Consider the following 53422-nt stretch of genomic DNA (forward strand, 5'->3'; position numbering starts at 1 on the left):
AGCAAGGTGATCGTCGCGATCAACAAGGACGAAGAGGCCCCGATCTTCCAGGTCGCCGATTACGGCCTGGTCGCCGATCTGTTCAAGGCCGTCCCGGAACTGATCGAAAAGCTGTAGGGCGATCTTTCCAGACCGATCCGAAGGCCCGCCGATCAGGCGGGCCTTTTTCGTTCAGCCCATCAGCCGGTCGATCACCGGGGCCAGGGCATCGGCAACCTCGCGGTGAACGGCGGGGCCCGGCACCGCCTCGGCCGCGTGCCGTTCGAGCGTGGTAAAGGCCATCCCCTCGGTCCGCAGCGCCACCGCATCGTGGCTGGGGCGCACCTTTACCGTCTGGCTGAAGGCCGGTTCAACCTCGGCCAGCATGTCGTCGTCAACGAACAGCGGCTCGGGACCCAGCCCCCGTTCGGCACGCGGCCCAGCATTCCGGTGATCGGCGATATGCAGCAACACACGTTTGCCGCGGATACGCTCTGCCAGAAAGCGCATCCGCGCGACCCAGGCCTCTTTCAATTCCTCGACCACAAGCGCGAACCGCTCCGGCCCGATCACTTGCAGGCTGGTCAGCATGTGCCGGGTAAAATGGAACTCGGTAAAATCGACCTCGCGGAACATCGACTTCATCAGACCCGAGGCCCGCACGAAGCGGTCGTTCCGGCGCGGGTGCACAACATAGAACCGATTCGACATGTTCTGCGCGCCCAGCGTCTGAACCACCGTCACCTGCGCCGCATCGCAAATCCCCTGAACCGCGCTGTCGCGGGCGAACACATCCAGCCCGGCATTGACGCAGCCCAGATTGATCACCTTGCGCCCGGTGCGCTCTTCCACCAGGGCCGGAAAGGGGGTTTCGACATATCTGCCATAGGTTTCCGTCCCGCCGATCATCGCGCAATAGGCCCCGGCCAGACGGCGTTTCGGCCCCCGGAACACCAGCTTCGACGTGCCGTAATGACACGGCGCATAGTCAAGGGCCCCAAGGCCCAGATGCTCATACATCTTTCCACCCACTCATCTTGTTTCGACTCACCCGTTTCAAGGATGCGGCGCGGGACGTTTCGAAACCGCTAAATCGCGGATTTGAAGCGAATTGTGCGGGACCTTCGGGCTTGCGCCAACGGCTGGCGGGGGCATAAGGTCGGCCCGACAGACGCTGAGGGATCTTCCATGGACATCAAGACGGTCGGAGTTGTCGGCGCGGGCCAGATGGGCAACGGCATTGCCCATGTGTTCGCACTGGCGGGCTATGAAGTGCTGCTTAACGACATATCGGAAGAGAGCCTGACAAGGGCGGTCGCGCTGATCGACAAGAACCTGGAGCGCCAGGTCGCGCGCGAAAAGATCACCGCCGAAACCAAGGCCGATACGCTGGCCCGCATCAAGACCACGATGAAATTGCCCGATCTGGGGGCAACCGACCTTGTGATCGAGGCCGCGACCGAGCGGGAAACCGTGAAAGTCGCGATTTTCGAGGATTTGCTGCCGCATCTGAAGCCCAACACGATCCTGACCTCGAACACCTCGTCGATTTCGATCACCCGGCTGGCCTCGCGCACCGACCGGCCGGAAAAGTTCATGGGATTCCATTTCATGAACCCGGTGCCGGTAATGCAACTGGTCGAGTTGATCCGCGGGATCGCCACGGACGAGCCGACCTATACGGCCTGCCTGAAAGTGGTCGAAAGCCTGGGCAAGACCGCCGCCTCGGCCGAGGATTTTCCCGCCTTCATCGTCAATCGCATCCTGATGCCGATGATCAACGAAGCGGTCTATACCCTGTACGAAGGGGTGGGGTCGGTCAAATCCATCGACGAATCGTTGAAGCTGGGCGCGAACCACCCGATGGGGCCGCTGGAACTGGCCGATTTCATCGGGTTGGATACCTGCCTTGCCATCATGAACGTGCTGCATGACGGGCTGGCCGACACCAAATACCGGCCCTGCCCGCTGCTGACGAAATATGTCGAGGCCGGGTGGCTGGGCCGCAAGACGCAGCGCGGATTCTACGATTATCGCGGCGACGTGCCGGTACCGACGCGCTGATACAGTACTTTCGCGAAAAGTTGCGGTGCCCTGTCAGCCTTTCAGCGACAGCGTGCGGTCGCGTAGCCAGGTGACGAAGCCACGCGGGTTGCCGGCCCATTCCTCGATCTCCGGCCGCTCGATCATATGTCCCACCACCGGGGCCTGCGGCCGGTTCAGCGCATGCACGACCTCATAGATCAGCAACCCCTGGCGCAGCGTCGGCGACAGGCGGTTGGCGATCTGATACCAGCGCGAATTGTGGCCGGGAAAAAAGACCGGCACGACCCGGGCGCCGGACCGCTGGATCATCTTCGCGGTGAACGGGTTCCACTCGGCCTCGATCGCCGGGCCGAACATGGTCTCGGATGCTGCGACCACGCCTGCGGGAAACAGGATGATCGCGCCGCCGCCGGTCAGGTGATCCATCGCGGCTTTTCGCATTTCCAGGCTTTTCTTCTGCGCGTCGTCCTCATGCGCGAACGGCACCGGGATCATGAACTGATCCACTTCCTCGACCCCGGTCAGCAGGGATCGGGTGAGGATCTTGTAATCGGTGCGCGCCCGCCCCACCAGTTCGGCCAGAACCATTCCGTCAACCAACCCGTGCGGATGGTTGGCGACAACGATCAGCGGGCCGTCGGCGGGGATGCGGGCGATCTGTGCGGCGGGGGTCTCGACCGAAATCCCCATCACGTCAAGCGCCTGCTGCCAGAAGGCCTGCCCAAACGGCGCGCCCTTGGCTTCAAACCGGCGAATCCGGTGCAGCAGGGTCAGTTTGCCGGTCAACCATTCCATCAGGCGGATGGTATTGGCCTTCCACGGGTTGGTGAACGTGTTGGCATAGGACAGGCGCCGCTTATCGTAATGCTTTACGTTCTGCGGCCCTCCGCCAGACGAACCTGGCCCAGCCGCAATCCGCTTATGCTGATAGCTTTCTACCAAGGGATCCCGTTCTCCCTGTCGTCCGGTCTCAGAAATCTTCGCCGAACTTGCCGGCAACGAGCGCCGCGAGGGCATCCATCAGGGCCGACGCCTCCGGCCCGCTGGTTTCGACCTCAATAGAGGTTCCTTTGGAAGCTGCCAACATCAAAAGCCCCATGATGGAATCGCCGGCGGCACTCAGCCCATCGCGGCTGACCTCGGCACGGGCGTCGTGCGCCTCTACCGTTTCCACGAATTTCGCCGAGGCCCGCGCATGCAGACCCTTTTCATTGATGATATCGAACCGCCGGGGTGTCATTCTTATTATCTTAACCTGCGTGACCGTCAAAACTGTTGATATATTTGCGCCCGGCCGTGGCCGCGCAGGCCACGGCATCATCCACACTCATCCGCCGCGACTTGGCCAGCTTGATCAGCATCGGAAGGTTGGCCCCATACAGGATCTTGCGGTCGGATCTGTCGCAGGCCCGCAGGCTGAGATTGGACGGCGAGCCGCCGAACATATCGGTCACCACCACCACGCCCGAGCCATCATCCACCTCGTCGGCGGCGGCCTGAATTTCGGCCTGCTTGCGCGCGCGGTCATGCTCTGGCTCGATGGAAATGGCGCGGATGCCGCTTTGCTTGCCAACGACATGCTCGATCGCCGCCAAGTATTCCCTGGCCAATCCCCCATGCGCTACGATCACGATCCCGATCAAGCGGTTTTCCCCGTCTGCGTACTGGCGCCGGCCTCTGCCTGCCGTTCAAGTTCCCGATGCCTTTTAGACACCCGCCAACCGCTCTTCGCAAGCGTGTCGGACAGTTTTTCAGCCATTGTGACAGAACGGTGTTGCCCTCCGGTACACCCGAACGCGATCGAGAAATGCGACTTGCCCTCGTCGATATAGGCGGGCAGCAGCAATTGGGTCAGATCCAGCACCTTGTCGAAGAACGGCTGGAAACGCGGATCGGCGGTCACATAGGCGGCCACGTCGGCGGACAGGCCATTCAGCCCGCGCAGCGTGGGCTCCCAATACGGATTGCGCAAAAAGCGGCAGTCGAACACCATATCCACCCCGCGCGGCATCCCGCGCTTATAGGAAAACGAATGGACAGAGACCGCCAGCCGCTGGCCGTCTTCCTGCCCGAACCACTGGGTCAGCTCGGCGCGCAGATTGTGCGGCGTCAACTCAGACGTATCGATCAGCACATCCGCCAGCGCGCGGACCGGCGCCAGCAGATCCAGCTCGCGCGCGACGCCCTCGACCGGGCTTTCGGCGGGGGCCATCGGGTGGCGCCGGCGGGTTTCGGAAAACCGGCGCAACAGCACCTCGGCCGAACAGTCCAGATACAGAACCTCGGTCTGGGCGCGCAGATCGGCGCGCAGCTGTCCGATCAGGTCGGCCAGCGCCTCGGCCGAGAAGTCCCGATTGCGGGTATCCACGCCCAGAGCCAACGGCGGGCCGGATGGCGGGCCGTCCAGCAGACGCGGGATCAGCGACAGCGGCAAGTTGTCGATCGCCTCGTAACCCAGATCCTCAAGCGCGTTCAGCGCGGTCGAACGCCCGGCACCCGATGGCCCGGTGACCAGCACCAGCCGATGGCCCGGCGCGCGTTCCGGCCCAGATGTGCCAAGGTTGGTCATGCGCACCTCCCGCCCTTGAGATATTGCACAATCGCCGCCGGGAAATGCGTATGCTCGACTTTGTGAAGCAGGTCGAGCCGACAACCTAGGATCGTGGTGTCGCGGCGGGGCGGCAAGCGCTCGTCCTCGATCCGGTTCATGTCGATGGCCAGCACCACCGGCGCCGCGCCGCAGGTTTCGGCCGCCAGAAGACCCACGCCGCGCGCCTCGATCATGCCCCGGATCGGCGCCGGGGCGGATGCGATCAGGCCCCCGTCGCGCGACGTCAGGCAGGTGCGATCATCTGCGACCAACGCCGCCCCCCGCGCCATCAGATCCAGCGCCAGCGCCGATTTTCCCGTGCCCGACGCCCCAAGGATCAGCACACCGCGGCCCGACAACGCCACGCAGCTGGCATGCAGGATGCTGGTCATCGCAGCACCGCACACCGCCTCAGACCGGCAGGCCGACGACGAAACGCGCGCCCAGCGGATCAGAGGTGATATCGGCATCGGTGGGGCGGATGTTTTCGGCCCAGATAACGCCGCCATGCGCCTCGACGATCTGTTTGGAGATCGCCAGCCCCAGGCCCGAATGATCACCGAACTGGCCCGGGGGCCGTTCGGAATAGAACCGGTTGAAGATCTTGTTCAGGGCCTGTTCGGGAATGCCGGGGCCGGTATCCTCGACCACCACAAGCACCCGGTTCTCGCGCCGGCGGGCCCAGATGCGCACCGCGTCGCCCTCTTCGCAGAAGGACAGCGCGTTGGTGATGAGATTGACAAAGACCTGAGCAAGCCGCCCCTCAAGCCCGTGCACGATGATCGGATCCGCCGGAAGGTCGGCAATGAAGTCGACGCCGTTCTCACGCGCTTGCGTCCCCAGATGATCCGCAAGGTTTTCCAGCAGTTTCAGAAGGTTGAAGTTTTCCTCTTCCTCCTTCACCAACTCGCTGTCCAGCCGCGAGGCGTTGGAAATATCGCTGACCAGCCGGTCCAGCCGGCGCACGTCATGCTCGATCACCTCCAGCAGCTTGATGCGATGGTCGTCGCGCTTGGTCATCCGCAGCGTCCCCACGGCAGACCGCAGCGAGGCCAGCGGGTTCTTGATCTCATGCGCGACATCGGCGGCGAATTGTTCGTTCGCGTCAATCCGATCATAGAGCGCGGCCAGCATCCCCCGCAGCGCCCCTGACAGGCGGCCGATCTCGTCGGGCCGCGCCGTCAAATCAGGGATGCGCACCCGACTGGGGCTGAATTTGCGCGAACTCTTGTCGCGCCCGATTTCCGCAGCGGCGGCAAGATCGGACAGCGGGTTGGCAATGGTATTGGCCAGCAGCAGCGACAGACCGACCGACACCAGACTTGCGACCAGGAACATCTGCAACACCTGCTCGCGCTCCGTGCGGACCAGTTCGTCGATCTCTCCGGCAGCCGAGGTCAGTGCGACCACGCCCAGCACCTGACCGCCACGCATGATGGGCGTGGCGACGGACACGATGGTATTGCCATCCGCATCCGCCCCGGTCTGCGCCACGGTCGCGCCATTTCGCGCCACTGGGGTCAGCGCGCGCGCCATGTCCGACGGATTGAACGCGGCCCCCTGGCCCGCGCCGCGGTTGACCGCAGCCGACATTCCATCCCATAGCAGGTTCAGGAAATCGGTGATCACGGTCGCGCCCCGGTCGCGCCCGGACAGGGGGGCAACCCGCCGCCCCATCCCCTCGGTCGAGGCGATAAGCGTGTCGGCCGTGTCAAACAGGAACACCTCGGGCCCTTCGGCAAGATCCAGACCGGCCAGCGTTTCCACCGGGTCAATCCCGTCGCCCGCGATCAAACTGACCGGCCCGCTGCGGGGCAGTTGCGCCTCGAACACATCGGCGATCAGCTCCGCCTGGGTGATGAACGCAAGCTCGCGCTGATGCACCAGGCTGTCGCGACCCGGATTCAGGTACAAAAGACCCGCAACAAGGACGATCAGCCCCAAAAGGTTGAACGTGACGATCTTGCGCGCCAGCGGCGATCGGTTGGGCAATATGAATCCGCGCTTGCGGCGGCGCGCACTGATTTCGGCGTCACCCTGTGCAGGCGTCACCCAATCCTCGCCTAAAAGGACGAAGCCATCGCTTGATGTTCTGGTATCGCGCACATGCCCCCCCGGGATACGGGCCTTACGTCACTGTGTTCTTCATTCTTCGTTGTAGCGATACCCGATCCCGTACAGCGTCTCGATCGCCGAGAAGTCCGGATCGGATTGACGCATTTTCTTGCGCAACCTCTTGATGTGACTATCAATCGTGCGATCGTCCACATAAACCTGATCGTCATAGGCGACGTCCATCAACTGGTCACGGCTCTTGACGAAACCGGGGCGTTGGGCCAGCGCCTGCAACAACAGAAACTCTGTGACCGTCAGGGATACGTCGTTCCCTTTCCAGATCACAGCATGACGCAGCGGATCCATCGACAACTCGCCACGTGTCATGACCTTGGAATCTTCCGGCACGACGCCGTCATCCGCCGCGATCACCTCCTGCCGGCGCAGAAGCGCGCGAATGCGTTCGACCAGCAGCCGCTGCGAGAACGGCTTTTTCACATAATCGTCGGCCCCCATGCGCAGGCCAAGTACCTCGTCGATCTCATCGTCCTTGGAGGTCAGGAAGATCACCGGCATGTTAGTTTTCTGCCGCACACGCTGCAACAGGTCCATGCCGTCCATCCGGGGCATCTTGATATCGAAAACGGCCATGTCGGGAAGGCGTTTGTTGAACGCATCCAGGGCCGACTGCCCGTCGTTATAGGTTTCCACCTCGAACCCCTCTGCCTCAAGGGTCATGGAAACAGAAGTCAGGATGTTCCTGTCGTCGTCAACGAGCGCAATCCTAGACATTTGGGTTTTCCCTTTATTTTGCTTGTTCTGCTCAATGCCTGCTTTTTGCCACATTTTTCCTGTTTCGCCCCATAGAATCAACTCTTAACTGCGAATCACCCCTCGGTATTGGTCCTACTCAAGCTGAAAAAAGGTGACACATTGCTAATTTGCATCACATCGTCGCCACGGTTGCGCTAACCTTGGCTTGGTTTGCGCTAACCTGTTGCCCACAGCCTGTTCCCTGTTGAAAACGACATGATATAGGGGCTCACCCGCCCCGAACCGCGCGGGTCGGCGGAAATGCGTACCGCCGGGAGGATCAACTCGAACCGCCACGCGGCGGGCGACTTCAGGAGCGAGCATATGTCAACTGGACGGGTAAACCCCAATCAGCGACTGGAAGATCAGGGCATCACCGGGCTGGGCCAAGTCTATTACAATCTCATGGAGCCCGCCCTGGTCGAGGCGGCCCTGAAGCGTGACGAGGGGACGCTGGGCAATGGCGGCGCCTTTCTGGTCAGTACCGGCGAGCATACCGGCCGCTCGCCCAAGGATAAGTTCGTGGTCCGCACCCCGGCGGTCGAGCACACCATCTGGTGGGAAAACAACAAGCCGATGACCCCCGCGGCATTCGATCAGCTGCACACCGACATGCTGGAACACATGAAGGGCCGCGATTATTTCGTGCAGGATCTGTTCGGCGGCGCCGACCCCGAACACCGGCTGGACGTGCGGATGGTGACCGAACTTGCATGGCATGGCCTGTTCATCCGCCACATGCTGCGCCGCCCCGCGCGCCAGGAGCTGGACAGCTTCGCGCCGGAATTCACCATCATCAACTGCCCCAGCTTCCTTGCCGACCCCGAAAAACACGGGTGCCGGTCGTCCACTGTCGTCGCGCTGAACTTCGACAAAAAGCTGATCCTGATCGGCGGCACCGAATATGCCGGTGAAAACAAGAAATCGGTCTTTACCCTGCTGAACTACATCCTGCCCGGCAAGGGCGTGATGGCGATGCACTGCTCGGCCAACCACGCCATCGACAACCCGGTGGATGCGGCGATCTTCTTCGGCCTGTCGGGCACCGGCAAGACCACGCTGTCGGCCGACCCCGAACGCACGCTGATCGGCGATGACGAACATGGCTGGTCGGAAAAGGGCACCTTCAACTTCGAGGGTGGCTGCTATGCCAAGACCATCAGCCTGAACCCCGAGGCCGAGCCGGAAATCTATGCCACAACCACCAAGTTCGCGACCGTGATCGAGAACATGGTGTTCGACCCCGAAACCAAAGAACTGGATTTCGAGGATGACAGCCTGACCGCGAACATGCGCTGCGCCTATCCGCTACACTATATCTCGAACGCCTCGGAAACCTCGATGGGCGGGCACCCCAAGAACATCATCATGCTGACCTGCGATGCGTTCGGCGTGCTGCCCCCGATCGCACGGCTGAGCCCGGCGCAGGCGATGTATCACTTCCTGTCCGGCTTCACCTCCAAGGTGGCAGGCACCGAAAAGGGCGTGACCGAGCCCGAGCCGACCTTTTCGACCTGCTTTGGCGCGCCCTTCATGCCGCGCCGCCCCGAGGCCTATGGCAACCTGCTGCGCGAAAAGATCGCCAAGCACGGCGCGACCTGCTGGCTGGTGAACACCGGCTGGACCGGCGGTGCCTATGGCGCCGGCTCGCGGATGCCGATCCGCGACACGCGGTTGCTGCTGCACGCCGCACTCGACGGTTCGCTGCATGATGCCGAGTTCCGCAAGGACCCGAATTTCGGCTTCGAGGTTCCGGTCCATGTCAACGGCGTGGCCGAGGTTCTGCTGGATCCGCGCAAGACCTGGAGCGTGAACGAAGAATATGACGCGCAGGCGCAGAAGCTGGTGAAGATGTTCGCCGAAAACTTCGCGCAATACCTGCCCTATATCGACGATGACGTGAAGGCGGCCGCGATCGGCTAAGCCCCACCTTATCTTGAGACATCGTTACACAGACGCCCCGGCCAATCGGTCGGGGCGTTTTGCCGTGACGGTCACGAAACGTTCAAGAAACGGGGTGTACCAATCGGCTGAATGCGACGTCCCTATGCGAAAGCACGATCATGATGACACCTCGCGGGTTTCTTGCCCTTTGCGCCCTTGCCGTCATCGCCGGAGCGCCGGGCCTGTGTGCCGAACCGCTTGCCCCGATACAGGCACAGGGCCAGGTAGTGTTCGAGGAGTCCTGCGCCGCCTGCCACGGGCACGATGCAGCGGGGGATACCGGCAGCGACATTCGCGCCGCGCCGCGCCATCTGGTGGCGTGGGCGATCAAAGGATCCGACGACATGCCCGAAATCGACCTGAGCAAGGCCGAGCTGGATGCGGTGGTGGCCTATCTGGCCCATCTGGGTGAAACGATCAGGGATTAGGGCGGCTCACGTTATCCCATCAGCCCCTTGCGGATCAGGTTCGCCGCTGCCACCGCCAGAATGATCAGCGTGGCCTTGCGGAACTTTGCCGGGTCCAGACGGTCCTGCACCTGAAAGCCCAGCCACATACCCAGCGCCGCCGGTGCGACCAAGGCCGCCGACAGCGGCAGCGTCTGCGCGTTCAGCACGCCCGAAGTCAGATGCGAGCCCAGCAAAACCACGCTGCCGATCAGGAACACCACCCCCTGCACCCGCACCATTTCGGCCTTTTCGGTGTTGAAGGACAACAGATAGGCCACCACCGGCGGCCCCCAGACCCCCGAAATCCCGCCAAAGAACCCGCCGACCGCGCCCATCAGCAGTTCGGCCCGGTTGCGGTGGGTCGCGTGCAACAGCAACTGCTTGCCCAGGATCTGCGACAGGGCGAAGGCAAGGATCGGCACGCCCAGCAGCAGATACAGCGCCCAAGGTGGCAGCACCGTGACCAGCGGCGCGCTGACGAAGATGAACAGCATCACCATCGCGATCAGCCGCCAGTATGTGCGCACCGAAGCAAAGGCCGCCGCCGGACCCTGGCGAAAGGCCTGTGCCACGTTGGTCAGCACCGTTGCCAGGATCAGCGCCGCCAGCGCGGTCGGGGCGGGCAGAAATATCGAAAAACACGAGATCATGATCATCGGCATCGCAAAACCCACAACGCCCTTCACGAAGCCCGCAAACAGCGCCACCGCCGCCGCAAGGACGAAGAACAGGGGGGAGATGCCGAAAATCAGGGAATCCATCGGGTAACCTTCTTTTGTTTTTACCACTTTATCTTGCCATTTCTTGCGCAGCGCTGCACAAAGCACCGAAAGCAGCGCAGCATGAACTTAGTTGCCTTAGCAATTATTGCGCTGCGCCCGCAAAACACCTATTCCCTTCGGGACTGCGAGAAAAGGAGCCATTTCATGCCTCAAAGCGACAGCGAAACCGCCCTGCTGCCAGACCTTCTGGCACTGACCGGCGCGGCGATTGCCCCGGTCGAAATCCTGCTTGCCAAGGCAACCGAACAGCTCCGCGCCGATGTTTCGGTCGATGGCCGCGTCTCGGGCCCCGCGCTGGAGCAACGCCAGTTTTCCGCCCATGCGCTGGCCTGGCTCGCCACCTATGCCGAAGCCCTGCGCCAGATGCAGGCCTGGGCCACCCGTCTGCACGACGACGGCAAGTTCGGCGAGATGGAACAACTGATCCTGCAAATCGCCTTCGGTGAATATCTGAACCAGATCCAGGGCGGCATCCCCATGAGCCAGGGCGAGATCGCGCGCCTGTCCGATCTCGGGCTGACCGCCACGCTGGCCGGCACGCCCCAGGTCGCCACACTGATGGCCGGCGGCAACAGCGCCGCCGCGCGCACCCGCCTTGTTGCGCTGATGCAGGACAATACCGGCCACGCCACCTTTGGCGCCTCGGGACTGGACGAAGAACTGGAAATGATCCGCGAACAGTTCCGCCGCTTCGCGGATGAACGTGTGGCGCCGAACGCCCATGACTGGCACCTCAAGGATGAACTGATCCCGATGGACATCATCGAGGAACTGGCCGAGTTGGGCGTCTTCGGCCTGACCATCCCTGAGGAGTTCGGTGGCTTCGGCCTGTCCAAGGCCTCGATGGTGGTGGTGTCAGAGGAACTGTCGCGCGGCTATATCGGTGTCGGCAGCCTTGGCACCCGCTCCGAAATCGCGGCAGAGCTGATCCTGTGCGGCGGCACCGACGGGCAAAAGGAACAGTGGCTGCCGAAACTGGCCAGCGGTGAAATCCTGCCCACCGCCGTCTTTACCGAACCCAACACCGGCTCCGACCTTGGCAGCCTGCGCACCCGCGCGGTCAAGGAAGGCGACGAATACGTGGTGACCGGCAACAAGACCTGGATCACCCATGCCGCGCGCACCCATGTGATGACGCTGCTGGCGCGCACCGATCCGGCAACCGACAACTACAAGGGCCTGTCGATGTTCCTGGCCGAAAAGACGCCGGGCACCGATGTCGACCCCTTCCCCACCCCCGGCATGACCGGCGGCGAGATCGAGGTGCTGGGCTATCGCGGCATGAAGGAATACGAACTCGGCTTCGACGGGTTCAAGGTCAAGGCCGAGAACCTGCTGGGCGGGGTCGAGGGGCAGGGCTTCAAACAACTGATGCAAACCTTCGAAAGCGCCCGCATCCAGACCGCCGCCCGCGCCATCGGCGTGGCGCAGAACGCGCTCGAGGTCGGCATGCAATACGCCATCGACCGCAAGCAGTTCGGCAAATCGCTGATCGCCTTCCCCCGCGTGTCCGGCAAGCTGGCGATGATGGCGGTGGAAATCATGGTGGCGCGCCAGCTCACCTACCACTCCGCCTGGCAAAAGGATCACGACAAGCGCTGCGACCTGGAGGCCGGCATGGCCAAGCTGCTGGGCGCCCGCGTGGCCTGGGCCTGCGCCGACAACGCGCTGCAAATCCACGGCGGCAACGGTTTCGCGCTGGAATATCAGATCAGCCGCATCCTGTGCGACGCGCGGATCCTGAACATTTTTGAGGGTGCCGCCGAAATTCAGGCCCAGGTGATCGCACGGCGCGTTCTGGGCTAGGCCCCGCTGGCGGGCCCTTCGGGGCCCGTTCAACCAAGCGCGGCAAGCGCGTCATAGCCCCTGAGCGTAATCTCGACCTCGGCCCAATGCGCCCGGCCATCGGCCTCCAGCCGCATCGGCTGCGACAACAACTTCAGCCCCGTCAGCCCCAGCGTCGGAATATCCAGCCCCATCGAATGCGCCATCGGCACCCGCACACCGGGCTTCGGGTTCAGCCCCGGCGCAATCTTGCGCGTGCCCATTTTCAAATGATGCGCGATATCCCACTCCTGCACTACGCCATCATACCGGGTGACCACCCAGCAATGCGAATCCTCGCAGCGCCCGCGCTTTTCCTCGGGAAAGAAGTAGCCGGTGACATAGCCCGCCTCGTACCCCGCCGCGCGCAGCGATGCGATCAGATAGGCGTTGATGTCAACACAAGAGCCTTCGGTCGGCCCGCACAGCGCCGGAATGCTGTCTTCACCGTCAGAGAACCGTTGCTCGGGGTGACCATAGAAAAACTGCGCCGCCACATCGTTGACGATGGCCTGCAGCCCGGCCTGCCCGCCGCCAGCGGCCTGTGCGGTGGCACGCGCGGCGCCAACCAAAGCCTCCGCCGCCTCAGTGAACCGGTTGGGGCGGTGCACGAAAAGCGCGTCGGGATAGGCCGCGCGCCCCGGCGCAAAACTGGTGCAGAATCGCACCGGGCCGGTCACGCCCTCCAGCACCGCAACCCACTGGCCGGTCTGCGCCTCCGTCGCCAGAAAATATCCGGCCCCTTCCATCACGAAAGCCTCCGGCCGCAGATGCGGCGTCATCAGACCGATCGGCGCGAACAGACGCCCCGCACCCGCCTCGGCAACCGTAACCTCAAGGATAATCGCCATGCTCAGCCCCTATGCACCACCCCATCAGATAACCGCCACCTCGTGACACTGGCGCGACAGATCAGCCCGCCGCCCGGGCCAGCAGATCGATCAGCCGCGTTCGCGCCTCGGGCAGCGGCCTGTCACCCAGCGCGGGCGCCAGCCAGGCGTGCAGGAAATGGCCCGTGGTGCGCAGCCCCTCGCCAATGTCTTCGCTGCGCACCGGCCCCTGCCCCAACAGGCATTGCGGCAGGGGCAACAGCCGGTCGGCCCAGTCCCCGGCCCCTTTGGCACTGACGGCCCGGCCCGATTTCGGCGACACATAGACCAGATCGTCGCGGCTGCCGGTCACCGCGCAGCGCGTCAGTTCCAGACCAAAGCCCATATCTTCCAACAGCGCCATCTCCCAGCGCAGATAGGCCAGCGGCCAGGCATCGGCATGCCCCAGCAGGTCCAGCATCGTCACCGAACGGGCATAAAGCGCCGGATGCGGCTCGCGCTCGGGCAGGGAAAAGGCCAACAGCGCCGTGACCGCATTCAGCCCCGCCAGCGCCAGCCGGTCGCCCAACACGCCCGCCCGCGATTGCAGCGGTTCCACCGTGTAGCTGCCGATATGCGCATCCAGCCGCGCGCGCCAGGTCACGTCAAGCTGCGCGCCGGGTTGCAGGATCGGCGCAAGCTTGCGGCCTGCCCCGCCGCGCACCACACCCGCGTGGCGCCCGTGCCCGGCGGTAAATACCTCAATGATGGCCGCGCTTTCGCCGTGCCGCCGAACGCTCAGCAATGCCCCCTGATCGCGCCACTCCATCCGGCTGTCGCACTCCTGTTTCTTCTCGGCGAAAATACTCCCGCCGGAGGCCAGAAAGTCATGAAAGTCCCGGTTCGTCCAGTAAATGCCGCCTCTGGCGGTCCTCGACCTCGATCACCCACAAATCGGGATCAAAGCCACGTTGCCGCGCGATCGAGGCGTCTACCGCAACCTCATCCCCGTCGGCCAGAACCACCCATTTGCGCTCACCCGTCATCAGATCGAAAGACCGTTGAAACGCCCGCGCCTGCCCGTCCAGCGTGTTCAGCTTGACCAGAACCGCACCCGCGGTGGCATCGCCACGCGATGTGACGAAGGCCGGAATATCGGCCAGCCGAAGCCGGGTCAGATAGGCCTGAACCCAGAATTCGGCCGTCAGCCGCGTCATGTATTGCCGTCTTTGAAATCCAGCCCCATTTCGGAATAGCGCTCGGATTCCTCCAGCCAGTTCGGCCGCACCTTGACCTGCAGGAACAGATGCACCTTGCGGCCCAGGAATTCCTCCAGCTCGGCGCGGGCGGCCTGGCCGACCGCCTTGATCGTCTCGCCCTTGTTGCCCAGCACGATCCCCTTGTGACCGTCGCGCATGACATAGACCACCTGATCGATCCGGGCCGAACCATCGTCGCGCTCTTCCCAGTTTTCGGTCTCGACGGTCAACTGATAGGGCAATTCCTGATGCAGGCGCAGGGTCAGCTTTTCGCGGGTTATCTCGGCGGCGATCATCCGCATCGGCAGATCGGCGATCTGATCCTCGGGGTACAGCCACGGCCCCTCGGGCAGTTCGGCCGCCAGCCATTCGCGCAGATCGTCCACCCCATACCCGCGCTCGGCGGAAATCATGAAAGTGCGGGCAAAGGGATAGGCCGCGTTCAGCTTTTCCGACAGCGCCAGCAGCACCTCGGCCTTCACCCGGTCGATCTTGTTGATCGCCAGTGCCACGACCTGACCCTCATGCACCCGCTCGCGCAGGGCCTCCAGAACCGCCTCGACACCTTCGGTGACGCCGCGATGCGCCTCGACCAGCAACACGATGATATCGGCATCCGCCGCACCACCCCAGGCCGCCGCCACCATGGCGCGGTCCAGCCGCCGGCGCGGGCGGAACAGGCCGGGCGTGTCGACGAACACGATCTGCGCGTCGCCCTCCATACAGATCCCGCGAATCCGGGCGCGGGTGGTCTGCACCTTGTGGGTGACGATCGACACCTTGGCCCCCACCATGCGGTTGAGCAGGGTGGATTTTCCGGCATTCGGCTCGCCGATCAGGGCGACAAAGCCCGCGCGTGTGGTCTCAGCCATGTCCGGCCTCCAATCTGTCCAACAAGGTCTGCGCGGCGGCCTGTTCGGCCTGACGCTTGGACCCGGCCCTGGCGCGGGCCTCTTCGCCGCTTTGCAGGCGGGCGGCGATGGTGAATTCCGGCGCGTGGTCGGGGCCTTCGCGCGCAATCTCTTCATAGCTTGGCGGTTGCTGGCCACGGGCCTGGGCCCATTCCTGCAACGCGGTCTTGGCGTCGCGCGCATCGGCATCGACCTTGGCGATCCGGTCGCCCCACAGCCGCAATACCACATCGCGCGCGGCGATGAACCCGGCATCCAGATAGACGGCGGCGATCACCGCCTCCATCGCGTCACCCAGCAACGCCTGCTTGCGCCGTCCGCCCGACATCATCTCGGACCGGCCCAGCTTCAGCACCGCGCCCAAATCAATCTCCCGGGCTACATCCGCGCAGGTTTCCTTGCGCACCAGCGCATTGAAGCGCGGCGCCAGCCGCCCCTCGGCGGCCTGCGCATCGGCGGCCAGCACCGCCTCGGCCATCACCAGCCCCAGCACCCGGTCACCCAGAAATTCCAGCCGCTGGTTGTCGGGCCGTGTGGCCGACGAGATCGACGGATGCGTGACCGCGCGCAGCAGCAGTTCGGGCCGGGCAAAGTGATGGCCCAGCCGCGCCGAAAAGGTCTTCATCTCTGCCGACAGCTTCACTCGATCGCCTTGAAGAAACGATCCGGCCGCCAGGTCCAGATATAGAACAGCGAGCGCCCGGCGGAAGAGAACATGATCCGGTCGGCCCGGCCGATCAGATATTCGGCGGGCAGATAGCCGACACCGCCACTGATCACCGAATACCGGCTGTCCTGGCTGTTGTCGCGGTTGTCGCCCATGAAAAAGTAATGCCCCTCGGGAACGGCGAACACCTCGGTATTGTCCGCAAACCCGTTATTGCTGACGTTCAGCACGTCATGCGACACGCCGTTGGGCAGGGTTTCGATAAAGCGTTCCTTTTCACAGGTGCCGCCTTCGCCCACCGGGCTGTTGGAACAGCGCGGATAATAGCCGACCGGCCCCTGTTTCTGAAACGGCTCGGTAAAGGTACCGGCCGCGTCCATCTTCACCGCCACGCCGTTCAGGAACAACACACCGTCCTTCATCTGTACCGTGTCGCCCGGCAGGCCGACCAACCGCTTGATGAAATCCGAACCGTTGGCCGGGTGGCGGAACACCACCACATCGCCGCGCTCGGGCTCTGACGCAAACAGCCGGCCGTTGACCGGGCACAGGCCGAACGGGCAGGAATAGCGCGAATAGCCATAGGCCATCTTGTTGACGAACAGGAAGTCCCCGACCAGCAGTGTGTCTTTCATCGACCCCGACGGGATCCAGAACGGCTGAAACAGCAGGGTGCGGAACGCGCCCGCGATCAGCAGGGCATAGACCACCGTCTTGATCGTTTCGACGATCCCGCCGTCCGGTTTTTCCTTGCTCGCCATAAAACTGTCCTGCCTGTTTGAACGCTGCCCGCTTCATGAGCGGGCGCCGGGGGGGAGTCAAGTCAGCGGTCGGGCCTCGATCACCACGAAGGCCTGCGCCCAAGGGTGATCGTCGGTCAAAGTGACGTGAATGACGGCCTCATGCGCGGGCGGGGTCATCTGCGCCAGCCGCGCGGCGGCCCAGCCGGTGACATGCATCACCGGCTGGCCGGTATCAACATTCGACACCGCCATGTCGCGCCAGGCGATGCCCATGCGCAACCCGGTGCCCAGCGCCTTGGAGCACGCCTCTTTGGCGGCCCAGCGCTTGGCATAGGTGCCGGCGGTATCGGCGCGGCCATCGGCCTTGCGCTGCTCGGTCTCGGTGAAGACACGGTTGCGGAACCGGTCACCGAACCGGTCCAGCGTACCGGCGATCCGGTCGATATTGGCCAGGTCGGTGCCGATGCCCAGGATCACACGCGCGCCTCGTCCATCAGGCGGCGCATTTCGCGGATCGCGGGGTCGAGCCCGCGAAAGATCGCCTCGCCGATCAGGAAATGGCCGATGTTCAGCTCCATCACCTGCGGCAGGACCGCGATGGGCTGCACGGTGTCGTAGGTCAGCCCGTGACCGGCGTGCACCTCAAGCCCCAGCGCATGGGCATAGGCGGCCATGTCGCGCAGGCGCGCCAGTTCGGCGTCACGCTCGGCCAGCTTACCCTCGGCGTGGAAATCGCAATAGGCGCCGGTGTGCAGTTCAATCACCGCGGCGCCAATGCGGGCGGCGGATTCGACCTGGGTCGCGTCGGCGGCGATAAAGATCGACACCCGGCAGCCCGCTTCGGCCAGTGGCGCGATGAAATGCGCCAGCCGGTTTTCGTCGCGCGCCACGTCCAGCCCGCCCTCGGTGGTGCGCTCTTCGCGCTTTTCGGGCACGATGCAGACCGCGTGCGGTTTGTGGCGCAGGGCGATTTTCTGCATCTCGTCGGTCGCGGCCATCTCGAAGTTCAGCGGCAGGGTCAGTGCCGCCATCAGCCCCTCGATATCGGCGTCCGAAATGTGGCGCCGATCCTCGCGCAGATGCGCGGTGATGCCGTCGGCCCCCGCCGCTTCGGCCAGTTTTGCCGCCCGAACCGGGTCGGGATAGGCACTGCCGCGCGCGTTGCGCACTGTGGCCACATGGTCGATATTCACACCAAGCCGCAGCAGACCCAGCGATGTCGCAGGCATTTCAGTCATGTCCCTGTCCTTCCCTTTCATCGTGCCGTTCAGGCCGTTTCATCGGTCTGCTTGGCGGCCGCCTTTTCGCGCAGCTCCTGAAGCTTTTTCCTGATACGGCCCCGGCGGTGCTTCTGATAGGCCGTGATCACCGGCACGCTCAGATAGTACGCGATCAGACCGGCGATCAGACCCGGAACGATGCCGCCGACCAGATAGGGCAGAAAGACCTCGTGATAGAATTGCGCCAGATTGGCCCAGTTCGCTTCGGCCGAGGTGAACAGCGCCAGAAAATTTTCCAGAAGATCGTCGGCGGCGCCCAGGAACTTGTTCACCAACGAGGTATCCACATTCTCGTCAAACCGCGACCCCATCAGGAAATGCCCGATCTTCAGGCAGATCACGCCGATCGGGATATAGGTCAGCGGATTGCCGATGAAGGTGCCGGTCAGCGCGGCCAGAAGATTGCCGTTGATGATCCGCGCCACGATCGCCGCAATCACGAAGTGAAAGCCGAAGAACGGGGTAAAGCTGGTGAACACGCCGGCGAAAATCCCGCGCGCGATCCGTTCGGGGCTGTCGGGCAGGCGGCGCACCCGGTGGCGCATGTAATAGAACGCGCGCTGCCAGCCACCGCGTGGATATACGAACTCCTTCGCGATCTGCATTACCGGGCGTTTATCGCGGCGCTTGAATACCAAGCCAAGGGTTCCTTCCGGCGGTTCAGGGTTTGCGCGAGGCATCCCTGTAGCGTTCGATGGCGGCCACATCGTTTTCGGCCTCCAGGGCCGTCATGACCGTGTGCAGGTGCTCTGCATCGCGAAGATCCGCGTCAATCAGCAAGCGATAGAAATCCGGTTTTCGATCCGCGAAGTGCATATCGGAGATATTGGCCTTCTGCTCTCCGATCAAGGTGCATATGCGGCCAAGAACGCCCGCATCGTTGCGGATCGTGATATTCAGCGTGACCGTATGGGCGGCGGGATGCTTGCCCGACTGCCAGCGCAGATCGACCCAGCGTTCGGGCTGATCCTCGTATTCGGCCAGGGCCGGGCAGTCGATCGCATGGACCACGACACCGCGGCCGCGATAGGTGATGCCGACGATACGCTCGCCCGGAACCGGCTGACAGCACGGCGAGATCGAGAAATGCTGCCCCGCCGACAGGCCGACAACGGCGCGGTCCGCGGCGATCTCGTCGCCGGTGTCGCGGACCAGATCGGGATAGATCGCGCCGACCACCTCCTGCGCCCGCAACTCGGCACTGCCAAGCCGGGCGAGTACCTCTTTGGCATCGTCCAGCCCCAGGCTGCGCGCGGCGGTTTTCAGCGCCTTGTCGGTCGCCTTCTTGCCGGCATTCTCGAACGCGACGCGGGCCAGTTCGCGGCCCAGCTTGATGAACCGCTCGCGGTCTTCCTCGCGCAGGCTGCGCCGGATCGCGGCCTTGGCGCGGCCGGTCACGACGATGTCGATCCATGTGGCCTGGGGGCGCTGCCCCTCGGCGGTGATGATCTCGACCGACTGGCCGTTCTTCAGCCGGGTCCAAAGCGGCACACGGATGTTGTCAACCTTGGCGCCCACACAGCTGTCGCCGATCCGGGTATGGATCGAATAGGCGTAATCCAGCGGCGTCGCCCCCTTGGGCAGCTTCACCACATCGCCCTTGGGCGTGAAGCAGAACACCTGGTCGGAATACATTTCCAGCTTCACGTTTTCGAGGAACTCGTCGTGATCCTCGGCATTGGCGAAACGTTCGGTCAGTGCGATCAGCCATTTCGCCGGATCGACGGCAAAGGGGTTCTCGGCACGTACCCCGTCGCGATAGGACCAGTGCGCGGCCACCCCGGCCTCGGCCACCTCGTGCATCTGGCGGGTGCGGATCTGCATCTCGACCCGCTTGCCGTCGCGGCCCGACACCGTTGTGTGGATCGAGCGATAGCCGTTCGACTTGGGCTGGCTGATGTAATCCTTGAACCGTCCCGGCACCGCGCGCCAGCGCCGGTGGATCGCCCCCAGAACGCGATAGCAATCGGGCTCGTTCCGGGTGATGACCCGAAAGCCGTAAATGTCGGACAGGCGGGAAAAGCCCTGGTTCTTTTCCTGCATCTTGCGCCAGATCGCATAGGGTTTCTTGGCGCGGCCGAACACATCGGCCTCGATCCCCGCCTCTTCCAGCTCGGTGCGGATGTCCTGGGTGATCTTGTGGATCACATCGCCGGTTTCGCGCTGCAGCGTGATGAAACGGCGGATGATCGAATTGCGCCCCTCGGGGTTGAGCACCCGAAAGGCCAGATCCTCCAGCTCTTCGCGCATCCACTGCATGCCCATGCGGCCGGCCAGCGGCGCATAGATATCCATCGTCTCGCGCGCTTTCTGGGCCTGCTTTTCGGGGCGCATCGACTTGATCGTGCGCATGTTGTGCAGCCTGTCGGCCAGCTTGACCAGAATCACCCGCAGATCCTTGGACATCGCCATGAACAGCTTGCGGAAGTTTTCGGCCTGCTTGGTTTCGGACGACGACAATTGCAGATTGGTCAGCTTGGTGACGCCATCCACCAGTTCGGCGACATCCTCGCCAAACAGTTCGGCCACTTCGGCATAGGTGGATTTGGTATCCTCGATCGTGTCATGCAGCAGGGCTGTGATGATCGTGGCATCGTCCAGCCGCATTTCCGTCAGGATCGCGGCGACGGCGACGGGATGGCTGAAATAGGAATCGCCCGACTGACGGAACTGTCCTTCATGCATGCGCTCGCCGTAATCATAGGCGCGGCGCAACTGGGCCTCGTTCGTCCGGGGGTTATAGTTGCGGACCAGAGAGATCAGGTCTTCGACGTCGATCTTCGGCATCCGGTCCGCATCCAATGGCTGGGCATCAGCGCCCTTATTTCTGCCCCTGCGCTTCCATCAGGGCGCGCAGCAGTTTTTCTTCGGACAGATCGTCATCCGCCGGCTTGTCAGCCTCGCCGCCCATCAAAAGCGCCATCGAATCCTCTTCGGGTTCGTCGACTTCGATCTGGGTCTGGTTGCTTTCGATCATGCGTTCGCGCAGATCGTCGGCCGACTGGGTTTCCTCGGCGATTTCGCGCAGGGCGACGACGGGGTTCTTGTCGTTGTCGCGATCCACGGTCAGCGGGCCGCCAGCCGCGATTTCACGCGCACGATGTGCGGCGAGCATCACCAGCTCAAACCGGTTCGGAACCTTGTCAACGCAATCTTCGACCGTCACGCGGGCCATGGGGTACTCCAATCCAACTGGGAGGGTAGAGAGCCCTATCTATTGAGTCGCGCAGGCCTTGACAAGGGCAGAATCCTATGGGCGCGCACTCATATCGGTCGGATCGCCGCTTTCTCCTCCTCCGGCAGGGCGGCCAGCATTTCCGCAACGCTGCGCCCGAACACCGGATGGCGCCAGTCCGGGGCCACATCGGCCAGCGGCACCAGCACGAAGGCGCGGTCCTGCAGGCGCGGATGCGGCAGGATCAACTGCTCGGGCGCCTGCTGTTGCTGCGCCTCGACCGGCAGGTCGCACCAGCGCGAAAACGTGTCGACGTCGGGCAGCACCCGACCACCGAAATCCAGCAGGTCCAGATCCAGTGTCCGGCTGCTCCAGCGCACCCGCCGCTCGCGACCGAAGGCGCGCTCTACGGCATGCATCCTGTCCAGCAGTGCCTGAGGATCCAGCGTGGTGGCCAGCAGCGCCGCGCCATTCACAAAGTCAGGCCCGGCCCCTGGCGGAAAGCAGGGCGTGGCATATAATCGGCTGCGCGCCACCACCCGCAACGATTCGTCTTCCAGCGCGGACAGGGCCGCGAGTAATGTCTCGGGCGGCGATCCATGGTGTGACGTTACGTTACTTCCCAGCGCAACCAGCACCAATGTATCAGCATCGTGACAATCCGAGGGTTGCGGCATTAATGTTCATCCCTTAATTCCACTCGGCACGTTCCGCGCCAAGTTATTTAGTAACCGCTACCACTCACGACGACACGTCACCACCACTCACGGACAGCGGAACGTTTTACCGGAAGGAAATTAGATGTTCTACAGAGACGAACGGCTGGCGCTGTTCATTGATGGTTCGAACCTTTACGCGGCCGCAAAAGCCTTGGGGTTCGACATCGATTATAAGCTTCTTCGGCAGGAATTCATGCGACGGGGCAAGCTTCTTCGGGCCTTCTACTATACAGCGCTGCTTGAAAACGACGACTATTCCCCGATCCGCCCGCTGGTGGACTGGCTGCACTATAACGGTTTTACCATGGTGACCAAACCCGCCAAGGAATACACCGACAGCCAGGGCCGCCGGAAGGTGAAAGGCAACATGGATATCGAGCTGACGGTCGATGCCATGGAACTGGCCCCGCATGTGGATCACATCGTCCTGTTCTCGGGCGACGACGACTTCCGCCCGCTGGTGGAAAGCCTGCAACGCAATGGCGTGCGCGTCTCGGTCGTGTCAACGATCCGCAGCCAACCGCCGATGATTGCCGACGAACTGCGCCGCCAGGCCGATAATTTCATCGAACTGGACGAGCTGAAGGACGTGATCGGCCGCCCCCCGCGCGAACCGCGCGCGGAGCCCGAAGTCGAATACGCCGAGCAGTAAGACAAACAAGCCGGGGCCTGCGGGCCCCGGCCTTCCCAGATGCGCGCCGGGCTGGACGCTGGCGCCACTTCGCCTTACCTGTTGCCCAGAGACAGGAGAGCGCCGATGTCCAAGCCCCCCCTCGCCCTTTATCTGGCCGCGCCGCGCGGTTTTTGCGCCGGTGTGGACCGCGCCATCAAGATCGTCGAGATCGCTCTGCAGAAATGGGGCGCGCCGGTCTATGTGCGTCACGAGATCGTGCACAACAAATACGTGGTGGACGGGCTGCGCGAAAAAGGCGCGGTGTTTGTCGAAGAGCTGGAAGAATGCCCCGACGACCGCCCGGTGATCTTTTCCGCCCATGGCGTGGCCAAGGCCGTCCCGGCCGAAGCCGCCCGGCGCGAGATGATCTTTGTCGATGCCACCTGCCCATTGGTCAGCAAGGTGCATATCGAGGCCGAGCGCCATTTTGAAAACGGGCTGCAAATGGTGATGATCGGCCATGCCGGCCACCCCGAAACCGTGGGCACCATGGGCCAGCTGCCCGAAGGCGAAGTTCTGTTGGTGGAAACCGCCGATGACGTGGCCGGGCTGCGGGTACGCGATCCCGGCAAGCTGGCCTTCATCACCCAGACCACCCTGTCGGTCGATGACACGGCGGGCATTGTCACGGCGCTGCGGGCGCGGTTCCCGGCCATTGTCGGGCCGCATAAGGAAGACATCTGCTATGCCACCACCAACCGGCAGGAGGCGGTAAAGGCGATCGCGCCCCGGGTCGATGCGATGCTGGTGATCGGCGCGCCGAACTCTTCGAATTCGCGCCGGCTGGTCGAGGTCGCCCGCGCCGCCGGCTGCGGCTATTCGCAGCTGGTACAGCGCGCGGACGAAATCGACTGGCGCGCGCTTGGCGGCATTGCCACGCTTGGCCTGACCGCCGGCGCCTCGGCCCCCGAAGTGCTGATCGACGAGGTGGTGGATGCCTTCCGCGCCCGGTTCGACGTGACGCTGGAGGTGATCGAGACCGCGCAGGAAAGCGTCGAATTCAAACTGCCCCGTGTGCTGCGGGTTTCGGCGTAAGGAGGCGAAACCATGATCTCTGCCCAATTCCTGCTGACCGCGCTTGTCGTCGTTCTGGCGCCCGGCACCGGGGTTGTCTACACCCTTGCGCTGGCGCTGGGGCAGGGACGGCGCGCGGCGATCTTCGCGGCGCTGGGCTGCACGCTGGGGATCGTGCCGCATCTGGTGGCCGCAGCACTTGGGCTGGCCGCCGTTCTGCACACGAGCGCTGTGCTGTTCCAGGTCGTGAAATTCGCGGGCGTTGCCTATCTGCTGTATCTGGCGTGGCAATCGCTGTCCGCTGGCGGGGCGCTTCGCATCGACGGCCGGCGGCAGACCGAAAGCCTGTGGCGCGTGGTGCGCCGGGGCGCGCTGATCAACATCCTCAACCCCAAGCTTTCGATCTTCTTTCTGGCGCTGCTGCCGCCCTTTCTGTCGGGCGACCCGGCCAGCGCCACGACCGAAATGGCGCTGCTGGGGGCGGTGTTCATGGTGATGACGCTGGTCATCTTCATCCTTTACGGTCTGTTCGCCACCGCCGCCCGCGACGCGGTACTGGGCAGTGCGCGCACCATGCGCTGGCTCAATCGCAGCTTCGCCGCGGTCTTTGCCGCCCTTGGCCTGCGTCTGGCGTTCGAGCGGGCATGACCACCCCCGACAAAACCACCATCGCGGTCTATGACGCACGGGCCGACGAGTACGCCGACCGGAACATGCCCGCCGCTGTCGCCGCCCGGCTGGCCGATTTCATCGCGGCGCTGCCGCCGGGTGGGGCTGCGCTTGACCTGGGCTGCGGGCCGGGCTGGGCCGCCGCCGCGATGCGCGACGCCGGGCTGCGGGTGACGGCGATGGACGCCTCGGCCGAAATGGCCCGCGTGGCGCGGGAACGCCATGGGCTGGCGGTCACCGTCGCGCCGTTTTCGGCACTGGACGCGGTTGCGGCATTCGACGGTATCTGGGCGCATTTCAGCCTGCTGCACGCCCCGCGCGCCGATTTCCCCGGCCACCTTGCCGCGCTGCACCGGGCGCTGAAACCCGGCGGTCAACTGCTGTTGGGCATGAAGCTGGGCCAGGGCACGGCGCGCGACCGGCTAAACCGGTTTTACACCTATTACAGTCTTGAAGAGTTGCACCGCCTTGTGGCACAGGCAGGCTTCACCATCACCGGCGATACGCGCGAGGTGGTGCCGGGCTTTGAAGGCACCCCGTCCCCGTCGATTACCCTGAGGGCCCATGCCTGATCTCTATGCCTATACCGACGGTGCGTGCAGCGGAAACCCCGGCCCCGGCGGCTGGGGTGTGCTGCTTCAGGCCAAAGACGGCGACACGGTTGTGAAAGAGCGCGCGCTGTCGGGCGGCGAGGCACAGACCACCAACAACCGGATGGAACTGTTGGCCGCGATCAACGCGCTGGAAAGCCTGACCCGCGACACCGCCCTGACCATCGTCACCGACAGCGCCTATGTGAAGAACGGCGTAACCCAGTGGATCCATGGCTGGAAGCGCAACGGCTGGAAGACCGCCGCCAAGAAGCCGGTGAAGAATATCGAGTTGTGGCAACGGCTGGACGCGGCGCAAAAGCGCCACAGGGTAACCTGGCAATGGGTCAAGGGTCATGCCGGCCACCCCGAGAATGAGCGCGCGGACGAGTTGGCCCGCGCCGGCATGGCACCCTTCAAGTAGGGCGGAACGTCAGCGTCGGATTTGAGTATTTTTGCCGAGAAGAAGGCGGCAGATCAGCGTTTCTGGATATAGGTCTGATACAGCCAGATCAGCAGCAGCGCCCCCAGGATCGCGCCGACGAACCCCGCCGCCAGCCCCGTCAGCATCAGCAGAAACCGCAGCACCAGCCCGCCGATCAGCGCGCCGGCAATGCCGATTACGATGGTGGTGACGACATCGGCCTCGATCTTCATCGCCCGTGTGGCGATAAACCCGGCCGCAGCCCCGACGATGATCAAGAACAGCACATGCATGACGCGACTATGCCTGTGCGGCCGGGGTTTGGAAAGGTCAGTTCAGCCGCTCGGGCAGGGAAAAACCGCGCAGGAACTCTTCGGTCAGCATCGGGCGCTTGCCTTGGCGCTGGACCTCCAACACCTCGACCGCCCCATTGCCGCAGGCGATGGTCAACCCGTGCAGCACCTGCCCCGGATCACCCTGGCCCTGCGCCATGCGGGATCGCAGCAGCTTGACCCGTTCCCCCGCCACGTCGCACCAGGCGCCGGGAAACGGCGACAGGCCGCGAATGTGGCGGTCCACCTCGATGGCCGGGCGGGTCCAGTCCACCCGCGCCTCGGATTTGTCGATCTTTTCGGCATAGGTCACGCCCGTATCGGGCTGCGCCTCGGGCACCAGATCGGGCAGACGGTGCAACGCCTCGACAATCAGGCGCGCGCCCATGGCCGACAGCCGGTCGTGCAACTGGGCGGTGGTTTCCGTGTCGCCGATCGGGGTGGCCTGGCGCAGCAGCACCGGGCCGGTATCCAGCCCCGCCTCCATCTGCATGATGCACACGCCGGTTTGCGTATCCCCCGCCATGATCGCGCGATGAATCGGTGCCGCCCCGCGCCAGCGCGGCAACAGCGAGGCATGGATGTTCAGGCAGCCGAACCGCGGCGCGTCCAGCACCGGTTGTGGCAGGATCAGCCCATAGGCCACGACCACCGCCACATCGGCCCGCAGCGCGGCGAACTCGGCCTGCGCCTGCTCATCGCGCAGGCGCGCCGGGTGGCGAACCGGCAGGCCCAGCGCCGCGGCCCGTGCCTGCACCGGGCTGGGGCGGTCCTTCTTGCCCCGGCCGGCGGGGCGGGGCGGCTGGCAATAGACGCAGGCGATGTCGTGCCCGGCCGCCACCAGCGCATCCAGCACCGGCACCGAAAATTCTGGCGTTCCCATGAACACGACACGCATCAGCGGCCCCCCAGCTTGGCGGCGCGTTTCAACAGCCGGTCGCGTTTCAGCCGCGACAGGTGGTCGAAATACATCCGCCCGTTCAGATGGTCGATCTGGTGTTGCACGGAAGTGGCCCAGAGGTTGACGAAATCGCGCTCTTCGACCTTGCCCGCCGCGTTCAGGAACCGCACGGTCACGGCGCGGGGGCGCGCGATCACGGCGGAAAAGCCCGGCAGGTTCGGGCTGGCCTCTTCATGCTCGCGCAGAATGGCCGAGGCATGCAGGATTTCGGGGTTGGCCATGCGCACCGCCTGTCCGCGCGCGTCCGAGCAATCCACCACCGCCAGCCGCAGCATCACCCCGATCTGCGGCGCGCCCAGCCCGTAGCCCGGCATCGCATCCATGGTGTCCACCATGTCGTCCCAGATCGCATGAATTGCATCGGTGATGTCACCGACGGGTGCGGCGGCGGTCTTCAGCCGCGGGTCGGGCCAGGGAACGAACGGCCGGGCCGTCACGCCCGCGCCCGCTCTCGCTTCAGCTTGACCATCTTGCGGGTGATCATCTGACGCTTCAGCGGCTTGAGGTAGTCAATGAACAGCTTGCCGTTCAGGTGGTCGATTTCGTGCTGCACGCAGGTCGCCCAGAGGCCGACAAAATGCTCTTCCTGCGTTTCGCCATTCACATCGATCCAGCGCACCTTGACCTCAGAGGGGCGGTCGACCTCTGCATATTGCTCGGGGATCGACAGGCAGCCCTCATCATAGGTGCTGACATCCTCGGACGCCCAGGTGATTTCCGGGTTGAACAGCGCCATCGGACGCGGCGGCGCGCCCTCTTCCTTGACGCAGTCCATCACCAGCAGACGCGAGAGCACACCAACCTGCGGCGCGGCCAGGCCGATGCCGGGCGCGTCATACATCGTCTCCAGCATGTCGCCGGCAAGGGTGCGCAGCTCGTCGGTGATCTTTTCGACGGGCTTAGCCACTTTCTTGAGGCGCGGATCGGGGTGTATTAAAATAGGGCGAATTGTCATGGCCCCCGATTTAGGCGATCACTTTGTGGTGCGCAATGGCCGCGTCGATCCTGCATGTCAATTCCTGTGTGGAACCTTGTCCCGGAATTTGCGAAATTATCAGCACATAGTTCCGGTTATTTCGATTGATTTGGTAATTATTTCTGAAATAAATCTATCCATGGAACATCATTGCAGCGCGTTGAATCCGCCGCCGCAAACCGGCACAGATCAGGCCCTGACAGAAAAAGAGTGCAATGGATTTTGACGAGATAATCAACCGCCGAGGCACCCATTCCGCAAAATGGGACATGATGGAAAAAATCTATGATGTCCCCGCCGAAGACGGAATCGCGATGTGGGTGGCCGACATGGATTTCCGCCCGCCGCGCTGCGTCAGCGACGCGCTGCAAGGCATGGTCGATCACGGGGTCTATGGCTATTTCGGCGACAGCGCCGAATATCTGGCCGCAGTCGCCTGGTGGATGCAGCACCGGCACAGCTGGACGGTCGAGTCCGATTGGATCCTGACCACCCACGGGCTGGTCAACGGTACCGGCCTGTGTGTCGATGCCTTTACCCGGCCGGGCGATGGCGTGGTCCTGTTCACCCCGGTCTATCACGCCTTCGCCAAGGTCATCACCGCCGCCGGGCGCAAGGTTGTCGAATGCCCGCTGGTCGACCGGGGTGGCCGCTATGAAATGGATTTCGGCGCCTATGACGCGCAGATGACCGGGGCCGAGAAGATGGTGATCCTGTGCTCGCCGCACAATCCCGGCGGCCGGGTCTGGGGCCGGGACGAGTTGCAGGGCGTCGCCGATTTCTGCAAGCGGCACGATCTGATCCTGGTATCGGATGAAATTCACCACGATCTGGTGTTTCCGGGGCAGAGCCACACGGTGATGCCGCTGGTCGATGACAGTATCGCCGACCGGCTGGTGATGATGACCGCCACCACCAAGACCTTCAATATCGCAGGCAGCCATACCGGCAATGTCATCATCGCCGACCCGACGCTGCGTGCGACGTTCGCCGCGCGGATGGCCGCGCTTGGCCTGTCGCCCAATTCCTTCGGCCTGATCATGGCGACGGCGGCCTATTCCCCCGAAGGGGCCGAATGGGTCGATGCGCTGATGGCCTATCTTGACGAAAACCGGCGGGTGTTCGACGCGGGCATGAACGCCATTCCGGGGCTGCGGTCCATGCCGCTGGAGGCAACCTATCTGGCCTGGGTCGATTTCTCGGGCACCGGGATGGATGCGGCCGAATTCACCCGCCGGGTCGAGAAAGACGCGAAGATCGCCGCGAACCACGGCCCCACCTTCGGCATGGGGGGCGGGAATTTCCTGCGCTTCAATCTGGCGACCCCGAAAGCGGTGGTCGAGGATGCGGTCGCCCGCATTCAGGCGGCGTTCGCAGACCTGCAATAACGGATACGCGATGCGCCGTTCAGCGCCCCAGCAGCGCGATCGGCGCATCCGGCGCGCGATAGAAATCCAGCGGCGCCTTGTCGACGGCGGCGGTGTTGCGCTTGAATTCGAAGATCAACTCGCCCGCCTCTTCGGACGAGGCCACGATCAGCGCCTGATACAGATGCCGCCCGCCATCGAACACATCGACCAGCCCGCGCAGATGCGGCGCCGTATCGGCGTCCAGCGAAAACCCGCCCGACCAGAAGCGCAGCACCGGATAGCTGTCTTCGCCCGCGCGAACCCGCAGGCGGTTTTTCTTCCGCAGCGACGCCTTGCGCGCCATTTCCAGGCCCTCGCGGACCTCTTTTGGCAAAAACTCTGACATGGCAGACAATCCTTATCCGAACCCTGAAGTTATTGTTTAAGCCGGGGCCGTCAAGAACACCTTGTATTTGACCCGTGATTTTCTGTCCCGTGCATGTCCGCAGAGCCACTGCGCGCATTTTTCGGATAGGTCCCGGCCACCCATCCCCCTAGGTCAAGGGAGCAAAAGGAGAGCGCGATGGGCCAGTTGGTGAACGGCGTCTGGGATGACGCATGGTATGATACGAAGAAAAGCGGCGGGCGGTTTCAGCGCTCGACCGCCGGATTCCGCAACTGGATCACTGCCGACGGCAGCGCCGGGCCAAGCGGCACGGGCGGCTTCGCGGCGCAAAGCGGGCGCTATCATCTTTATGTCAGCTACGCCTGCCCCTGGGCGCACCGCACCCTGATCTTCCGCGCACTGAAGGGGCTGACGGACCATATCGGCGTATCGGTCGTGCATCCCGACATGCTGTCGGACGGCTGGACCTTCGCCACCGATTTCGACGGCGCCACCGGCGACGCCCAGTTCGGCCTGCCCTTCCTGCGCGACATTTACACCCGCGCGCGGCCCGACGTGTCGGGGCGCGTCACCGTGCCGGTGCTGTGGGACAAGGCGCGCAACACCATCGTGTCCAACGAATCGTCCGAAATCATCCGCATGTTCAACAGCGCCTTCGACGGGCTGACCGGCAACCGCGCCGATTTCTGGCCCGCCGACCTGCGCGCCGGTATCGAAGAGGTGAACGCGCGCATCTATGACACCGTGAACAACGGCGTCTACAAGGCCGGTTTCGCCACCACCCAAACCGCCTATGACGAAGCAATCGGCCCCCTGTTCGACACGCTGGACTGGCTTGAGGCCCGGCTGGCCACCCGGCGCTATCTGATGGGTGACCGCGTGACCGAGGCCGACTGGCGGCTGTTCACCACGCTGGTGCGGTTCGATCTGGTCTATCACGGCCATTTCAAATGCAACCGTAACCGGCTGACCGATTTTCCGAACCTGTGGGCCTATATGCGCGAACTGTATCAGTGGCCGGGCGTTTCGAAGACCGTTCACTTCGACCACATCGCGCGGCACTACTATTTCAGCCACGACACGATCAACCCGTATCGTATCGTCCCCACCGGCCCCCGGATCGACTGGATGGAACCGCATGGCCGGGAGTGGCTGAAAGCCGCCTGACGCGGTTGCCAGCACATGCCGGGCTGCTAGTGTTCCGCCAAACTGTGTTTGGAGAATGTGATGCGTTTCGCCCTGACCCTGGCCGCCGGCCTGCTGTTTTCCACTGTGGCCGCGGCGGATGTCCCCTGTGGCGGAAGTTTCGGTTCGTTCGTTTCCGGGCTGAAGAAAGAGGCCACCGCCAAGGGCCACAGCGCCGCCACGGTCGATCGGTTCTTTGCGCCGGTGCGGCACGACCCCGCCGTGATCCGCGCCGATCGGGCCCAAGGGGTGTTCCAGCTTGATTTCATCACCTTCTCGCGCCGGGTGATCAGCCAGAACCGCATCGACAACGGCGCACGCAACGCCGCGAAATGGGATGCCGTGTTTGACCGGATCGAACGCGACTATGGTGTCTCGCGCGGGGTGCTTCTGGCCTTCTGGGCCCTGGAAACCGATTACGGCGCGGTGCAGGGCGATTTCAACACGCTGAATTCGCTGGTCACGCTGGCGCATGACTGCCGCCGGCCCGAACTGTTCCGCCCGCAGATCTTCGCCGCGCTGAAGCTTTTTGAGCGTGGCGATTTCGATCCGGCCCGCACCACCGGCGCCTGGGCGGGCGAGATCGGCATGGTGCAGATGCTGCCCGGGGACATTCTGACCAACGGCGTGGACGGTGACGGCGACGGGCATGTGACCCTGAAAACCTCACCGCCCGACGCGTTGATGTCGGGGGCCAAAGTGCTGCGCGGGCTGGGCTGGCGCGCGGGGGAGCCGTGGTTGCAGGAAGTCGTGTTGCCGCAAAATCTGGACTGGTCGCAAACCGGGCTGAACCACAGCAAGCGGGTCAGCGACTGGACCAGGCTGGGGGTCAGGCCGCGCACGGGCGCGCTGGCGTCGGGCAACCTGCCGGCATCAGTGCTGTTGCCGATGGGGCGCAACGGTCCGGCCTTTCTGGCTTATCCCAATTTCAACATCTATTTCGAATGGAACAAAAGCTTCGTCTACGTCACCACCGCCGCCTATTTCGCCACCCGGCTGGAAGGTGCGCCAGTCTATGATGCGGGCAATCCCGAACCGGGGCTGAGCGGGGCCGAGATGAAAGCGCTGCAGCAAAAGCTGACCGCACGCGGGCATGACGTGGGCGGAATCGACGGCATTCTGGGCGAGCGAACCCGCGAGGCCGTGCAGAGCGAGCAAAAGCGGCAGGGCCTGCCCGCCGATGCCTGGCCGACGCGGGCGTTGCTGAACAAGCTCTGACCCGCGTTACGCCCGCGTCCAAAAAGTTCCCGGTCCGGCGAAAAATATCGCCGGGAACAGATCCCTCCGTCCTTCGGTTGTATCGGCAAGGGGCAGCACGCCCCGATACATGCTGATAAACGGAGGAATTTACTATGCGTAAACTCATTGCATCGTCCGCGATGATCCTTGTTCTGGCCGGTCCGGCACTGTCGGAAAGCCATGGCATGACCGACGATCAGTTCGTCGACTTCAACACTGTGGAAACCGGCGGCGCCGATCTGCGCGCCTCGGAACTGCTGGGCAAGCGGGTCTATACCGCCAAAGCCGGCACCCGCGTCGCCGCCGTGAACGAGGCTGACGAAAACTGGGAAGACATCGGCGAAATCAACGACGTGATCCTGTCGCGCGACGGTTCGCTGGAAGTGATCCTGGTCGACATCGGCGGCTTTCTTGGCATCGGCGAAAAGACCGTTGCCGTGAACATGAGCCAGCTGAACATGGTTGCCGACAGCGATGACGAAGGTGAATATTTCATCGTCTTCAACGCCGACCGCGCCCAGCTGGAAAACGCGCCCGAATTCGACGCCGAAAGCATCGGCACCTGGTGGGATGATCTGACCTCGGGCAAAGAGGCGGACATGAACACCGACGCCGCGCTGCAGGATGGCACCAAGGCCGATTCGACGATGGCCGCCACCGATCAGCCCCGGACCGATACCGATGCGACGGCCGACACGGACGACGCTTTGGACATGCAGGTGCCTGACGTGACGGTTGACGGCTATGTCGGCGCCAACCCGGCCGACCTGACCGCCGAAGACCTGACCGGCGCCAGTGTGCGCGGCATCAATGACGAACGCGTTGGCGAAATCTCTGATCTGGTGATCGAAGATGACAAGATCAGCGCCGTCGTGATCGAGGTTGGCGGTTTTCTGGGCCTTGGCGAAAAGCCGGTGGTCGTCGAAATGGAGCGTCTGAACATCCAGCGCTCGGAAGATGGCGACGACCTGCGCATCTATATCGATGCCGACAAGGAAGCGCTGAAAGCACTGCCCGAATATCAGGGCTAACCCCACGCATCCATTACATGAAAAGGGTCCGGCCTGCGCCGGGCCCTTTTTCTATGCGCGTATCAGCCTTCTTCCGGCGTCGCCACGGGAACGACCGCCCCGACCCCGCGGATATAGGCCTGCGCGCCGGACAGGAAGGTCAGCGCCAGCGCCCAGGCCATGAACATCACAAGGTTCGATATCAGCAGCGCGACAAAGCCGGTTTCGAAGACGTCGAGCGCCGCGTAGATCTTTCCAAGAAGCCAGCCAACGGCCCAAACCGGAAACCAGGCCGCCAGGATCAGGCCGGCACAACGCCAATATCCCGCGCTGCGCAGATTGGCCGGAAACCGGCCCGGCAGATAGGCCGCGATCTCCTCGGGGTCGGCGGCTTTGGTTTCGGTGATCACGGCGGCCCGGAACAGATAGTGCCGCGACACCTTGGCCATATACCAAAGGAAAAAGAACAGCGCGATCAGTTGCAGAATCAGCCGCGTCAACTTGGCCGCCGTCACATCCGCGCCGCTAAATCCCGACAGGGTGATCTGCATGCTCAGCGCCCCAACCGGCGCATAGACCAGCACCGCCACCAGAAACGGCCACAAGGCCAGCAGCCGTTTGAACGAAGTGCGGGTCATCATGCTTTGCTCGACCGTCACGCCGAACAACGGCGTGTCGCCGGTGCCCATCTTGAACGCATAGCCCTGCGACGGCACGCCAGAGGCCTGCGCATAGGTCCCGGCCGCGGCATAGGTGAGGAAAAGGAACAACAGCGCCACCTGGATGCAGGCCAGAATGAACGCCGTCAGCATCGCACCCGGATCGGAGCGTTCCATGGCCTGGGCGAAACTGGCGCTTGCAGTGGCCTTGATCCCCATTCGGGAGATGATCGCCATGACAACCGAGAGCACAACAACCACCAGCCAGTAGGTGGAAAATACGGATTTGACGGCACTCGCAAAGTACCTTCCGCCAGCCTGAACGGCATCGGCCAAATTAAAGGTTTTCTGTTCCAAGTCGAATCTCCGAATTGAAATACGGGCTCCCCTTCAATTTCGTAGCAAGGCCCCGGAAATGCGTAAAGCGTGGGGTCGGCCAAGGCGTGCTGAAACTTGTGGCATGGACATGCGTATTGCCTGCCGATGCGGCATCAGGCCGACCCATGGTTGAATCCCGGTTGGGCGGACTCCAGATTGGCGTCACGCGACCATCTGTTCGGCCTTCTTCAGATCGACCGATACAAGCTGACTGACCCCCTGTTCGGCCATGGTCACGCCAAACAGCCGGTCCATCCGGCTCATCGTCACCGCGTGGTGGGTGATGATCAGGAACCGGGTATCGGCGCGGCGGGTCATTTCGTCCAGCAGGTCGCAAAACCGGGTCACGTTGGCATCGTCCAGCGGCGCGTCGACCTCGTCCAGCACACAGATCGGCGCAGGGTTGGCCAGGAATACCGCAAAGATCAGCGCCATCGCGGTCAGCGTCTGCTCGCCGCCCGACAGCAGGCTGAGAGTGGACAGTTTCTTGCCCGGCGGCTGGCACATGATTTCCAGACCGGCCTCCAGCGGGTCGTCGGATTCGACCAGAACCAGCCTGGCCTCGCCGCCACCGAACAGATGGGTGAACAGCAGCGCGAAATTGCTGTTCACCTGTTCGAACGCGGTCAGCAGCCGCTCGCGCCCTTCGCGGTTCAGGCCGGAAATCCCGCTGCGCAACGCCTTGATCGCCGCTTCCAGATCCAGCTTTTCGCTGACCAGCATGTCATGCTCGTCCTGCACCTCTTTGGCGTCTTCCTCGGCGCGCAGGTTCACCGCGCCCAGCGCGTCGCGCTGGCGTTTCAGGCGGTTCACATCATGCTCGATCGTCTCGGCGGGCGGCATCCGGTCGGGATCGGTGTCCAGTGTTTCAAGCAGGGCCTGCGGCGTGACCTCCTGATCCTCCTCGATCCGGGCGGCGGCATGGGCCACGGTTTCGCGGGCGGCATCGGCGCGGGCCTCGGCGCGGGCGCGGGCCTCGCGCGCCTCCGACGCGGCCCGTTCGGCGTCGCGCTCGGCCTGCTCGGCGGCACGCAGGGCGGTTTCGGCCTCTGCCAGCGCATCGGCGGCGGCACGGCGGCGGGTCTCGGCGGCCTCGATCGCATCGCCCAGTTCGGCCCGTTTCGCCGCGATTTCCCCGGGCGCGGTGGCGGCCTCTTTCAGCTCCGCCTCGGAGGTTTCCTTGCGCTCGGCCAACTCGCCGATCCGCTTTTCAGCGGTTTCCAGACGCAGACGCCAGCCGCTGATCTCTTTGGTAATCTCCTGGCGGCGTTTGGTGCGGGCCTCGCCCTCGCGGCGTCGCTCGTCATGGGCCGAGCGTTTGGCCAGCATCGTCATCCGCGCGGCTTCGACCGTCATCTTGACGTCCTCGACCTGCCCGCGCGCCGCATCCAGATCGCCCAGATCGGCCATTGCGGCCTGCGCCTCTTTCAGACGGGTGCGGGCGGCCATCGCCTCTTCTTCATGCCGGGCCACGGCAAGCTGGGCACTTTCCAGCTTGGTCCCCGCGATCGAGCGGTCGGCCTCGGCCCGCGACAGGGCGCGCCCGGAATCGGCCACCAGACGGTCGGCATCGCGGCGCGCCTGACGCGCCAGGCGGTCGGCCTCTGTCAGATCGGCCAGACGCTTTTTCAAAAGCTCATGCGCCTGTGCGGCCCCGGCGGCGCGGGCGGCCGCCTCTTCCAGATCGCGCTTCAGTTCCACCAGCCGGTTCAACTGCTGCAACCGCAGCGCCGCAGCCGAGGGCGCATCGGCCGCACCGGCGCGGTAACCATCCCAGCGCCACAGATCGCCGGCCAGACTGACCAGCCGCTGGCCGGGTTTCAGCAGCGGCTGCAGGCGCGGGCCGTCGGCCGGGTCAATCAGGCCGATCTGCCCCATGCGGCGGGTCATCACCATGGGGCCCGAGACGTGGTTGGACAGCGCCGGGATCCCATCGGGCAGGGTCTGCGCCGGGGAATAGCCGGGCAGCGCGGCCCAGCCCGAGGGCGCGTCGCCCGCAATTTCGGGGTTGCGCAGATCGTCGCCCAGTGCCGCGCCCAGCGCCTTTTCAAAGCCCGGCTCTACCCGAAGCTGATCAAGGATCTGGCCCCCTTCGGCGGTGTCGCGTTCGACCAGCCGGGCCAGCGCGCCCACCTCGGCGCGCAGCGCGCCGGCCTCGCCCTCGGCCTCTGAATATTCGGCGCGGGCGTCGGCTTCGCGGGCCTGGGTCTCGGCGCGGGCCTCGTCGGCAGCGGCCAGCGCGCTTTCGGCATTTTCCGCCGTCTGGACCGCGCGGGCCTGCTCGGCCTCGGCGATGGCCACATCGCCCGCGGCCTTGGCCAGCGCGGCCTCGGCCCCGGCGACGGTGCTGCGGGCGCGCGCGGCCTCGGCCTCGTTCTTGGTCAGGGTCTTGGTGACATCGTCCAACAGGCGGTGCGCCGACTGGTGCCGGGCGGCCAGACGGGCCACATCCTCGGTCAGTTCCGACAGGGCGGCCTCGCGGTCGCGCAACACCTCGGCGGCGTCATGCGCGGCGGTGGCGGCGGCCTCCAGCGCCTCGGGGTGGCCTTCGCCCGCCCTGGCAAGCTGGGCCTGCTCCCATTCCAGCCGCTCGATCGTTTCGCCCGCGTCACGGTTCAGCCCGGCTTCGCGCTCCATGTCGTGGGTCAGCTGGCCAATCCGCGCGGTCAGCGTCTCGATCAGCTGCTGGGCGCGGGTCTCCTGATCGTTCAGCGTGTCGCGCTGAACCTGAAGCCGTTGCAGAACCGCCGCGGCGATCGCCTCTTCCTCGCGCAACGGCGGCAGGCGATCATCGGCGGCAGCGCGCGCCTTGGCGGCCTGACGCGCGGCGCCTTCGGCCTGGGCGGCCAGCTTGGTGCGCTCGGTCAATTCGGCCCCGGTCGCGGCGCGGGCCTCGTCCGCCTCTTTCCAGCGGCGGTACAGCAATAACCCCTCGGCGCGGCGCAGCTCTGCCCCGATTTCGCGATAGCGGGCGGCCTGACGGGCCTGACGGGCCAGTTGCGCCAACTGACTGGCCAATTGCTCGACCACATCATCGACGCGGGCCAGATTTGTTTCGGCGCCTTTCAGCTTCAGCTCGGCCTCGTGACGACGCTGATAAAGCCCGGAAATCCCGGCCGCCTCTTCCAGAATGCGGCGACGCGATTTGGGTTTGGCGTTGATCAGCTCGGCGATCTGGCCCTGCCGCACCAGTGCCGGCGAATGCGCCCCGGTCGACGCATCGGCGAACAGCATCTGCACATCGCGCGCCCGCACGTCCCTGGTGTTCACCTTATAGGCAGAACCCGCGTCACGGGTGATCCGGCGCACGATGTCCAGCCCATCACTGTCGTTGAACCCCGAAGGCGCCAGCCGCTCGGTGTTATCCAGGGTCAGGCTGACCTCGGCGAAATTGCGCGCCGGGCGGGTAGCGGCACCGGCAAAGATCACATCCTCCATCCCGCCGCCGCGCATCGCGGTGGGGCGGTTTTCACCCATCACCCAGCGCAGCGCCTCCAGCAGGTTGGACTTGCCGCAGCCATTGGGGCCGACAACGCCGGTCAGCCCGTCCATGATCACCAGATCGGTCGGGTCCACGAAGCTTTTGAAGCCGTTGAGTCTGAGCCGGGTGAAACGCAAGATGGGCCTTTTTGTGATTCCGAGAGGTTCTGAATGTTTCGGCTTGTAGCGCCCCGAGTCAAGCAAAGGCCACATGATCTGCGGTATGATGCGCGGTTTTCCACAAGATATTGGCCGGATTGGCGCGATTGGCCCATATCCTAACGTGACCGGAGTGTGACAGTTTATGGGGTTGACCCAAACGGGTAACCAACTGGAAATAAAGTGTTCCCTGAATCACCCGCTGCCAGGAGCCCCGGCATGAGCCTGACAATCCGCACCGAAAGCCCGCTGCGCCCCGACAGCCGCGCCCTGATCGACGCCAGCGAGGCGGCACTGCGGGCGGTGTTCCCGCCCGAGGAATGCTTCAGCTTCTCCGCCAAGGAACTGGCCACCCCGAACACCCAGTTTCTGGTCGCGCGGGTCCAGGGCCGCGCCCTAGGCTGCGTCGCGCTGGTGGATCAGGGCCGCTATGGCGAGGTGAAGCGGCTGTTCGTGCAGCCCGAGGCACGCGGGCTGGGCCTGGCCCGGGCGCTGATGGCTTCGCTTGAAAAGGCCGCGCGCGATATCGGGTTGTGCCTAATACGGCTGGAAACCGGCGACGCCCTGACCGAGGCCGTGGCCCTGTACCGCACGCTGGGCTATGTCGATTGCCCGGCCTTCGGCGGCTATCCCGACATTGCGTCGAATCTGTTTCTGGAAAAACAGGTGGGCGCTTGCGTCAACTGACGCCGGCGCAGGCAATGTTGGCTGTCATCCGCGCAGGGTCGCCATCGAAGGTGCCCGGCACGATCTGGCATCCGCTGGCCAGTTCGATGGCGCGGTAGCTGCGCGCCATGATCCCCCGCGCGCCGCGCCCGTATTCCACATTAGTGCGGATCGCCTCGGCCCGGTTGCCCTGCACATAGACGCTGAAGCGGCTGTTATCGACGCTGACCTGCCGGGCTGGAACGCCGTGCATGGTGACGGCGGGGCTGTCGCACCCGGCCATCAGCCATAACCCCACCACCAGCCAAACCCGCATTCGTCGCCCTCCTGTGTGGCCCGCGCGGGCCAGCGGACACTTAAATGGTAAAGGAAGGCTTAAGGCGGCCGCGCGGCGGGGGTGCTGCGTAATGCCGCATGGGCAGGGCTGGGCGGGATCGGATAACATATTCTTAAATTGGAATATGATAAGGACGTTGCAATGCAAACGACGCTTTCCCGTCCGGCGGATCGGTATTCGCCGCTTTATTTTCTGGCCTCCGTCGGGGCGGGCGGTCTGGCCGTGTCGTTCTTCATGTATCTGTTTTTCTGGGTGAACCATCCGAACCAGCCGGTTCCGGTGTTCGAGGATGTCGCCGCCGCCTTTGGCGCAGGCGCCCTGCCGCTGCAAATCGCCATTGCGGTCGCCTATCTGGGGATCGCCGCCTTCGCCTTTCTGAATATCCGCCATCTGGTCTGGAACATCGCCCAATACCGCCGTTTTCGCCGGACCGAGGCATTTCGCGATCTGGTCGCCAGCAATGGCGAAACCCAGCTTCTTGCGATGCCGCTGGCCTTGGCGATGGCCGTCAATGTCGGCTTCATTCTGGGTCTTGTCTTCGTGCCGGGGCTGTGGCGCGTGGTGGAATACCTGTTTCCCGCCGCGCTGATCGCCTTTGCCGCGATTGGCTGGCTCGCCTTCCGCCAGCTTGGTGATTTCCTCGGCCGGGTGCTGACCAAGGGCGGCGTGTTCGACATGACGGCGCACAACTCCTTTGCCCAGCTTTTGCCCGCGTTCGCCCTGTCGATGGTCGCCGTGGGTTTTGCCGCCCCCGCCGCGATGAGCACGACCCCCCTGACCGCCGGCATCGCGCTGATCGGTTCGACCTTCTTCAGTGTCGCCGCAGCGCTTTATGCGGTGATCGCGGCGGTCACCGGCTTCAACTCGATGCTGCATTACGGCACCGCCCGGGAATCCGGCCCGACCCTGATGATCGTCGTGCCGATCATGACGGTGCTGGGCATCATGATGCTGCGCCAGGAACACGGGATGCATGTGACCTTCGGCGCCGAAAGTGTTGCGGTGGAAACCCTGATGCTGCTGTCGCGGCTGCTGAGCGTACAGATCGTGTTCCTGCTGCTGGGCCTGCTGGTGCTGCGCCGTCAGGGCTATGCCCGGCAGTTCCTGTTCGGCGCCGACAATTCGGTGGGAGCCTATGCGCTGATCTGCCCCGGCGTGGCACTGTCGGTGATGACCCATTTCTGGCTGAACAAGGGGCTGGTGGCCGCAGGACTGCTGACCAGGTTCAGCACCGGCTATTGGGCGGTCACGGCGGTGGCGCTGGTGCTGCAGATCGCGACGATCTGGCTGATGATCCATCTGAATCGCCGCCATTTCGGCCATGCGCGCACGGCACAGGCGGTGCCGGCCGAATAACAAATCCGCGCGCGGGGATAGGCGGCGGGGGGCCTTCGCCCCCCGTCCTGCGTCAGCCCGTCTTGCGGACCACCAGCGTGTAACACATCGGCAGTTGCGCCTCGCGGCCCTGATAGATGTCGTATTCCACCTCGCGGTTGGAATGGGGATGCTCGGTCAGCCGTTCGATCGCCAGCCCGGCGGCGGCACAGGCGGTGACGATCCCGCCCATCGTATGGATGAACCAGTAGGAGACCGGGGCCGTGCCCCCGCTGCTGCCGTCATAGGTGATCGCCTGATCCGACACATAGGGCGCGCGGGTGAAATAGGACTGGGCCGGGCTGAATGGATCTGCGGCGTCGGGGTCGAACATTTCCAGTACAGGGTGGGTTTCATAGATTACCAGCGGCGCGCCCGGGGCCAGCAGGCCGGCAACCGCCGCAAAGAACCGGGGCAGGTCGGGCATCCAGTTCAGCACGCCGATGGTGATCAGGCCAAGATCGAAATCGCCCGGCGTGTCGGGCGGCAGGGCATAGATATCGGAACACAGGAAACGGCAACCCTCGCCCGCCGCGCGGGCCAGTTGCGCGGCCTGATCCAGAAAGGCGGCGGATTGGTCGATGCCCAGCGCCGGCACGGCATCCAGCGCGCGGGTCGACAACAGTTCACGCCCGTTGTTGCAGCCGATCTGCACCACCCGCCGGCCCGCCGGATCAAGCCCGCGCAGGGTGGCAACCAGCGTGTCATCCAGCACCGAGAAGCCGGGGCTGGCGGCGTGTTTCAGCAACGCCTCCCACCCGGCGCCCTGCCCGTGCAGCGGGGCCGAGGCGTCCCATGCGGCGCGATTGGCGGCAGTGATGTCGGACAGATCGGTCATTGTGATACCAAAGGTCAGAGGGTCAGCCACGCCACAGCCTAGGCGCGGCCGCCGTCCGCATGCAAGCCTGTCCGCCGGGACCCCATGCGTAAGATCTTGATCCGCAGTGCGCCATCGCTACGATCCTTCGACAGATCGGTTCAAAACGGAGCAACAGATGATCCTGAACCTGACCATCCTGCTGATCTTCCAGCTTGCCGGCGAAGTGACCAGCCGCGCCTTGGGCCTGCCGCTGCCCGGCCCGGTGGTCGGGATGGCGTTTCTGCTGATCTTTCTGATGGCCGCGCCGCGCGTGGCGGCCCGGCTGCACGACACCGTGCAAGGGCTGTTGTCGCATCTGTCACTGCTGTTCGTTCCGGCCGGGGTCGGCATTGTCGGGCACCTGAATCTGCTGGAACGTGACGGCGGGCCGATCCTGCTGGCACTGATCCTGTCCACCGTGGCGGCGATTGCCGTGGGCGCGCTGGTGTTCACCGCCGTGGCCCGCATGACGGGGTCGGGGAATGCCTGAATTCGCCGAAATCTGGAGCTATCTGGCCCGTGACCCGCTGATCTGGCTGACCGCGACACTGATCGCCTATGTCATCGGCGACAGCGTGTTTCGCGCGGCCGGGCGGCGGCCCTTTGCCAACCCGGTGCTGATCGCGGTGATCCTGCTGGCGCTGCTGCTGTGGATCACACGCACCCCCTATGCCACCTATTTCGAGGGCGCCCAGTTCGTGCATTTCATGCTGGGCCCGGCGACCGTGGCGCTGGCGGTGCCGCTGCACCGCAATCTGGCGCGGATCCGCCAAAGCGCGCTGCCGCTGATCGCCGCCCTGCTGGCCGGGTCGCTGACCGCGATGCTCAGCGCGCTGGGGGTCGGTTGGGCGTTGGGGCTGCGCGGCGAGGTGCTGATTTCGCTGACGCCTAAATCGGCCACCGCGCCGGTGGCCCTTGGCATTTCCGAAAGCATCGGCGGATCGCCCACCCTGACGGCCGTTCTGGTAATCCTGACCGGCATCATCGGCGCGATCACGGTCACGCCGCTGCTGAACCTGCTGCGGGTGCGCGACTGGCGCGCGCGCGGCTTTGCCGTGGGGGTGGCCGCGCACGGTATCGGCACGGCGCGGGCCTTTCAGGTCAATGAAACCGCCGGGGCCTTCGCGGGGATCGGCATGGGGCTGAACGCGATGCTGACGGCGATCCTGGCGCCGCTGATCGCAAGCTGGGTGTTCTGAGCCATGATCGAACCGATCCGCGCCACCGACCCTTATGACTGGCGCGCGGTTCTGCGGCTGATCCAGTCCAGCTTTGCCTATATGGAAGGGCGGATCGACCCGCCCTCGTCGATGCACCGATTGACCGAAGCCAGCATCGCCCGCCATGCGCGACAGGGCGAGGTCTGGGTGATCGAAGAGGCCGGCGCCCCCGTCGCCTGCATGTTCCTGACCCGCCAGACAGACGCGCTTTATCTGGGCAAGCTGGCCGTGGCGCAGCCGCACCGCGACAAGGGATATGCCCGCGCGCTTGTCACCCTGGCCGGGCGCCGCGCCGCCGCGATGGGCCTGCCGGTGCTGGAGCTGCAAACCCGGGTCGAAATGGTGGAAAACCACGCCGCCTTTGCGGCGCTGGGCTTTGTGCAGGCGGGCGAAACCGCCCATCCCGGCTTTGACCACCCCACCAGCCTGACCCTGCGCAAGCCGGTTTAGCGCGCCTCGCCCAGTGCGCGCGCCTGGGCCAGCGTCAGCGCGGGCGACAGCGCCTGCGGATCAAGCCGCAGTTCAATCACCGCCGGCAGGCCGGAACCCGCGGCGCGCCCGAACGCCGCCGGAAATTCGGCGCCGTCCACCACCAGCTCGCCATGCCCGCCATAGGCCCGCGCCAGCGCCGCAAAATCTGGATTGGCCAGATCGGTGCCACTGACCCGGCAGGGATAACTGCGTTCCTGATGCATCCGGATCGTGCCATAGCGGCCATTATTGGCGACCACCACGATCGGCTTGGCTCCGTGTTGCATCACGGTTGAAAATTCGTTCAACGTCATCTGAAAATCGCCATCCCCGGCCAGGCAGACCACGGTGCGGCCGGGATGTTCCAGACTGGCGGCAATCGCCGCCGGAAAGCCATAGCCCATCGACCCTGACGTGGGCGCAAGCTGTGTGCCCGCCTGCTTGAACCGGAAATAGCGGTGCAGGAAGGCCGCGTAATTGCCCGCGCCATTGGTCATGATCGCATCCTCGGGCAGATTGGCCGACAGCCAGGCCACCACGCCTTCCATCTTGACCGCGCCGGGGGTTTCCTTGGGCGCGGTCCAGGCGTCGTAGTCCGCCCGCGCGGCGCGGGTCCAACCGGCCCAGCGCGGCGCGGGGCCATGCGCCCCGGCCAGCGCGGTCAGCATTTGCGGCGCGGGCACGGCGATGCCGGGATCGGGGCGGAACACGCGGCCCAGTTCATCGGGGTCGGGGTGGACATGGACGATGCGCGTACCCTGCGCGGTCGGGTCCAACAGGGTATAACCGCCGGTTTCGATATCGCCCAGCCGCGTGCCCAGCGCGATTATCAGATCGGCGTCACGCAGCCGCGCACCCAGTTTGGGGTTCATGCCCACACCCAGATCGCCCGCATAGTTCGGATGCCGGTTGTCCATATGGCCTTGCCGCCGGAAATCGACCGCCACGGGCAAATCGAACCGCTCGGCAAATGCCGCCAGATCGCGCGCCGCCTGCGCGCCCCAGCCCGGTCCACCGGCCACCACCAGCGGGCGCGCGGCCCCGTCCAGCGCCGCCAACAGGGCCACCACCTGTGCATCGCTGACCGGGGCGGGAACGGGCGCGGGCGCGGGGATGTCGGCGACATCGGCCAGCGCGCTCAGCATATCCTCGGGCAGGGCCAGAACCACCGGGCCGGGCCGCCCGGCGCACGCCACATGAAAGGCGCGGGCGATATATTCCGGCAGGCGGTCGGTCTGGTCCACCTCGGCCACCCATTTCACCAGCGGGCCGAAAAAGGCGCGGTAATTCACCTCCTGAAACGCTTCGCGGTCGCGGTGGGCGCGCGCGATCTGGCCGACAAAGACCACCATCGGCGTGCTGTCCTGCATCGCCACATGCAGCCCGGCCGAGGCATTGGTAGCCCCCGGCCCGCGCGTGACGAACAGAACGCCGGGCTGGCCGGTCAGCTTGCCCTGCGCCTCGGCCATCATCGCGGCGCCGCCTTCGTGGCGGCAGACGATGTTCTGGATACCGGCGTCATAAAGCCCGTCCAGCGCCGCCAGAAAGCTTTCGCCGGGCACGGAAAACACCCGTTTGATGCCCTGAATCACCAGTTGATCCACCAGAATCCGCCCGCCATGCCGTGCCATCTGTCCGCCTCCCGCTGTGCATTTCCCGCGCACCCTGCGCCAGCCCCGCGCCGGGGGCAAGGCGGCTCAGGCCGGGTTCGCGATCTCGATCAGGTTGCCGTCGGGATCGCGCAGATAGATCGAAAGGATCGGCCCCATGGCCCCGGTGCGCACAACCGGTCCCTCCTCGACGACGATGCCCCAACCCGCCAGATGGGTCTGCCAACGGGCCAGCGGCGTATCGGACAGAAAGCACAGATCGGCACTGCCCGGTGTGGCGTGGCGCGCCTTGGGGTCGAATTCCAGCCCCGCCGGATGCAGGTTGATCTTTTGGCTGCCGAAGATCAGCGCGGTGCGGGTCGAGCCGTCGGCGGGATGAAATTCCCGCACCTCCATGCCCAGCACCTGTTCATAGAAGGCGACCGTGTGGGCGATATTCGCCACGGTCAGCACGAGGTGGTCAAGCGATGTCAGCCTGGGTGTCATGGGCATTGCCTCCTGCCGGCGGTGGATCTAGCGTCGCCACCATGCACCAGACAATCGGACAAACACAAACCCTGAACGATGTGATGGACCCGGCCCGCGCCGCGGCGCTGCGGGCAACGCTGGGCCTGTCGGACGCAGGCGACGGCGTGCTGCCGCCGTTCTTCCATCAGATCTATTTCTGGGATCCGCAGCCGCCCGCAAACCTGGGCCGCGACGGGCACCCGAAGCTTGGCGGCTTTCTGCCCGATCTGGGCCTGCCGCGGCGGATGTGGGCGGGCGGGCGGCTGGCCTTTCACGCGCCGCTGCACACGGGCGCGACGGCTGAAAAGCGCACGGTCATCAAAGGGATCAGCCAAAAGCAGGGCCGATCCGGTCCGCTGGCCTTCGTCACCCTGCGCCACGAGATCCGGCAGGCAGGCCGCCTGTGCGTGACCGAGCATCAGGATCTGGTCTACCGCGAAGACCCAGACCCCGCCGCGCCGCAACCCGCCCCCCGGCAGGCGCCCGGCACCGCCGACAGCACAGCCTCCGCGCAGTTTTCGCCCACCTTGTTGTTTCGCTATTCGGCGCTGACCTTCAACGGCCACCGCATCCATTATGACCGCGACTATTGCCGCACGGTCGAGGGGTACGCCGGGCTTGTGGTGCATGGCCCGTTGCTGGCGCAACTGTTGATGCTGAAGGCCACGCGCGAGCTGGGGCCGCTGTCAGGGTTCCGCTTCCGGGCCTTCGCGCCTTTGATGGATTTTGAACAGGCCGCGCTGTGCCGCACCGGCAGCGCCCTGTGGGTGCGCGGCCCGGACGGGCGCATGTGCATGGAGGCCGAGGCACAGACCGGCTGAAAACGGCCCGCGCTACAGGCTGGCCTCGACCCGGAAATCCGGCGGTATGCCGTCGCGGTCTTCAAGCACCAGATCGGCCATCACCTGCGCTACCTTGGGCGCCATGCCGAAACCGATCTTGAAACCGCCATTGGCGATGAAATGCCCCGGCCGCCCCGGCCACGGCCCCAGCATCGGCGCGCGACTTTTGGCACGGGGGCGCACGCCCGCCCAGCGCTGCAAAACCCGCGCCCCGGCCAGTTGCGGCACCGCCGCGATGGCGCGGATGTGCAGCGCGTCCAGTTGCGCATCGGTCGTATCGGGCCCGTCGAACAGACGTTCCGAGGTGGACCCGATCGCCAATGTCCCATCCGCATGGGGCACGAAATGCAGGCTGTCGGCGAAAAGCTGGGGCCGGTCGCGGGCATCAAAGTCCAGCAGCAGTGCCTGCCCCTTCACCCCGTTGCCCACCGGGCGGCCCAGCGCATCAGATAACGCCAGCAGCCCCTCATACCCCGTGGCCCAGATCACCGCGCCCTGCTGCGAGGCGTCGCCGATCACCACTTCGCCGCCCAGCGCCCGAATCCCGCCCGCCAGCGCCGCACAGGCCTGTGCCGGGTGCAGCCGCCCGGTCAGCGTGTCGTGGATCAACAGCCCGGTGGGGCTTGGCGGTGCCCAGCCCGCGAAATCATCGGCCGGCACCACCCGCCACTGCGCCTTGCCCTGCCACAGCCCGGCGGCCTGATCCTGCCGTTCCCGCGCCAAGCCCAGCGCGCGTGCGTCCGCGATCGGTTGCAGCCGTCCCATACGGCCATAGCCCGGCGACAGGCCCGAAACCGCCGCGACCCGCGCCCAGAACGCATCCGCCATGATCAGGCTGTCGAACTGAAACGCCTTCTTGTCATTCCAGCGCTCGGGCGTGTGCGGGGCCAGCGCGCCGACCACCCCGCCGCTGGAACCCGCGCCGACACGCCGCTTTTCGACCACGCGCACCCGGGCCCCCCGCGCGGCACAGGCGAACGCCACCGACAGGCCGAACGCGCCCGCCCCCATCACCGTTACATCGACCGTTGCCATTCCCCGCGGCCTTCCCCATTCTCGCGCCGTTGACCCGCATGTAAGGCATCCCATGCACACAGACCAGCACGCAGACCTGGACTGGAAGGACGGCGGCACGCCGGTGTCGCGCCAGTTCGACGATCCCTACTTCTCGCTCGAAAACGGGCTGGCGGAAACGCGGCATGTGTTTCTGGGCGGCAATGACCTGCCCGCGCGATTCCGGCCCGGTTTCCATATCGCCGAGCTGGGCTTCGGTACCGGGCTGAACATGCTGGCGGCGCTGATCGCCTGGCGCGGCAGCGGCGTGGCCGGGCCGCTGCGCTTTACCAGCTTCGAGGCATTCCCGATGGCCGCCGACGACATCGCCCGCGCCCTGACCGCCTTCCCCGAGGCCGCCGCCGTGGCCGGGCCGTTCCTGGATGCCTGGGCCACAGGTGCGCGGCGGATCGAAACCGAAGACCTGAAGGCCGAGATCGTGATCGGCGACGCACGCGCGACACTCCCGCGCTGGCCGGGCCAGGCCGATGCGTGGTTTCTGGACGGCTTTTCCCCCGCCAAGAACCCCGAGCTGTGGGATGACGCGCTGATGGCGCAGGTCGCGCGCCATACCGCGCCGGAGAGCACCCTTGCCACCTATACCGCCGCGGGCCATGTGCGCCGCGCGCTGGCGGCGGCGGGGTTTCAGATTGAACGCCGTTCAGGGTTTGGCCGCAAGCGGCACATGACCACCGGAAAGCTGCCCGCATGACCGAACAGAACACCCGGCTGGGCATCCTGTTGATGATCGCCACAACCTTCGTCTTTGCCATGCAGGACGGTATCTCGCGCCATCTGGCGGGGGAATACAACGTGCTTATGGTGGTGATGATCCGTTACTGGTTCTTCGCGGCCTTCGTGATCGTGGTGGGCGCGCGGCAGGCCGGCGGGGTCCGGGCGGCGGCGGCAACGAAACAGCCGCTGTTACAGATCTTTCGCGGGCTGCTTCTGACGACCGAAATCTGCGTGATGGTCGCCGCCTTCGTGGTGCTGGGCCTGGTGGAAAGCCACGCGGTGTTCACCAGCTATCCGCTGCTGGTGGCCGCCCTGTCGGGGCCTGTCCTGGGCGAAAAGGTAGGCTGGCGGCGCTGGGTGGCGATCGGCATCGGATTCGCGGGTGTGCTGATCATCCTGGAACCCGGCTACCATGTATTTTCACCCGCCGCGCTGATCCCGCTGGCGGCGGCGCTGATGTTTGCGCTTTACGGGTTGCTGACCCGCTATGCGGCGCGCAAAGACACGGCGGCCACCAGTTTCTTCTGGACCGGGGTCACCGGATCGGTCGCGATGACCGCCGTCGGCCTGTGGTTCTGGGAACCGATGAGCACGGGCGACTGGGGCTGGATGGGCCTGTTGTGCATCACCGGCGCGCTGGGGCATTTCCTGCTGATCAAATGCTATGAGGTGGCCGAGGCCAGCGCGGTCCAACCCTTCGCCTATCTGCAACTGGTTTTCGTCACCATACTGGGCCTGAGCGTGTTCCACGAAACGCTGGAACCCAACGTCGCCATCGGCGCGGTGATCGTGATCGGCGCCGGGCTGTTCACCCTGTGGCGCGAACGGGTCGGCAGCAGCGGCTAGCTGTCCTTCAACTCGGTCAACAGCCGCCACGGCGCGACCTTTCCCGACAGCCGGGCGCGGTAGATGGCCAGCGATTCCGTCACCCGCATCACATAGTTGCGGGTCTCGCGGAACGGGATCATCTCGATCCAGTCCACCACGTCGACGCCTGCCGAACGCGGATCGCCGCGATCCGCGATCCAGGCGCGGGCGCGGCTGGGGCCCGCGTTATAGGCCGCGGCGACCAGAACGTAATTCGGGCCGAACTCTTCGATCAACTCGGCCAGATAGGCCGCGCCCAGACGGGCGTTATAGGCGGGCTCGAACAGGGCTGCGCCGGAATAATCGACCCCCAGCTTTGCCGCGACGGCCTGCGCGGTGCCCGGCATCAACTGCATCAGCCCGCGCGCCCCCGCGCCGCTGGCGGCGGTCGGGTTGAACTCGCTTTCGCGCCGGGCGATCGACAGGACCAGCTCATCCGGGACCGGATGATCGGTTTTGGACAGATCCGTCAGCGGGAAATAGGCACGCGGCAGGACGTTGCCCCGTCCGGCGGCCTCTTTCGCGATGCGCAGGGCGATATGCGGCTCGTCCAGCGACAGGGCCAGCCCGGCCAGCTGCGCCTGCTCCACCGGTCCGGCGGTTTCGGCCAGATGGGTCAGGAACATTTGCGCCAGGGTGCGCTCGTCGGCCTTGATGAACAAAAGCGCCGCTTGCAGCACGGACGAACCCGCAAAGGACGCCTGCGACCAGTCCGGATAGGTTTCGGCTCCGATCAGGGCGGGGTCCATCGCAAGCCCCGCCTTTTCGGCGGCAAGCTGGCCATAAAAACTGGTCTGGTGCCGCGCGCCCATGGCATAGGCCGCCTGTGCCGCGTCGGCACGGCCAAGCGCCTCCAACGCGCGCCCTTGCCAATAGCCCGCGCGGCCCAGGCTGATCGGGGTTTCAACGGCGGCCTCGAACCGGCGGAAATGGGCCAGCGCGACCTCGGGTTCCTTCAACTGGCGCAGGGCGATGAACCCGGCCAGCCATTCCAGTTCGGCGTAGTCCGACCCCGCGATCAGAAAGTGGTTGGCGGCCAGACGATAGGCCAGTTCAGTCTTGCCGTCGCGCATCGCCTGATGGGCCAGAACGCGCCGCCAGCCGGCCCAGCGGTCGGGCTGGCCCAATACGGCGGCGGAAATGCTGCGCTCGTCCAACAGGGCGGCGGCGTCTTCGGTGCGGCCCTTGCGCACGCGCCACTGGAACCGCTCATAGGCCAGCCCCGCATCGGCGGTCAGATCGCCCGGTACCGCCTCGATCAGCGTATCGACGCCGGGGCCCGAGGCGCGCAGCGTCATCCGCGCCACGGCAAGGGTGCGCCAGCCCTCGGGCACCAGCGGCAGCATCAACCGGGCAGACTCCTCCGCGCCCTGCCACAGCATCGCATCCAGCCGCGCCACATGATGCGGCGCCAGAAGCGGGCCGTAACCATCCAGCAGCGCCGCATAGGCCGGGGCCGACAGCGGCAGGGTGCGCCAGGTCAGCACCGCCTGCGCCTGGGCGTCGCCCTTGCGCCCCAACGCCGCATAGGCCTGTGTCAGGCGCAGGCCGCCAATGCCGGTGACCGGTGCCGCGCCGTCGAAATAAGCCAGCACCGCGTTCGGGTCGCCCCCTTCGGGCAGCACACCTTCGCCCTGGGCGCGGATCCGGTCCAGCCCCGGCCAGTCGGCGTTGCGGGTCAGGAAATCGCGGTAATCGGTGAATGCCCCCTCACCCGCGCGCAGATAGCGCCAGGTGACGATATCCAGCGCCACGCGCCCCTCGGGCCGGGCCAGGGTGCGGGCCTGATCCCAGTCGTCGGCACGCACGGCAGCCATCACACGGGCCATTGGTGCATCCGCCCGCGCCATGGCAAGACCGGGCAGAAGCAGGACGAAACAGATCAGGGCGGGGAACAGGCGCATAGGAACCGGCATTGAGGGATGATTTGCCAAAACTCTCACTTCGCCCTATCAGGCTCAACACACAAACTTGGCAACTGCCGTTCGGGCGTCTAGGGTCCGCCGCGTTTGCATCGGGGCGACTCACCCCATCACCGGAAGTATACAGGAGGAAGCGTGTCATGATCAGAGGGTCCATTCCAGCCCTGGTGACGCCGTTCAAGGACGGCGCAGTGGATCGCGATGCGCTGAAGGCGCTGGTCGAGTGGCATATCGCCGAAGGTTCGACCGGGCTGGTGCCCGTCGGCACGACGGGCGAAAGCCCCACGCTCAGCCATGCCGAGCACGAAATGGTCGTCGAAGAGGTGGTGAAAGCCGTCGCCGGGCGCATTCCGGTGATTGCCGGCGCGGGGTCAAACAACACGTCCGAAACGATTCGCCTGATGCAGCATGCCGAAAAGGTCGGCGCCGACGCCGCGCTTGTGGTGACGCCCTATTACAACAAACCCACCCAGGCCGGGCTGATCGCGCATTTCACCGCGGCGCATGATTGCTGCGAACTGCCGATCATCATCTACAACATCCCCGGCCGTTCGGCTGTGGACATGACGCCCGCAACCATGGGCACGCTGGCGAAACTGCCCCGCATCCTTGGGGTGAAGGACGCCACCGGCGACCTGAGCCGCGTCCCGCAGCAGCGGATCACCTGCGGCACCGATTTCATTCAGCTGTCGGGCGAAGACGGGACCGCGCTTGGCTTCAACGCCCATGGCGGGGTCGGCTGCATTTCCGTCACCGCGAATGTGGCGCCGCGCCTGTGCGCGGAATTCCAGCAGGCCACGCTGGCCGGCGACTATGGCAAGGCGCTGGAATATCAGGACCGGCTGATGCCGCTGCACATGGCGATCTTCCTGGAGCCCGGCGTCTCGGGCGCGAAATACGCGCTGTCGCGGCTGGGCAAATGTGCCGAAGAGGTCCGCTCGCCCCTGACCCCGGTGACCGAAGGCACCCGCGCCAGAATCGACGATGCGATGCGCCATGCCGGTCTGGTGAACTGACCCGAACCTGACCCTTTCGCGCGGCGGGCATCGCCCTGCCGCCACATATTCCGTGCGCGCCCGGTCTTTCCCCGGCGCGCGCGATGCCCTATATCCGTGCGACCATGGCCAACACGAAATCAGATCCCAATTACAAGGTGATCGCCGAGAACCGGCGCGCACGCTATGACTATGCCATCGAGGATGACATAGAATGCGGCATCATGCTTGAAGGGTCCGAGGTGAAGTCGCTGCGCGAAGGCGGCGCCAATATCGCCGAAAGCTATGCCAATGTCGAAGAGGGCGAACTGTGGCTGATCAACAGCTATATCGCCCCCTATGACCGGGCCAAGACCTTCGGCCATGACGAACGCCGCAAGCGCAAGCTGCTGGTATCGCGCAAACAGCTGGCCCGGCTGTGGTCCGACACCCAGCGCAAGGGTATGACGCTGGTGCCCCTGGTCATGTATTTCAACCACAAGGGCGTGGCGAAGCTGAAGATCGGCATCGCCAAGGGCAAGAAGAATCAGGACAAACGCGCGACCGAGGCCGCCCGCGACTGGCAGCGCCAGAAGGCGCGCCTGCTGCGGCACGGGGAATAGGCCGGCAAACTTCCCTTTGGGACCAAATCGGTTTTTGTGGCATTCTGTGCCCGCCGAAGGGTGGGTCAGGGTTCGGCAGTCAATCAATTCAATAACGTCCTGACCCGAAGGAAGGGACATATCATGGAACAGCTTATCATCAGCCTGATATCGGGCGTGATTGGCGGCAACGTCGCCGGCGGCCTGCTGAAAAACCTCAACCTCGGCACGCTGGGCAACTCTGTCGCCGGGCTTGTCGGTGGCGGGCTTGGCGCACAACTTCTGACGATGCTCGGCGCTGGCGGCATGGCCGACGCAGCCGCGGGCGGCGGGATGGATATCGGCGCGATCGTCGGTGATATCGCGGCCGGCGGTGCCGGTGGCGCGGTGGTCATGGCCGTGGTCGGCGCCATCAAGAACGCCGTGGCAAAGTAACGCCACCCCCCGCGCGCGCCTGTCACGGGTGCGCGCGGCCTTGCCTCGGGCCGGTTGCCGTTCTAAGCAAAACCGATGAATTCCCGTGCCGGAGGCCAGAATGCCCGCTGACGATCCGCAAACCCTTGTCTCCACCGACTGGCTCGCCACGCATCTGAGCGATCCCGATCTGCGGGTGCTGGATGCGTCCTGGTACATGCCCGACGCGAAGCGCGATCCGAAGGCCGAGTATGACGCGGCCCATATTCCCGGCGCGCGCTTTTTTGACATAGACGAGATAGCCGATCTGCGCTCGGGCCTGCCACATATGGCGCCGCCGATCGACAAATTCATGAGCCGGATGCGCGCCATGGGCGTGGGCGACGGCCATCAGGTGGTGGTCTATGACGGGGCGGGCCTGTTTTCCGCCGCCCGTGTGTGGTGGCTGTTCCGGCTGATGGGCAAGACCGACGTTGCCGTTCTGGACGGCGGCTTTCCCAAATGGCTGGCCGAGGACCACCGGGTCGAGGATTTGCCGCCCCTGGTCAAGGACCGGCACATGACCGTCCGCCGCCAGGCGCATCTGATCAAGGATGTGACCCAGGTCGCCGCCGCCGCCAAGCTGGGCGATTACGAAATCGTCGACGCCCGCGCCGCCGACCGGTTCCGCGGTGAGGTGCCCGAGCCTCGGCCAGGCCTGCGTTCGGGCCATATCCCGAATTCGAAAAACGTACCCTTCGCCACCCTGCTGAACGCCGACGGCACGATGAAAGAGCCCGCCGCGCTGAAAGCGGTGTTCACAGGCGCGGGCGTCGATCTGTCGAAACCCGTGATTACCAGTTGCGGCTCGGGCGTCACCGCCGCGATCCTCAATCTGGCGCTGGAACGGATCGGCAAGCCTGATCACGCGCTTTACGACGGGTCCTGGGCCGAATGGGGCATGTATGGCGATCTGAAGGTCGTGAAGGGATGAGCCATCTGTTTTCCGCGCTGACCCCGCAGCCCCAGGATCAGATCATCCGGCTGATGGACATATTCCGCAGCGATCCCCGCCCCGGCAAGGTCGATCTGGGTGTTGGCGTCTACCGTAACGCACAGGGGCAGACCCCGGTGATGCGCGCGGTGAAAGAGGCCGAGCGCCAGTTGTGGCAGGCCGAAACCACCAAAAGGTATACCGCGCTGGCGGGGGATCCGGGCTTTCACCATGCTATGGCCGGGCTGATTCTGGGCAACGCCGCACCGATGGACCGGATCGCGGCGGCGGCCACCGTGGGCGGCACGGGGGCTGTGCATATCGCGCTGGCGCTGGTGAAAAAGGCCGCCCCCGGCGCCACGGTCTGGATCTCGAACCCGACCTGGCCGAACCATCCGCCGATCATCCGTCACGTCGGGCTGGCGCTGGCCGAATACCGCTATTTCG

At 64.8% G+C, this 53422-nt stretch carries 61 protein-coding genes and 1 pseudogene (1 of these 62 cut by a window edge); 28 read left to right on the forward strand and 34 right to left on the reverse strand.

All coding sequences use genetic code 11. The features are described 5' to 3' along the window. Positions 1–117: pseudogene (locus ACSR1C_RS00005) on the forward strand (electron transfer flavoprotein subunit alpha/FixB family protein); the annotation flags it as partial. Between the two features lie 54 nt (positions 118–171). On the opposite strand, the gene ACSR1C_RS00010 reads toward ACSR1C_RS00005, so the two are convergent. Beyond that, entirely contained in the window at positions 172–999 is an 828-nt protein-coding gene (locus ACSR1C_RS00010) for a DUF6473 family protein (protein ID WP_460257268.1), read from the reverse strand. Between the two features lie 168 nt (positions 1000–1167). Here ACSR1C_RS00010 and ACSR1C_RS00015 point away from each other — a divergent pair, with 168 nt between their 5' ends. Continuing rightward, on the forward strand, positions 1168–2043 hold the full coding sequence (locus ACSR1C_RS00015) for a 3-hydroxybutyryl-CoA dehydrogenase (RefSeq protein WP_460257269.1): 876 nt from the start codon (positions 1168–1170) through the stop codon (positions 2041–2043). A gap of 33 nt (positions 2044–2076) precedes the next feature. Here the strand turns inward: ACSR1C_RS00015 and ACSR1C_RS00020 are convergent, their stop codons facing one another. Genes ACSR1C_RS00020 through ACSR1C_RS00050 form a run of 7 tightly spaced genes read right to left on the reverse strand, consistent with a single transcriptional unit; the run spans position 2077 to position 7462 of the window. Then, a complete protein-coding gene (locus ACSR1C_RS00020; RefSeq protein ID WP_460257270.1) occupies positions 2077–2967 on the reverse strand; it encodes a lysophospholipid acyltransferase family protein in 891 nt (296 codons plus the stop codon). Positions 2968–2995: 28 nt separating this feature from the next. After that, positions 2996–3265, reverse strand: coding sequence for an HPr family phosphocarrier protein (locus ACSR1C_RS00025; RefSeq protein ID WP_460257271.1), 270 nt, complete (start codon positions 3263–3265; stop codon positions 2996–2998). Between the two features lie 10 nt (positions 3266–3275). After that, the gene (locus ACSR1C_RS00030; RefSeq protein WP_460257272.1) at positions 3276–3668 is read right to left on the reverse strand and encodes a PTS sugar transporter subunit IIA; all 393 of its coding nucleotides are present in this window, start codon (positions 3666–3668) and stop codon (positions 3276–3278) included. Continuing rightward, a complete protein-coding gene (gene rapZ / locus ACSR1C_RS00035; RefSeq protein ID WP_460257273.1) occupies positions 3665–4594 on the reverse strand; it encodes an RNase adapter RapZ in 930 nt (309 codons plus the stop codon). The genes ACSR1C_RS00030 and rapZ overlap by 4 nt, the downstream gene beginning before the upstream one ends. Beyond that, on the reverse strand, positions 4591–5007 hold the full coding sequence (locus ACSR1C_RS00040) for an HPr kinase/phosphorylase (protein ID WP_460257274.1): 417 nt from the start codon (positions 5005–5007) through the stop codon (positions 4591–4593). Before ACSR1C_RS00040 ends, rapZ begins: the two co-directional genes overlap by 4 nt. A 19-nt stretch (positions 5008–5026) precedes the next feature. Beyond that, positions 5027–6721: a sensor histidine kinase gene (locus tag ACSR1C_RS00045; protein ID WP_460257275.1), complete on the reverse strand. Its 1695-nt coding sequence runs from the start codon at positions 6719–6721 to the stop codon at positions 5027–5029. A 39-nt stretch (positions 6722–6760) separates the two neighbouring features. After that, complete coding sequence (locus tag ACSR1C_RS00050) at positions 6761–7462, reverse strand: response regulator transcription factor (RefSeq protein WP_460257914.1); 702 nt, start codon at positions 7460–7462, stop codon at positions 6761–6763. Between the two features lie 345 nt (positions 7463–7807). On the opposite strand from ACSR1C_RS00050, the gene ACSR1C_RS00055 reads away from it, so the two are divergent. Together ACSR1C_RS00055 and ACSR1C_RS00060 are read left to right on the forward strand one after the other, a co-directional pair. Further along, positions 7808–9406 carry a phosphoenolpyruvate carboxykinase gene (locus ACSR1C_RS00055; protein ID WP_460257276.1) on the forward strand — a complete coding sequence of 533 codons (1599 nt, stop codon included), beginning with the start codon at positions 7808–7810 and terminating at the stop codon, positions 9404–9406. A 140-nt stretch (positions 9407–9546) separates the two neighbouring features. Next, positions 9547–9855, forward strand: coding sequence for a c-type cytochrome (locus ACSR1C_RS00060; RefSeq protein WP_460257277.1), 309 nt, complete (start codon positions 9547–9549; stop codon positions 9853–9855). Positions 9856–9866: 11 nt separating this feature from the next. Here ACSR1C_RS00060 and ACSR1C_RS00065 read toward each other — a convergent pair whose 3' ends face one another. Then, positions 9867–10637, reverse strand: a complete 771-nt coding sequence (locus tag ACSR1C_RS00065; RefSeq protein ID WP_460257278.1) for a sulfite exporter TauE/SafE family protein — start codon at positions 10635–10637, stop codon at positions 9867–9869. A 165-nt stretch (positions 10638–10802) separates the two neighbouring features. Here ACSR1C_RS00065 and ACSR1C_RS00070 point away from each other — a divergent pair, with 165 nt between their 5' ends. After that, positions 10803–12464 carry an acyl-CoA dehydrogenase family protein gene (locus ACSR1C_RS00070; RefSeq protein ID WP_460257279.1) on the forward strand — a complete coding sequence of 554 codons (1662 nt, stop codon included), beginning with the start codon at positions 10803–10805 and terminating at the stop codon, positions 12462–12464. Between the two features lie 29 nt (positions 12465–12493). Here the strand turns inward: ACSR1C_RS00070 and ACSR1C_RS00075 are convergent, their stop codons facing one another. The 12 genes from ACSR1C_RS00075 to folK all read right to left on the reverse strand — a co-directional run bounded on the left by ACSR1C_RS00075 (position 12494) and on the right by folK (position 22003). Then, positions 12494–13333, reverse strand: coding sequence for a transglutaminase domain-containing protein (locus ACSR1C_RS00075; RefSeq protein WP_460257280.1), 840 nt, complete (start codon positions 13331–13333; stop codon positions 12494–12496). A 61-nt stretch (positions 13334–13394) separates the two neighbouring features. Then, on the reverse strand, positions 13395–14120 hold the full coding sequence (gene recO / locus ACSR1C_RS00080) for a DNA repair protein RecO (RefSeq protein WP_460257281.1): 726 nt from the start codon (positions 14118–14120) through the stop codon (positions 13395–13397). Positions 14121–14178: 58 nt separating this feature from the next. Beyond that, complete coding sequence (locus ACSR1C_RS00085; protein WP_460257282.1) at positions 14179–14508, reverse strand: DUF1491 family protein; 330 nt, start codon at positions 14506–14508, stop codon at positions 14179–14181. Beyond that, positions 14505–15422, reverse strand: coding sequence for a GTPase Era (gene era / locus ACSR1C_RS00090; protein ID WP_460257283.1), 918 nt, complete (start codon positions 15420–15422; stop codon positions 14505–14507). The genes ACSR1C_RS00085 and era overlap by 4 nt, the downstream gene beginning before the upstream one ends. Further along, positions 15415–16104 (reverse strand): ribonuclease III, encoded by a 690-nt coding sequence (gene rnc / locus ACSR1C_RS00095; RefSeq protein WP_460257284.1) that lies wholly within the window; start codon positions 16102–16104, stop codon positions 15415–15417. Before rnc ends, era begins: the two co-directional genes overlap by 8 nt. Continuing rightward, positions 16101–16889 carry a signal peptidase I gene (gene lepB / locus ACSR1C_RS00100; protein ID WP_460257285.1) on the reverse strand — a complete coding sequence of 263 codons (789 nt, stop codon included), beginning with the start codon at positions 16887–16889 and terminating at the stop codon, positions 16101–16103. Before lepB ends, rnc begins: the two co-directional genes overlap by 4 nt. Before the next feature lie 57 nt (positions 16890–16946). Beyond that, positions 16947–17348, reverse strand: a complete 402-nt coding sequence (acpS, locus tag ACSR1C_RS00105) for a holo-ACP synthase (protein ID WP_460257286.1) — start codon at positions 17346–17348, stop codon at positions 16947–16949. Next, positions 17345–18109: a pyridoxine 5'-phosphate synthase gene (locus ACSR1C_RS00110; RefSeq protein WP_460257287.1), complete on the reverse strand. Its 765-nt coding sequence runs from the start codon at positions 18107–18109 to the stop codon at positions 17345–17347. The genes acpS and ACSR1C_RS00110 overlap by 4 nt, the downstream gene beginning before the upstream one ends. Positions 18110–18138: 29 nt before the next feature. Next, entirely contained in the window at positions 18139–18756 is a 618-nt protein-coding gene (locus ACSR1C_RS00115; RefSeq protein ID WP_462596914.1) for a DUF2062 domain-containing protein, read from the reverse strand. A 55-nt stretch (positions 18757–18811) separates the two neighbouring features. Then, a complete protein-coding gene (locus ACSR1C_RS00120) occupies positions 18812–20938 on the reverse strand; it encodes a RelA/SpoT family protein (RefSeq protein ID WP_460257289.1) in 2127 nt (708 codons plus the stop codon). A gap of 34 nt (positions 20939–20972) precedes the next feature. Then, positions 20973–21326: a DNA-directed RNA polymerase subunit omega gene (gene rpoZ / locus ACSR1C_RS00125; RefSeq protein ID WP_460257290.1), complete on the reverse strand. Its 354-nt coding sequence runs from the start codon at positions 21324–21326 to the stop codon at positions 20973–20975. A gap of 89 nt (positions 21327–21415) precedes the next feature. Further along, on the reverse strand, positions 21416–22003 hold the full coding sequence (folK, locus tag ACSR1C_RS00130; protein WP_460257291.1) for a 2-amino-4-hydroxy-6-hydroxymethyldihydropteridine diphosphokinase: 588 nt from the start codon (positions 22001–22003) through the stop codon (positions 21416–21418). A gap of 124 nt (positions 22004–22127) precedes the next feature. Here folK and ACSR1C_RS00135 point away from each other — a divergent pair, with 124 nt between their 5' ends. From ACSR1C_RS00135 to rnhA, 5 genes are all read left to right on the forward strand, one after another. After that, entirely contained in the window at positions 22128–22697 is a 570-nt protein-coding gene (locus tag ACSR1C_RS00135) for a LabA-like NYN domain-containing protein (RefSeq protein WP_460257292.1), read from the forward strand. Between the two features lie 105 nt (positions 22698–22802). Further along, positions 22803–23753, forward strand: coding sequence for a 4-hydroxy-3-methylbut-2-enyl diphosphate reductase (ispH, locus tag ACSR1C_RS00140; RefSeq protein WP_460257293.1), 951 nt, complete (start codon positions 22803–22805; stop codon positions 23751–23753). A 12-nt stretch (positions 23754–23765) separates the two neighbouring features. Beyond that, entirely contained in the window at positions 23766–24380 is a 615-nt protein-coding gene (locus tag ACSR1C_RS00145; RefSeq protein WP_460257294.1) for a LysE family translocator, read from the forward strand. Further along, positions 24377–24973: a class I SAM-dependent DNA methyltransferase gene (locus tag ACSR1C_RS00150; RefSeq protein WP_460257295.1), complete on the forward strand. Its 597-nt coding sequence runs from the start codon at positions 24377–24379 to the stop codon at positions 24971–24973. The genes ACSR1C_RS00145 and ACSR1C_RS00150 overlap by 4 nt, the downstream gene beginning before the upstream one ends. Next, positions 24966–25415 carry a ribonuclease HI gene (gene rnhA / locus ACSR1C_RS00155; protein ID WP_460257296.1) on the forward strand — a complete coding sequence of 150 codons (450 nt, stop codon included), beginning with the start codon at positions 24966–24968 and terminating at the stop codon, positions 25413–25415. Before ACSR1C_RS00150 ends, rnhA begins: the two co-directional genes overlap by 8 nt. A gap of 53 nt (positions 25416–25468) precedes the next feature. Here rnhA and ACSR1C_RS00160 read toward each other — a convergent pair whose 3' ends face one another. The 4 genes from ACSR1C_RS00160 to def (ACSR1C_RS00175) are packed head-to-tail and all read right to left on the reverse strand — an operon-like array spanning position 25469 to position 27663. Beyond that, on the reverse strand, positions 25469–25708 hold the full coding sequence (locus tag ACSR1C_RS00160) for a GlsB/YeaQ/YmgE family stress response membrane protein (protein ID WP_460257297.1): 240 nt from the start codon (positions 25706–25708) through the stop codon (positions 25469–25471). 37 nt (positions 25709–25745) lie between these two features. After that, positions 25746–26645 (reverse strand): methionyl-tRNA formyltransferase, encoded by a 900-nt coding sequence (gene fmt, locus ACSR1C_RS00165; protein ID WP_460257298.1) that lies wholly within the window; start codon positions 26643–26645, stop codon positions 25746–25748. Next, entirely contained in the window at positions 26645–27145 is a 501-nt protein-coding gene (gene def / locus ACSR1C_RS00170) for a peptide deformylase (protein ID WP_460257299.1), read from the reverse strand. The genes fmt and def (ACSR1C_RS00170) overlap by 1 nt, the downstream gene beginning before the upstream one ends. Then, on the reverse strand, positions 27142–27663 hold the full coding sequence (gene def / locus ACSR1C_RS00175; protein WP_460257300.1) for a peptide deformylase: 522 nt from the start codon (positions 27661–27663) through the stop codon (positions 27142–27144). The genes def (ACSR1C_RS00170) and def (ACSR1C_RS00175) overlap by 4 nt, the downstream gene beginning before the upstream one ends. Between def (ACSR1C_RS00175) and ACSR1C_RS00180 the strand changes: the two genes are divergently transcribed. Further along, positions 27662–27910 carry a hypothetical protein gene (locus ACSR1C_RS00180; RefSeq protein ID WP_460257301.1) on the forward strand — a complete coding sequence of 83 codons (249 nt, stop codon included), beginning with the start codon at positions 27662–27664 and terminating at the stop codon, positions 27908–27910. The two genes, def (ACSR1C_RS00175) and ACSR1C_RS00180, sit on opposite strands and share 2 nt — an antisense overlap. Further along, a complete protein-coding gene (locus ACSR1C_RS00185) occupies positions 27900–29072 on the forward strand; it encodes a MalY/PatB family protein (RefSeq protein WP_460257302.1) in 1173 nt (390 codons plus the stop codon). Before ACSR1C_RS00180 ends, ACSR1C_RS00185 begins: the two co-directional genes overlap by 11 nt. A gap of 19 nt (positions 29073–29091) precedes the next feature. Here ACSR1C_RS00185 and ACSR1C_RS00190 read toward each other — a convergent pair whose 3' ends face one another. Continuing rightward, positions 29092–29439 (reverse strand): hypothetical protein, encoded by a 348-nt coding sequence (locus tag ACSR1C_RS00190; protein WP_460257303.1) that lies wholly within the window; start codon positions 29437–29439, stop codon positions 29092–29094. Positions 29440–29616: 177 nt separating this feature from the next. On the opposite strand from ACSR1C_RS00190, the gene ACSR1C_RS00195 reads away from it, so the two are divergent. The 3 genes from ACSR1C_RS00195 (at position 29617) to ACSR1C_RS00205 (ending at position 32894) form a co-directional block, all read left to right on the forward strand. Beyond that, positions 29617–30606, forward strand: a complete 990-nt coding sequence (locus ACSR1C_RS00195; protein WP_460257304.1) for a glutathione S-transferase family protein — start codon at positions 29617–29619, stop codon at positions 30604–30606. Between the two features lie 60 nt (positions 30607–30666). Then, complete coding sequence (locus ACSR1C_RS00200; RefSeq protein ID WP_460257305.1) at positions 30667–31842, forward strand: lytic murein transglycosylase; 1176 nt, start codon at positions 30667–30669, stop codon at positions 31840–31842. Between the two features lie 134 nt (positions 31843–31976). Then, positions 31977–32894 (forward strand): PRC-barrel domain-containing protein, encoded by a 918-nt coding sequence (locus ACSR1C_RS00205; RefSeq protein ID WP_460257306.1) that lies wholly within the window; start codon positions 31977–31979, stop codon positions 32892–32894. 62 nt (positions 32895–32956) lie between these two features. Here the strand turns inward: ACSR1C_RS00205 and ACSR1C_RS00210 are convergent, their stop codons facing one another. Then, positions 32957–33889, reverse strand: coding sequence for a hypothetical protein (locus tag ACSR1C_RS00210; RefSeq protein WP_460257307.1), 933 nt, complete (start codon positions 33887–33889; stop codon positions 32957–32959). Positions 33890–34072: 183 nt separating this feature from the next. Continuing rightward, on the reverse strand, positions 34073–37528 hold the full coding sequence (locus tag ACSR1C_RS00215) for a chromosome segregation SMC family protein (RefSeq protein WP_460257308.1): 3456 nt from the start codon (positions 37526–37528) through the stop codon (positions 34073–34075). 240 nt (positions 37529–37768) lie between these two features. Between ACSR1C_RS00215 and ACSR1C_RS00220 the strand changes: the two genes are divergently transcribed. Then, a complete protein-coding gene (locus ACSR1C_RS00220; RefSeq protein ID WP_460257309.1) occupies positions 37769–38236 on the forward strand; it encodes a GNAT family N-acetyltransferase in 468 nt (155 codons plus the stop codon). On the opposite strand, the gene ACSR1C_RS00225 is transcribed toward ACSR1C_RS00220, so the two are convergent. Continuing rightward, entirely contained in the window at positions 38229–38531 is a 303-nt protein-coding gene (locus ACSR1C_RS00225; RefSeq protein ID WP_460257310.1) for a hypothetical protein, read from the reverse strand. The two genes, ACSR1C_RS00220 and ACSR1C_RS00225, sit on opposite strands and share 8 nt — an antisense overlap. 162 nt (positions 38532–38693) lie before the next feature. On the opposite strand from ACSR1C_RS00225, the gene ACSR1C_RS00230 reads away from it, so the two are divergent. After that, on the forward strand, positions 38694–39908 hold the full coding sequence (locus tag ACSR1C_RS00230; protein WP_460257311.1) for a TsoY family (seleno)protein: 1215 nt from the start codon (positions 38694–38696) through the stop codon (positions 39906–39908). 52 nt (positions 39909–39960) lie between these two features. On the opposite strand, the gene ACSR1C_RS00235 is transcribed toward ACSR1C_RS00230, so the two are convergent. Next, complete coding sequence (locus ACSR1C_RS00235) at positions 39961–40794, reverse strand: class I SAM-dependent methyltransferase (RefSeq protein ID WP_460257312.1); 834 nt, start codon at positions 40792–40794, stop codon at positions 39961–39963. A gap of 127 nt (positions 40795–40921) precedes the next feature. Here ACSR1C_RS00235 and ACSR1C_RS00240 point away from each other — a divergent pair, with 127 nt between their 5' ends. From ACSR1C_RS00240 to ACSR1C_RS00250, 3 genes are read left to right on the forward strand one after another with little or no spacing between them, the layout of a single operon-like run. Further along, complete coding sequence (locus ACSR1C_RS00240) at positions 40922–41275, forward strand: CidA/LrgA family protein (RefSeq protein WP_460257313.1); 354 nt, start codon at positions 40922–40924, stop codon at positions 41273–41275. After that, positions 41268–41984: an LrgB family protein gene (locus ACSR1C_RS00245; protein WP_460257314.1), complete on the forward strand. Its 717-nt coding sequence runs from the start codon at positions 41268–41270 to the stop codon at positions 41982–41984. The genes ACSR1C_RS00240 and ACSR1C_RS00245 overlap by 8 nt, the downstream gene beginning before the upstream one ends. A gap of 3 nt (positions 41985–41987) precedes the next feature. Continuing rightward, positions 41988–42455: a GNAT family N-acetyltransferase gene (locus ACSR1C_RS00250; protein ID WP_460257315.1), complete on the forward strand. Its 468-nt coding sequence runs from the start codon at positions 41988–41990 to the stop codon at positions 42453–42455. On the opposite strand, the gene ACSR1C_RS00255 is transcribed toward ACSR1C_RS00250, so the two are convergent. Both ACSR1C_RS00255 and ACSR1C_RS00260 read right to left on the reverse strand, forming a co-directional pair. After that, entirely contained in the window at positions 42452–44107 is a 1656-nt protein-coding gene (locus ACSR1C_RS00255) for a thiamine pyrophosphate-binding protein (protein ID WP_460257316.1), read from the reverse strand. The genes ACSR1C_RS00250 and ACSR1C_RS00255 overlap by 4 nt on opposite strands. A gap of 66 nt (positions 44108–44173) precedes the next feature. Further along, positions 44174–44572, reverse strand: a complete 399-nt coding sequence (locus ACSR1C_RS00260; protein ID WP_460257317.1) for a VOC family protein — start codon at positions 44570–44572, stop codon at positions 44174–44176. A 41-nt stretch (positions 44573–44613) separates the two neighbouring features. Between ACSR1C_RS00260 and ACSR1C_RS00265 the strand changes: the two genes are divergently transcribed. Further along, positions 44614–45414: an HTD2 family dehydratase gene (locus ACSR1C_RS00265; protein WP_460257318.1), complete on the forward strand. Its 801-nt coding sequence runs from the start codon at positions 44614–44616 to the stop codon at positions 45412–45414. Between the two features lie 12 nt (positions 45415–45426). On the opposite strand, the gene ACSR1C_RS00270 is transcribed toward ACSR1C_RS00265, so the two are convergent. Then, on the reverse strand, positions 45427–46470 hold the full coding sequence (locus ACSR1C_RS00270; RefSeq protein ID WP_460257319.1) for an NAD(P)/FAD-dependent oxidoreductase: 1044 nt from the start codon (positions 46468–46470) through the stop codon (positions 45427–45429). Between the two features lie 52 nt (positions 46471–46522). On the opposite strand from ACSR1C_RS00270, the gene mnmC2 reads away from it, so the two are divergent. After that, positions 46523–47200 carry a tRNA (5-methylaminomethyl-2-thiouridine)(34)-methyltransferase MnmC2 gene (gene mnmC2, locus ACSR1C_RS00275; protein WP_460257320.1) on the forward strand — a complete coding sequence of 226 codons (678 nt, stop codon included), beginning with the start codon at positions 46523–46525 and terminating at the stop codon, positions 47198–47200. Next, positions 47197–48069 carry a DMT family transporter gene (locus ACSR1C_RS00280; protein ID WP_460257321.1) on the forward strand — a complete coding sequence of 291 codons (873 nt, stop codon included), beginning with the start codon at positions 47197–47199 and terminating at the stop codon, positions 48067–48069. Before mnmC2 ends, ACSR1C_RS00280 begins: the two co-directional genes overlap by 4 nt. Here ACSR1C_RS00280 and ACSR1C_RS00285 read toward each other — a convergent pair. Then, positions 48066–50006: a lytic transglycosylase domain-containing protein gene (locus tag ACSR1C_RS00285; protein ID WP_462563445.1), complete on the reverse strand. Its 1941-nt coding sequence runs from the start codon at positions 50004–50006 to the stop codon at positions 48066–48068. The genes ACSR1C_RS00280 and ACSR1C_RS00285 overlap by 4 nt on opposite strands. 146 nt (positions 50007–50152) lie before the next feature. On the opposite strand from ACSR1C_RS00285, the gene dapA reads away from it, so the two are divergent. The 5 genes from dapA to ACSR1C_RS00310 all read left to right on the forward strand — a co-directional run. Continuing rightward, positions 50153–51028, forward strand: coding sequence for a 4-hydroxy-tetrahydrodipicolinate synthase (gene dapA, locus ACSR1C_RS00290; RefSeq protein ID WP_460257323.1), 876 nt, complete (start codon positions 50153–50155; stop codon positions 51026–51028). Between the two features lie 104 nt (positions 51029–51132). Further along, complete coding sequence (gene smpB / locus ACSR1C_RS00295) at positions 51133–51609, forward strand: SsrA-binding protein SmpB (protein ID WP_460257915.1); 477 nt, start codon at positions 51133–51135, stop codon at positions 51607–51609. A 123-nt stretch (positions 51610–51732) separates the two neighbouring features. After that, on the forward strand, positions 51733–52023 hold the full coding sequence (locus tag ACSR1C_RS00300) for a hypothetical protein (protein ID WP_460257324.1): 291 nt from the start codon (positions 51733–51735) through the stop codon (positions 52021–52023). A gap of 100 nt (positions 52024–52123) precedes the next feature. Next, positions 52124–52975, forward strand: coding sequence for a 3-mercaptopyruvate sulfurtransferase (gene sseA / locus ACSR1C_RS00305; RefSeq protein WP_460257325.1), 852 nt, complete (start codon positions 52124–52126; stop codon positions 52973–52975). A 5-nt stretch (positions 52976–52980) separates the two neighbouring features. Continuing rightward, positions 52981–53422 carry the beginning of an amino acid aminotransferase gene (locus ACSR1C_RS00310; RefSeq protein ID WP_460257916.1) on the forward strand. The gene runs 743 nt beyond the window's last position, so 442 of the gene's 1185 nt are visible here — the first part of the coding sequence; its start codon is at positions 52981–52983; its stop codon lies beyond the right edge, outside the window.

Source organism: Actibacterium sp. D185-2 (assembly GCF_054954595.1).

What these genes read in the sequence shown, in the direction of transcription:
- era (WP_460257283.1), bottom strand. Translation starts at nt 15,422, where the DNA reads ATGGCTGAGACCACACGCGCGGGCTTTGTCGCCCTGATCGGCGAGCCG.
- ACSR1C_RS00010 (WP_460257268.1), bottom strand. Translation starts at nt 999, where the DNA reads ATGTATGAGCATCTGGGCCTTGGGGCCCTTGACTATGCGCCGTGTCAT.
- ACSR1C_RS00060 (WP_460257277.1), top strand. Translation starts at nt 9,547, where the DNA reads ATGATGACACCTCGCGGGTTTCTTGCCCTTTGCGCCCTTGCCGTCATC.
- folK (WP_460257291.1), bottom strand. Translation starts at nt 22,003, where the DNA reads ATGCCGCAACCCTCGGATTGTCACGATGCTGATACATTGGTGCTGGTT.
- ACSR1C_RS00065 (WP_460257278.1), bottom strand. Translation starts at nt 10,637, where the DNA reads ATGGATTCCCTGATTTTCGGCATCTCCCCCCTGTTCTTCGTCCTTGCG.
- ACSR1C_RS00225 (WP_460257310.1), bottom strand. Translation starts at nt 38,531, where the DNA reads ATGCGGGTTTGGCTGGTGGTGGGGTTATGGCTGATGGCCGGGTGCGAC.
- ACSR1C_RS00040 (WP_460257274.1), bottom strand. Translation starts at nt 5,007, where the DNA reads ATGACCAGCATCCTGCATGCCAGCTGCGTGGCGTTGTCGGGCCGCGGT.
- rnhA (WP_460257296.1), top strand. Translation starts at nt 24,966, where the DNA reads ATGCCTGATCTCTATGCCTATACCGACGGTGCGTGCAGCGGAAACCCC.
- ACSR1C_RS00230 (WP_460257311.1), top strand. Translation starts at nt 38,694, where the DNA reads ATGCAAACGACGCTTTCCCGTCCGGCGGATCGGTATTCGCCGCTTTAT.
- ACSR1C_RS00110 (WP_460257287.1), bottom strand. Translation starts at nt 18,109, where the DNA reads ATGACTGAAATGCCTGCGACATCGCTGGGTCTGCTGCGGCTTGGTGTG.
- ACSR1C_RS00200 (WP_460257305.1), top strand. Translation starts at nt 30,667, where the DNA reads ATGCGTTTCGCCCTGACCCTGGCCGCCGGCCTGCTGTTTTCCACTGTG.
- recO (WP_460257281.1), bottom strand. Translation starts at nt 14,120, where the DNA reads ATGGAGTGGCGCGATCAGGGGGCATTGCTGAGCGTTCGGCGGCACGGC.
- dapA (WP_460257323.1), top strand. Translation starts at nt 50,153, where the DNA reads ATGATCAGAGGGTCCATTCCAGCCCTGGTGACGCCGTTCAAGGACGGC.
- ACSR1C_RS00085 (WP_460257282.1), bottom strand. Translation starts at nt 14,508, where the DNA reads ATGACGCGGCTGACGGCCGAATTCTGGGTTCAGGCCTATCTGACCCGG.
- ACSR1C_RS00075 (WP_460257280.1), bottom strand. Translation starts at nt 13,333, where the DNA reads ATGGCGATTATCCTTGAGGTTACGGTTGCCGAGGCGGGTGCGGGGCGT.
- ACSR1C_RS00185 (WP_460257302.1), top strand. Translation starts at nt 27,900, where the DNA reads ATGGATTTTGACGAGATAATCAACCGCCGAGGCACCCATTCCGCAAAA.
- ACSR1C_RS00115 (WP_462596914.1), bottom strand. Translation starts at nt 18,756, where the DNA reads ATGCAGATCGCGAAGGAGTTCGTATATCCACGCGGTGGCTGGCAGCGC.
- ACSR1C_RS00160 (WP_460257297.1), bottom strand. Translation starts at nt 25,708, where the DNA reads ATGCATGTGCTGTTCTTGATCATCGTCGGGGCTGCGGCCGGGTTTATC.
- smpB (WP_460257915.1), top strand. Translation starts at nt 51,133, where the DNA reads ATGGCCAACACGAAATCAGATCCCAATTACAAGGTGATCGCCGAGAAC.
- ACSR1C_RS00265 (WP_460257318.1), top strand. Translation starts at nt 44,614, where the DNA reads ATGCACCAGACAATCGGACAAACACAAACCCTGAACGATGTGATGGAC.
- fmt (WP_460257298.1), bottom strand. Translation starts at nt 26,645, where the DNA reads ATGCGTGTCGTGTTCATGGGAACGCCAGAATTTTCGGTGCCGGTGCTG.
- rpoZ (WP_460257290.1), bottom strand. Translation starts at nt 21,326, where the DNA reads ATGGCCCGCGTGACGGTCGAAGATTGCGTTGACAAGGTTCCGAACCGG.
- ACSR1C_RS00070 (WP_460257279.1), top strand. Translation starts at nt 10,803, where the DNA reads ATGCCTCAAAGCGACAGCGAAACCGCCCTGCTGCCAGACCTTCTGGCA.
- ACSR1C_RS00180 (WP_460257301.1), top strand. Translation starts at nt 27,662, where the DNA reads ATGGCCCCCGATTTAGGCGATCACTTTGTGGTGCGCAATGGCCGCGTC.
- ACSR1C_RS00270 (WP_460257319.1), bottom strand. Translation starts at nt 46,470, where the DNA reads ATGGCAACGGTCGATGTAACGGTGATGGGGGCGGGCGCGTTCGGCCTG.
- ACSR1C_RS00285 (WP_462563445.1), bottom strand. Translation starts at nt 50,006, where the DNA reads ATGCCGGTTCCTATGCGCCTGTTCCCCGCCCTGATCTGTTTCGTCCTG.
- ACSR1C_RS00300 (WP_460257324.1), top strand. Translation starts at nt 51,733, where the DNA reads ATGGAACAGCTTATCATCAGCCTGATATCGGGCGTGATTGGCGGCAAC.
- ACSR1C_RS00050 (WP_460257914.1), bottom strand. Translation starts at nt 7,462, where the DNA reads ATGTCTAGGATTGCGCTCGTTGACGACGACAGGAACATCCTGACTTCT.
- ACSR1C_RS00205 (WP_460257306.1), top strand. Translation starts at nt 31,977, where the DNA reads ATGCGTAAACTCATTGCATCGTCCGCGATGATCCTTGTTCTGGCCGGT.
- ACSR1C_RS00150 (WP_460257295.1), top strand. Translation starts at nt 24,377, where the DNA reads ATGACCACCCCCGACAAAACCACCATCGCGGTCTATGACGCACGGGCC.
- sseA (WP_460257325.1), top strand. Translation starts at nt 52,124, where the DNA reads ATGCCCGCTGACGATCCGCAAACCCTTGTCTCCACCGACTGGCTCGCC.
- ACSR1C_RS00220 (WP_460257309.1), top strand. Translation starts at nt 37,769, where the DNA reads ATGAGCCTGACAATCCGCACCGAAAGCCCGCTGCGCCCCGACAGCCGC.
- ACSR1C_RS00055 (WP_460257276.1), top strand. Translation starts at nt 7,808, where the DNA reads ATGTCAACTGGACGGGTAAACCCCAATCAGCGACTGGAAGATCAGGGC.
- ispH (WP_460257293.1), top strand. Translation starts at nt 22,803, where the DNA reads ATGTCCAAGCCCCCCCTCGCCCTTTATCTGGCCGCGCCGCGCGGTTTT.
- ACSR1C_RS00120 (WP_460257289.1), bottom strand. Translation starts at nt 20,938, where the DNA reads ATGCCGAAGATCGACGTCGAAGACCTGATCTCTCTGGTCCGCAACTAT.
- def (WP_460257300.1), bottom strand. Translation starts at nt 27,663, where the DNA reads ATGACAATTCGCCCTATTTTAATACACCCCGATCCGCGCCTCAAGAAA.
- ACSR1C_RS00015 (WP_460257269.1), top strand. Translation starts at nt 1,168, where the DNA reads ATGGACATCAAGACGGTCGGAGTTGTCGGCGCGGGCCAGATGGGCAAC.
- ACSR1C_RS00250 (WP_460257315.1), top strand. Translation starts at nt 41,988, where the DNA reads ATGATCGAACCGATCCGCGCCACCGACCCTTATGACTGGCGCGCGGTT.
- lepB (WP_460257285.1), bottom strand. Translation starts at nt 16,889, where the DNA reads ATGGCGAGCAAGGAAAAACCGGACGGCGGGATCGTCGAAACGATCAAG.
- ACSR1C_RS00240 (WP_460257313.1), top strand. Translation starts at nt 40,922, where the DNA reads ATGATCCTGAACCTGACCATCCTGCTGATCTTCCAGCTTGCCGGCGAA.
- rapZ (WP_460257273.1), bottom strand. Translation starts at nt 4,594, where the DNA reads ATGACCAACCTTGGCACATCTGGGCCGGAACGCGCGCCGGGCCATCGG.
- ACSR1C_RS00260 (WP_460257317.1), bottom strand. Translation starts at nt 44,572, where the DNA reads ATGACACCCAGGCTGACATCGCTTGACCACCTCGTGCTGACCGTGGCG.
- ACSR1C_RS00195 (WP_460257304.1), top strand. Translation starts at nt 29,617, where the DNA reads ATGGGCCAGTTGGTGAACGGCGTCTGGGATGACGCATGGTATGATACG.
- ACSR1C_RS00135 (WP_460257292.1), top strand. Translation starts at nt 22,128, where the DNA reads ATGTTCTACAGAGACGAACGGCTGGCGCTGTTCATTGATGGTTCGAAC.
- ACSR1C_RS00145 (WP_460257294.1), top strand. Translation starts at nt 23,766, where the DNA reads ATGATCTCTGCCCAATTCCTGCTGACCGCGCTTGTCGTCGTTCTGGCG.
- mnmC2 (WP_460257320.1), top strand. Translation starts at nt 46,523, where the DNA reads ATGCACACAGACCAGCACGCAGACCTGGACTGGAAGGACGGCGGCACG.
- ACSR1C_RS00245 (WP_460257314.1), top strand. Translation starts at nt 41,268, where the DNA reads ATGCCTGAATTCGCCGAAATCTGGAGCTATCTGGCCCGTGACCCGCTG.
- ACSR1C_RS00025 (WP_460257271.1), bottom strand. Translation starts at nt 3,265, where the DNA reads ATGACACCCCGGCGGTTCGATATCATCAATGAAAAGGGTCTGCATGCG.
- ACSR1C_RS00255 (WP_460257316.1), bottom strand. Translation starts at nt 44,107, where the DNA reads ATGGCACGGCATGGCGGGCGGATTCTGGTGGATCAACTGGTGATTCAG.
- ACSR1C_RS00190 (WP_460257303.1), bottom strand. Translation starts at nt 29,439, where the DNA reads ATGTCAGAGTTTTTGCCAAAAGAGGTCCGCGAGGGCCTGGAAATGGCG.
- ACSR1C_RS00280 (WP_460257321.1), top strand. Translation starts at nt 47,197, where the DNA reads ATGACCGAACAGAACACCCGGCTGGGCATCCTGTTGATGATCGCCACA.